The following is a 54243-nucleotide window of genomic DNA, read 5'->3' on the forward strand; positions in this document are numbered from 1 at the left end:
GCGCCGAGGCGGTGCCGGCCCGGGCCATCAGCGACGGGACACGATTGAGCGCAGTCATGCGCAACCCTTCGTCAACCGCCTGTGAAGGATGACCTGTCGGATTCGGGCTGGCGAAGTAGCCCGGCCGCGTTGCCGCGGCTTCACCCCAAGGGCTGCTCGGCCCGGCCATGGTGTGACCGTTCCGGCGACCCGTCGTGCCTGGGTCCTCCACTCCTGCCGATGCACTTCTGTCGACCGGTCATCCGGGCGGCGGCAGGACTCGGCGTCCGCCCGGACCGCCCCGCCGGTGTGGCGGGGGCTTGTCGTCAGACAGGGATCTTCACCTACTCATGTCCGAAAATCCCAACGGAACCGGGGATTTGTGTTGTTACTCACCACTCACCCGTTCGGGTGGACACCCACACGATCGAATGAATGTCTCACCCCCTGACGACCCCCGGACCAGCACCGGAAGGGCTCGTTCCGCCAACCGGGCGCGCGTGTCGCGCAACTCGTGGGGCCCGGAAAAAGCAGCGACGCTTACGCCGTTGGGCGGTAACCCGTTCGGCTCGTTTCGGGCCTGTCGCCAACGTCCGGTGCGGAGCGCGGACATGGCGGCCGGCGGAGCGCGGCGGCGCCCGCCGGGTCAGTCCGGCGGCAGCGTGACCCGGGACGTGCGCCGCTCGCCGTCCAGCACGCGCAGCGCCCGCGCCAGGGTGTCCGCGTGCAGTTCCGTCTCGCCCCGCTCGTGCATCAGCGCGAGGGCGTCGCGCAGCTCGATCGCCTTGCGGACGAGCGCCTGAGCGGCTCTCAGGGCCCGATAGGTGCCCTCGTGGCGGGCGGGGTTGACGCGGCCCAGCAGATCGACGGCGTCCAGGTAACGGTCGATCAGCTCGGCCTCCGCGCGCGTCAGCGCGGGCAGCGGCGGCAGCTCGGGAGGCAGCACCGGCGGCTCACCTCGCGTCCGGCGCGGCGGCGGGACCCTTGCGGCTCTCGACGATCCGGTCCACCAGCCCGTACTCCAGCGCGTCCCGGGCGTCGAGGATGGTCGTCCGTTCGAGGTCCGCGCGCACCTGCTCGGGCGTCCGTCCGGTGTGCCGTGCGAGCAGCTCCTCCAGACGGGCCCGGATCCGCAGCAGCTCCTCGGCCCGGACGGCCAGGTCGGACGCCTGACCCTCCATCGGCTCGGGCAGCACGGGCTGGTCGAGGACCACGCGCGCGCCCGGCAGCGCGTACCGCTTGCCCGGGGTGCCCGCCGCCAGCAGCAGCGCGGCGGACGAGGCGACCTGGCCCAGGCAGATCGTCTCCACGTCGCAGGTCACGAAGCGCATCGTGTCGTAGACGGCCGTCGCCGCGGTGAACGAGCCGCCGGGGGAGTTGAGGTACAGCGAGATGTCCCGGTCGGGGGACTGGTGTTCGAGGTGGACGAACTGCGCCGCCACGTCGTTCGCAGAGGTGTCGTCGACCGGGGTGCCGAGGAGGACGATCCGCTCCTCGAGCAGCTTGGAGTACGGATCCAGGGTCCGCCGGCCGGCACTGGTGTGCTCGGTGAACTCCGGCAGGACGTAGCGGGCGGACGGTCGGATCATGACGTACCCCTCCATGCGACAGGCGGTGGCCGGCAGAGCTGCTGTCTGTAAAAAATGTACAGGACGTACGTAAGTCTGTGGGGGCGCCGGCCCGGCGGGCGGGTGTCGGGTCGTGCGCGGCGCGCTCCTGCGGGAAGCTGGGGGCACGGCCTCTCGACCCCCCAGAGGACTGCCATGGCGTTCTCCGAGATTTCCCGGCGGCACCCCCGCCCGCGGCTGTCCGTCTCCGCCCTGGCGCGGGAGAACGAGCTGCTGCGCGAGGAGGTCGCCCAGCTGACGTGCGCCCTGACCTCGCGTGCCGTCATCGACCAGGCCATCGGCGCCGTGGTGACCCTCGGCCGGATCGCGCCCGAGGACGCCTGGCAGGTCCTGCGGGACGTCTCCCAGCACACCAACACCAAGGTGCGCACGGTCGCCGAGCACGTGCTGAAGTTCGCCCAGGGCGGCGCCCTGCCGGACCCCGAGCTGGACGAGCTCCGAAAGGCGCTCGGCCGACGCGCCCTGCGGTTCCGGGGTGGCGGGCGCGAGCGCTGAAGCCGGACCGAAAGGCCCGTAGGCTGGAGGTATGGCCTACGAGATTCCGGTGACGCAAGCCAGGGCTGAACTCGCCGACCTGATCAACCGGGTGGTGTACGGCGGTGAGCGCGTGGTGGTCACGCGGCACGGCAAGCCGCTGGTCGCCCTGGTCTCGGCCGCCGACCTCGAACGGCTCGAGGAACTGGACGAGGCCGCCACGCAGTCCGCCGACGGGCAGGTGGCCAGCGCGGTCTCCCGGGTCCGCGACCTGCCGTCCGTGCCCCGGGAGCGGCAGCGCTTCGGCATCACGGCCGAGCACCGGGGGCCGGACACCCGGTGACGGCGACGCGGCGCACCCGCGTCAGGGCGCGCAATGAGCGGACCGGCTCCCGGTCATGGGGAGCCCAAGGCCCGGTTAACGTCGGCGAAACTCCGGCGAACTAGCCTGCCCCTCCATGCCACCTGGGGTTTTTCCGTCCGGATTGCCGAAGATCGCGCAGTTCGTCCGTGTGTTACACCTGTCCCCGTAGCGGTGGCTGCGGCAACCGGACCCCGCACGGTCCGGAGCGAGGACTGTGAGGTGGGCACGTGCAACTGACCCCGCACGAACGAGAGAGGCTGCTCATCCATGTGGCGGCCGACGTGGCCGAGAAGCGCCGGGCCCGCGGGCTGAGACTGAACCACCCCGAAGCGATCGCGCTCATCACGTCGCACATCCTCGAGGGCGCCCGCGACGGGCGCCCCGTCGCCGAGCTGATGGCCTCCGGACGCGAGCTGCTGACCCGGGACGACGTCATGGAGGGCATCCCGGAGATGATCCACGACGTCCAGGTGGAGGCCACCTTCCCGGACGGCACCAAGCTCGTCACCGTCCACGAGCCGATCGTCTGAGGGGGCGCCGGTGATTCCCGGAGAGATCCTGTTCGCCGAGGGGCCGATCGTCTGCAACGAGGGCCGCGAGGTCACCCGGCTGACCGTCCTCAACGCGGCCGACCGTCCGGTCCAGGTGGGCTCCCACTACCACTTCGCCGAGGCCAACCCCGGCCTGGACTTCGACCGCGCCGCGGCCCGCGGCAAGCGGCTGAACGTCGCCGCGGGCACCGCCGTGCGCTTCGAGCCCGGCATCCCCGTCGACGTCGAACTCGTGCCGCTCGCCGGCGCCCGTGTGGTGCCCGGGCTGCGCGGGGAGACCGGAGGTGCCCTCGATGCCTGAGATCTCGCGCGCCGCCTACGCCGACCTGTTCGGCCCCACCACCGGCGACCGCGTCCGGCTCGCCGACACCGACCTGCTGATCGAGATCGAGGAGGACCGCTCCGGCGGCCCCGGGCTCGCCGGGGACGAGGCCGTCTTCGGTGGCGGCAAGGTCATCCGCGAGTCCATGGGCCAGTCCCGCGCCACCCGGGCGGACGGCACCCCCGACACCGTGATCACCGGGGTCGTCGTCATCGACCACTGGGGGATCGTCAAGGCCGACGTCGGCATCCGCGACGGGCGGATCACCGGCATCGGAAAGGCGGGCAACCCCGACACCATGGACGGGGTCCACCCCGACCTGGTGCTCGGCCCGGAGACCGAGGTCATCGCGGGCAACGGGCGGATCCTCACCGCCGGCGCCATCGACGCGCACGTGCACTTCATCTGCCCGCAGATCGCCGACGAGGCGCTCGCCGCCGGCATCACCACCCTCGTCGGCGGCGGCACCGGCCCCGCCGAGGGCTCGAAGGCGACCACCGTGACGCCCGGCCCCTGGCATCTGGCCCGCGTGCTGGAGGCGCTGGAGGCCCACCCGCTCAACATCGGCCTGCTGGGCAAGGGCAACACCGTCTCGCACGAGGCGATGCTCTCCCAGATCCGCGGCGGGGCGCTGGGCCTGAAACTGCACGAGGACTGGGGCTCGACGCCCGCCGTCATCGACGCCGCGCTCACCGTCGCCGACCGGACGGGCATCCAGGTCGCCATCCACACGGACACACTGAACGAGGCCGGGTTCGTGGGCGACACCCTCGCCGCGATCGGCGGCCGCGGCATCCACGCGTACCACACCGAGGGCGCGGGCGGCGGACACGCCCCGGACATCATGACCGTGGTCTCCGAACCGCACGTGCTGCCGAGCTCGACGAACCCGACGCGCCCCTTCACCGTCAACACCGCCGAGGAACACCTCGACATGCTGATGGTGTGCCACCACCTGAACCCGGCGGTGCCCGAGGACCTGGCCTTCGCGGAGTCGCGGATCCGCCCGTCCACCATCGGCGCGGAGGACATCCTCCACGACCTGGGCGCCATCTCCATCATCTCCTCCGACTCCCAGGCCATGGGCCGGGTCGGCGAGGTCGTCCTGCGCACCTGGCAGACCGCGCACGTGATGAAGCGGCGCCGGGGCGCGCTGCCGGGCGACGGACGAGCCGACAACCACCGGGTGCGCCGCTACATCGCCAAGTACACGATCAACCCGGCGCTCGCCCAGGGCCTGGCCCGCGAGATCGGCTCCGTGGAGACCGGCAAGCTCGCCGATCTGGTGCTGTGGGAACCGGCGTTCTTCGGCGTCAAGCCGTACCTCGTCATCAAGGGCGGCCAGATCGCGTACGCGCAGATGGGCGACGCCAACGCCTCCATCCCGACACCGCAGCCGGTGCTGCCCCGGCCGATGTTCGGGGCGATCGGGCGGGCGCCCGCGGCCAACTCGGTCAACTTCACGGCCCCGCTCGCGATCGAGGACGGGCTGCCGGAGCGGCTCCAGCTCGGCAAGCGGTTCGTCGCGATCGAGTCGACCCGCCGGGTGACCAAGGCGGACATGCGCGAGAACGACGCGCGGCCCCGGGTCCACGTCGATCCCGACAGCTTCGCCGTGTACATCGACGGGGAACTGGTCGAGGCGGCCCCGGCGGCCGAACTGCCCATGGCCCAGCGTTACTTCCTGTTCTGATGACCAGGGCAGCGCTTCTCGTCCTGGCCGACGGCCGCTTTCCCGCCGGGGGGCACGCGCACTCCGGCGGCGCCGAGGCGGCCGTCCGGGCCGGGCGCGTCACCGGTGCCGCGAGCCTGGAGGACTTCTGCCGCGGCCGGCTGCACACGGCGGGGCTGGTCGCCGCCGCCCTCGCCGCGGCCGCCGCGCTCGGCTGCGACCCCGGGGAACTGGACGCCGCCGCGGACGCGCGGACCCCGTCCCCGGCGCTGCGGAACGCCGCCCGCAGGCTGGGGCGGCAGCTGACGCGGGCGGCCCGGGCCACCTGGCCGTCGCCTGAACTCGGCGCACTGGCACGGGCGTTCCCGAAGGGCGCGCACCAGCCCGTGGTGCTCGGGCTCGTCGCACGGGCGGCGGGGCTGGCGCCCGAGGACGCGGCGTACTGCGCGGCGTACGAGAGCGTCGGCGGTCCGGCCACGGCCACCGTGCGCCTGCTGAGCCTGGATCCCTTCGACGCCACGGCGGTACTGGCCCGGCTCGCGCCGGAACTGGACCGCACCGTGGACCGCGCGGTCGCGGCCGCGCGGCGCGTGCCGGAGGGCGGCGCCGACGAACTTCCGGCCGCCTCCGCGCCGTTGCTGGAGATCGGCGCGGAGGAGCACGCCGCCTGGCCGGTGCGCCTCTTCGCCTCCTGAGTCCGTCCTTCCCCCGCGTTCCGTCCTCCCCGTACTTCGTCCCTCCCTGTAATTGCGTCCCCTCGGTACTCCGCTCCTCCCTTCCGAGTCCTCGTCCCGAGTCGGTCCCGACTCCTCGCCCCGAGCCCGTCCTGGAGCCGCCCTCATGCATCTCGACCACGCCCATCCGCACACCGGTCCCGCGGTCGGCGCCGACGCGCACCGGCCCGACGGCAGGCGCCGGGCCCTGCGGGTCGGCCTCGGCGGACCCGTCGGGTCCGGGAAGACCGCCACCGTCGCCGCGCTCTGCCGGGCCCTGCGCGACGAACTCGCGCTCGCCGTCGTCACCAACGACATCTACACGCGCGAGGACGCCGAGTTCCTGCTGCGCGAGGCCGTGCTGCCGCCCGAGCGGATCACGGCCGTGGAGACGGGCGCCTGCCCGCACACGGCCATCCGGGACGACATCTCGGCCAACCTGGAGGCGGTCGAGGACCTGGAGGACACGGTGGGCCCGCTGGACCTCGTCCTGGTGGAGTCCGGCGGGGACAACCTCACCGCCACCTTCTCCAAGGGGCTCGTCGACGCGCAGATCTTCGTGATCGACGTCGCGGGCGGCGACGACGTCCCGCGCAAGGGCGGCCCCGGTGTGACCACGGCCGACCTGCTCGTCGTGAACAAGACCGACCTCGCCCCGTACGTCGGCTCCGACCTGGCGCGGATGGCCGCCGACGCCGAGGCGGCCCGCGCCGGGCTGCCGGTCGTCCTGCAGTCCCTGCGCGGCGAGGACGGCGTGCGGGAGGTCGCCGACTGGGTGCGGGCCCGGCTGGCCGCGTGGACCGCGTGACCGCCACCGGCGTCCGGGCCGGCGCACGGATCGTCGCCGCGGACGGAGGCCGGCACGGCACCTCCCTGCCCGTCCTCGCGGGCGAGGGGCCGCTCGCCCCGCGGCGCACCCGCTCGGAGTCCGCCGAGGCGCGGGTCGTGCTCGTCGGCGCGATGAGCGGCCCGCTGGGCGGCGACCACTTCACGGTCGAGGCACACGTGTGTCCCGGAGCCCGGTTGCGGGTCGGTTCGGCCGCCGCCACGATCGCGCTGCCGGGGCAGACCAAGGGCGAGGCCCGGTACGACGTACGGCTCACCGTCGACGACGGGGGAGAACTGCGCTGGCTGCCCGAGCAGTTGATCTCCGCCCGGGGCAGCGATCTGCACGTCACCACCCGCGTCGACCTGGCGCCGACGGCCCGGCTCGTGCTGCGCGAGGAACAGGTGCTCGGACGCGCGGGCGAGGAACCCGGACGGCTCACCAGCCGTCTCACGGTACGGATCGCCGGGCGGACCGTCCTCGACCAGGAACTGAGCTGCGGGCCCGGCGCGCCGGGCGGCTGGGACGGACCGGCCGTCCTCGGCGGACACCGGGCCGTGGGGCAACTCGTCCTGGTGCGGCCGGAGTACGCTGTCGAGCCGGTCGCGCCCCGGACGGTGGGCGAGGGAGCCGCCCTCGTCCCGCTCGCCGGTCCGGCCGCCCTGGTGACCGCCGCGGCCCCCGAGGCGCGGCTGCTGCGCCGGGCGCTGGACGAGGCGCTGGCGACGCTCGGCTGACCCTCCGTCGGGACTCCGCTCAGCGGGACACCCCGCGCCGGTTATCGGATTGGTAAAGAAGGTCAACGAAGTCTGTTGCCGGACGTCTCGCAGCCGCAAGGATCCTTCCCTACTATTCGCAACGATGTACGGGGAGATCCCACTTGAGGGACATGAGACGTAAGAGCCGTGTGGCGGCGCTCGGTTCGGCCGGCGCCCTCGTCACGGCTACCCTGATAGCCGGCGCGGTGTCGGCGCCCGCGGCGAGCGCGAACAACCGCCAGGGCCAGGACCGCGAGGCGCGCGGTGCCGCGATCGCCGCGGCCCGTGCCGCGAAGGCCGGCATCGACTGGCAGGACTGCCCCGCCAACTGGGGGCTCGCCAAGCCCATCCAGTGCGGCTGGGTCACCGTGCCGGTCGACTACGCGAAGCCCTTCGGCAAGCAGATCAAGCTGGCGGTGGACCGGATCGGGAACACCGGCACCCCGCAGGAGCGCCAGGGCGCGCTCGTCTACAACCCCGGCGGCCCGGGCGGCTCCGGCCTGCGCTTCCCGACCCGCGTCACCAACAAGAGCGCGGTCTGGGCGAACGTGGCGAAGGCCTACGACTTCGTCGGCTTCGACCCGCGCGGCGTCGGCCACTCGGCGCCCATCTCCTGCGTCGACCCGCAGGAGTTCGTCAAGGCGCCCAAGGCCGACCCGGTCCCGGACTCCGAGGCCGACAAGCTCGCCCAGCGCAAGCTGGCCCGCGAGTACGCCGACGGCTGCTACGAGCGCAGCGGCGCGATGCTGCCGTACATGACGACCCCGAACACCGCGCGCGACCTGGACGTCATCCGCGCCGCGCTCGGCGAGAAGAAGATCAACTACCTGGGCGTCTCCTACGGCACCTACCTGGGCGCCGTCTACGGCACGCTGTTCCCGGGCCACATCCGCCGGATGGTCGTCGACAGCGTCGTCAACCCGGCGCGGGACAACATCTGGTACAAGGCCAACCTCAACCAGGACGTCGCCTTCGAGGGCCGCTGGAAGGACTGGGAGGACTGGGTCGCCAAGAACGACGCGGCCTTCCACCTGGGCACCACCCGCGACGCCGTCCAGGCGAAGTGGCTCGAGCTGCGCGCCACCGCGAAGAAGAACCCGATCGGCGGGGTCGTCGGCCCGGCCGAACTGATCGGCTTCTTCCAGAGCGCGCCGTACTACGACTCCGCCTGGGTGCCGATCGCGACGGTGTTCAGCAAGTACGTCGCCGGCGACACCCAGGCCCTGGTCGACGCGGCCGCCCCCGACATGTCGGACACCGCGGGCAACATCGCCTCGGAGAACGGCAACGCCGTCTACACGGCCGTCGAGTGCACCGACGCCAAGTGGCCCACCAGCTGGCAGCGTTGGGACCGGGACAACACGCGGCTCAACAAGGACTACCCGTTCATGACCTGGGCCAACGCGTGGATGAACCTGCCTTGCGCGACCTGGCCGGTCAAGCAGCAGACGCCGGTCGACGTCAAGACCGGCCCGGGCCTGCCGCCGGTGCTGATCGTGCAGTCCACCAACGACGCCGCGACCCCGTACGAGGGCGCCGTCGAGCTGCACAAGCGCTTCAAGGGCTCCCGTCTGATCACCGAGAAGGGCGCCGGCTCGCACGGCGTCACCGGTCTGGTCAACCCGTGCATCAACCCCCGGGTGGACGCCTACCTGCTCACCGGCAAGGTGGACGACGCGGACGTGACCTGCACGCCGCACGCCACGCCGCAGCCGTGACCGGATGAACACGAGGGCCGGCCGGGAAACCGGCCGGCCCTTCGCCGTGTCCGGCGGCAGGAGCCGGTGGTCAGCCGAGCGGCGCGCGGGGGAACCTGCGCTCCTTGGCGCCCTGCGCCGCGGCCAGCTCCGCCTTGGCGTCGGCCGCGTACTGGTCGACGTACTCCTGCCCGGACAGCGCCAGGATCGCGTACATGATCTCGTCGGTGACGGCACGCAGAACCGCCTTCTCGTCCTCCATGCCGACGTAGCGCGAGAAGTCCAGCGGCTCGCCGAAACGGATGGCGACGGGGCGGATGTGGGGAATCTTCTTGCCGGGCGGCTGCGCCTCGAAGGTGCCGATCATGGCGCAGGGGACGACCGGTACCCGGGCCTTGAGCGCCATCACCGCCACACCGACCTTGCCCTTGTACAGACGCCCGTCGTGCGACCGGGTTCCCTCCGGGTAGATGCCGAGCAGCTCCCCCTTGCCGAGCACCCCGAGCCCCTCCCGGATCGCGGCCTGACCGGCCTCCTTGCCGGAGCGGTCGACCGGGATCTGCCCGGCGCTGCGGAAGAAGGCGGCGGTGAGCCGGCCCTTGATGCCCGGCCCGGTGAAGTACTCGGCCTTCGCCAGGAACGTGATGCGCCGTTTGAGGATCGCCGGCATCAGGAAGTGGTCCGAGAAGGACAGATGGTTGCCGGCGACGATGGCCGGGCCGGACGCCGGCACGTGCTCCAGGCCCTCGATGCGCGGGCGGAAGACCAGTCTCAGCAGCGGTCCCAGCAGGACGTACTTGAGCAGGTAGTAGAACAAGGCGTCGCTCCTCACTCGTGCAGATCGGCTCGACCGCCGCGTTCTCGCAGGTCAACCGGCATGTCCTGGGGTGCCAGTGTAGGTGCGAGCACGGGTGGGCGGAACCGGTCCGTTCGTACCCATGCTGACCTAGTGCCCGCACTTCTGACGGCGCATCAGTGCGGCAATCGGGGTGTCGTTCACGCGGGTGGGGAGGACCGCCGGACCAGGTTGCTGCTACTCGCCGGTAGAGATCAACCTGAACGCGGATCGTGGCGTGATCAGGGGGATGGGTGGCGGACATGGGCCTCTTGCCGCGGTGAACGCTTCGGCCGGCATGCCGTCCCGCGAGGTCGCGCCGTCCTGGAGAGGGCGGCGGGCGGAGCGGCGGGGGACGCATGACGCGGTCGCTTCCGGGGCAACGACCCGCCTAGAAGATGGAGTTGGCCGGACGCTCCAAGCATCCGGTCGTGATCGTCGGAGCCGGCCCGTACGGGCTGTCATCGCCGCGCACCTGCGGGCCGCAGGCGCGCCGTATCGCATCTTCGGCGAGGTGATGGGCAGTTGGCGGCACGCCATGGCGACCGGCATGTTCCTCAAGTCGACCCCGGCCGCCTCGGACCCCTCCGCACCCGAACCGGGCGGCCGGCTGGCGGACTTCCGCCTGCTGCACGGCGAGCCGGAGCGGACCGAGCCGACCCCGAAGAGCTTTCGGGCGCCCTCGAGTCCTCGGTGCCCGGTCTGTGCTTCACCGGCTCGCCGGCTGCGCCGATGTTCGGCCCGATGATGAGGTTCGTGGCGGGCACGGAGTACGCGGCCACGCGCATCGCCCGGCACGCCGCGTCGCGGGTCGGGCGCGCGCTGATCGTGCGGTGTCCCGATGCCGCATGCCGCACCACCGTGACGAGGGCCTCACCCGGGCGGCGGCGGGTATCGCACCCCGCGCAGGCGCGGCTCCGTAGGATGGCCCGCATGAGCTCCAGCGCGCGCACCGGCCGTACGGCCCGCCCTGCCCGCTGGACCCTGCTCGTCCTGGCCGTCCTGACGGGCGTGCTCGCGATGCACGTCCTGACGCCGGCCGGCATGCCCTCGTCGGGGCAGCACAGCGCGATGACGACCGAGGAGAACCCCGGGCACCACGCCATGTCCCGGCACGCCCCCGTGCACCTGCCCGGCGATCCCTGCACCCACCTGACCGGCGGGGACCAGGACGGCATGGCCATGCAGCACGCCGGCGGGACCTGCGCGGCGGCCGGTACGTCCACGGCGTACGCGCCGTCCGCCCTGCCCGAGGCGCTCCGCGTGCCCGGCGGGCCGGAGACCCCCGCCTCCGCCGGTGCGGCCGTCCGGGCCGCCGAGGGACGGGCGCCGCCCGAACTGGCCGAGTTGCAGCTCCTGCGGATCTAGAGGCGCCCGCACGCCACCACCCGACGCGGCGTGGCGTGCTCCGGTCCGTCTCACCATCCGCCGTACCCGCGTGCCGCACGCGGGCGCTTCAAGGAGCTCTGTTCCTCATGGCATTTCGTCGTTCCCCCGTCCGTCGTTCCCCCGTCCGCCGTGCCCTCGTCCGCCGGACCGCGGCACTGACCGCCGCAGCGACCGCCGCGGTGGTGCTGACCGCCTGCGGCGGCGTCGACTCCTCGTCGTCCGGTCACGCCGGCCACGGTATGGACTCCATGTCCGCCACCCCGTCGGCCGGCGCCCACGGCAAGGGTGGCCACAACGCGCAGGACATGACGTTCGCGCAGGGCATGATCCCGCACCACCGGCAGGCCGTCGCCATGGCCGACCTGGTCCCGTCCCGGGCGAAGTCCCCGCAGGTGAAGGACCTCGCCGCGAAGATCAAGAAGGCGCAGGACCCGGAGATCAACACCATGAGCGGCTGGCTGCGGGCCTGGGGCGCCAAGGTCCCGGCGGACAGCTCCGCCGGTATGGAGGACATGCCGGGCATGGACCACTCCGGCTCGTCGGGGATGGACCAGTCCGGCTCGTCGATGCCCGGCATGATGAGCGACGCCGGCATGGGCAAGCTGAAGAAGCTCTCCGGTGACGCCTTCGACAAGGCGTTCCTCCAGATGATGATCGGCCACCACGAGGGCGCCGTCACCATGGCCAAGACCGAGCAGGCCAAGGGCGCCTACGGGCCCGCCACGTCGATGGCCGGCTCGATCGTCACCTCGCAGTCCGCCGAGATCGCCGAGATGCAGAAGCTGCTCGGCGGGAAGTAGCGCGCCCGCATCCCTTCCGCCCGCCCCGGGGCCGCCGGTGTGTCCGGCGGCCCCGGGGTCCCCTGGCGGCGGAAAGAAAAAGACCCAGTGGGAATACCCCATGGGGGTATACGGTTGTGAGCGGTGAACGTTCGACGAGAAGAGGAGAACGATCATGGACCGCTCGGCGCACACCCAGCACGCCCCCCAGCACGGAATCGGGCACCAGGCCGAACAGCACGCCGATCACAGCCACCACGCCCCGACGGCGGGCGCCTCCTGGCGCGCGGCCGCCCAGGCGACGCTGCACTGCCTCACCGGCTGCGCCATCGGCGAGGTCCTCGGCATGATCATCGGCACCGCCGCCGGTCTGCACAACGCGGCGACCGTCGTCCTCTCCATCGCGCTGGCCTTCGTCTTCGGGTACGCGCTGACCATGCGCGGCGTCCTGCGCGCGGGTGTGCCCCTCAGTCAGGCGCTCAAGATCGCCCTGGCCGCGGACACGGTGTCCATCCTGGTGATGGAGCTGATCGACAACACGGTCATGGTCGCAGTTCCCGGCGCGATGAACGCGGGCCTCGCCCAGCCGCTGTTCTGGGCCTCCCTCGCCTTCTCGCTCCTGCTGGCCTTCCTGCTCACCACCCCGGTCAACCGGTGGATGATCGGCCGCGGCAAGGGGCACGCGGTGGTCCACGCCTACCACTGACATCCCCGGCGCGCGGAGCGCCGGTAGGCAGGCCACCGGGGGCGCCCGGTCACGGACGCCCCCCGGCCGCATGTCCCGGCCTCCCGCCACCGTCAGGCGGTCAGCACCTTCTCCAGGGAGCCGAGCGCCGAGCGCAGCTCGTCCTCCGTGATGGTCAGCGGCGGCGCCAACCGGATCGTGGAGCCGTGGGTGTCCTTGGCCAGGACGCCCTCCCGCATCAGACGCTCGCTGACCTCGCGGCCGGTCCCGATGGCCGGGTCGACGTCGACGCCGGCCCACAGGCCGCGGGAGCGGAACCCGAGCACGCCCCGGCCGGCCAGCGCGGTCAGCCCGTCGCGCAGGACCGCGCCCAGCTCCGCCGCCCGGCGCTGGAACTCGCCGGTCTCCAGCAGCTCCACCACCGCCGTGCCGACCGCGGCCGCCAGCGGGTTGCCGCCGAAGGTCGAACCGTGCTCCCCGGGCCGCAGCACCCCCAGCACCTCGCGCCGGCCGACGACCGCCGACACCGGCACGATGCCGCCGCCGAGCGCCTTGCCCAGCAGGACGACGTCCGGCGCGACCCCCTCGTGGTCGACGGCGAGCGTGTGTCCGGTACGCCCCAGACCCGACTGGATCTCGTCCGCGAGGAACAGGCAGTTCTTCCGGCGGGTGAGCTCGCGGACACCGGCGAGGTAGCCGTCGCGCGGGACGATGACGCCCGCCTCGCCCTGGATCGGCTCGATCAGCACCGCGGCCGTCGTCTCGTCGATCGCCGCCTCCAGGGCCGCCAGATCGTCGTAGGGGACGACCCGGAAGCCGGGGGTGAAGGGGCCGAAGCCCGACCGTGCCGTCTCGTCCGTCGAGAAGCTGACGATCGTCGTCGTGCGGCCGTGGAAGTTGTCCGCCGCGACCACGATCGTGGCCTGGTCGGCCGGGACGCCCTTGACCTCGTAGGCCCACTTGCGGGCCAGCTTGATGCCGCTCTCGACCGCTTCGGCGCCGGTGTTCATGGGCAGCACCATGTCCTGCCCGGTGAGCCGGGCGAGCCGCTCCGCGAACTCGGCGAGCCGGTCGTTGTGGAAGGCCCGGGAAGTGAGCGTCAGTCGGTCGAGCTGGCGGTGCGCCGCCTCGACCAGCGCGGGGTGGCGGTGGCCGAAGTTGAGGGCCGAGTAGCCCGCCAGCATGTCGAGGTAGCGGGTGCCCTCGACGTCCTCCACCCAGGCACCCTCGGCACGGGCGACGACCACGGGCAGCGGGTGGTAGTTGTGGGCGAGGACCGGCTCCTCGGCCCGGATCAGGTCGGCGGACGTACGGGTGCGGGCGGGTGCCGTCATGAGCGGATCTCCTGGGTGCAGCACTTGATGCCGCCGCCTGCCTTGTGGAACTCGGACAGGTCGACGGGGACGGGGACGTAGCCGCGCTCGGCGAGCCGGGCGGCGAGATGCGTCGCGGTGGGCGAGATGAAGACGTGGTGGCCGTCGGAGACGGAGTTCAGGCCGAACGCCATGGCGTCCTCCCGGGTGGCGAGCACCGCGTCCGGGTAGAGCCGGGCGAGCACCTCGCGGCTGCCGGGCGAGAACGCCTCCGGGTAGTAGGCGACGTTGTCGTCGTCGAGGACGAAGAGCGCCGTGTCCAGGTGGTAGAAGTACGGGTCCACCAGCGTCAGGCCGATCACCGGGGCGCCGAGGTACTCCTGCGCCTCGCGGTGCGCCTCGCGCGTGGTCCGGAAGCCGGTGCCGGCGAGCACCCAGCGCCCGGCCGGCACCAGGTCGCCCTCGCCCTCGCACACCGACTCGGGGCGGTAGACGTCGAAGCCGGCCGCCTTGAACCAGGTGTCGTAGGGGAGGGACTCGGGACGCCGCTCGGGGGCGTGGAAGAGGGAGCCGAAGACGCGGCCGTCGACGACGACCGCGCAGTTCGCGGCGAAGACCATGTCCGGCAGTCCGGGCACGGGCTCCACGGTCTCGACGGTGTGTCCGTGGGCGCGGTAGGCGTCGATCAGCGCCTTCCACTGGGCCTGGGCGAGGCCGACGTCGACGGGACGGCCGGGATCCATCCAGGGGTTGATCGCGTACTGCACGGCGAAGTGTCTGGGTTCGCAGACGAGGTAGCGCCGCCGGCGCTGCACACGGCTCTCGGGCACAGAGGGTTCCCTCCGCTTCCTGGGAGTGACGACTGGGGGTCGAGACAAAGGTAGAAACGCCCCAGCACGCGCGACAAGCGACGAGAGCTGCGCGTATGAGCAGGAACGCTGCGTTCTCGACGGACTCAGCGCACGTCTGCTGCGTCCTGCGGCGCCGGATGACTGGCGCCCGCCTCCGGACTCTCCGGCAGCAGATGGGACAGCACCATCACGCTGATCGTCTTGCGGATGAACGGTTCCGTCCGGATCCGTTCCAGCACCTCCTCGAAGTGCTCCACGTCCCGTGCCCGCACGTGCAGCAGCGCGTCCGCGCCGCCGGTCACGGTCATCGCCGCCGTGATCTCCGGGTGGTTGCGGACGACCTCCGCGAGCCGCCGGGGCGGAGCCGCGCCCTCGCAGTACACCTCCACGTACGCCTCGGTGCGCCAGCCCAGCGCCGACGGCTTCACCGTGGCCGTGAAGCCGGTGATCACACCCGCCTCGCGCAGCCGGTCCACCCGGCGTTTGACCGCCGTCGCCGACAGGCCGATCGCCGCGCCGATCTCGGCGAAACTGGTGCGGGCGTTCGCCATCAGGGCGGTGAGGATCTTCCGGTCGAGCTCGTCGAACGGGGCTGGCCTGCTGTGCATGTCGGCACTGTATCCAGCGGGAACGTCCACGCCCGGACATGGGCAGGCGCGCGGATCGCCCTTACACTCCACCTTCATGCTGCGCGCGCTCGCCGTCGACGACGAAAGCCCCTCGCTCGAGGAGCTGCTCTACCTGCTGGACGCCGACCCCCGCATCGGCAGCGTCGAGGGCGCCGGCGACGCGACCGAGGCACTGCGCCGGATCAACCGCGCCCTCCAGTCCGGTCCCGGCGGGCCCGACGCGATCGACGTGGTCTTCCTCGACATCCACCTGCCCGGACTCGACGGGCTCGACCTCGCCCGGCTGCTGACCGGCTTCGCCGAGCCGCCGCTGATCGTGTTCGTCACCGCCCACGAGGACTTCGCCGTCCAGGCCTTCGACCTCAAGGCCGTCGACTACGTGCTCAAACCGGTCCGCAAGGAGCGGCTGGCGGAAGCCGTGCGGCGGGCGGCCCATCTGCGCGACACCGCCCCCCGCATCCCGGTGAGCGAGCCGGACCCCGACCACGTGCCCGTGGAACTCGGCGGCGTCACCCGCTTCGTCGCCGTCGACGACATCACCCATGTCGAGGCGCGCGGCGACTACGCCCGGCTGCACACCGGCAAGGGCAGCCACCTCGTGCGCATCCCGCTGTCCACGCTGGAGGAACGCTGGCGCTCCCGAGGCTTCGTCCGTATCCACCGCCGCCATCTGGTCGCCCTGCGCCACATCGGCGAACTCCGACTGGACGCGGGCGCGGTGAGCGTGCTCGTCGGCGCGGAGGAACTCCAGGTCAGCCGCCGCCACGCCCGCGAACTGCGGGAGCTGCTGATGCGCCGGACCGCACGCTAGGGGATGCCGCCCATGCCGCAGGACGCCACCGAACGCCGCGTCGTCGTCACCGGCCCGCCCCGCCGCAGCCGCCGGGTCCCCGGCCAGTACCGCCCGCGCACCGAGATCGACGAGCAGACCACCCTCGGCCACACCTACGTCCGCTCCCTGATGCGCTCCCAACTGCGGGCCGGGCTCGCCGTGTTCACCGTGCTCGTACTGCTCGTCGGCCCGCTGCCCCTGGTCTTCGCGGCCGCCCCGGACGCCCGCCGCCTGCGCTGGGTGGTGCTCGGCTTCTGCCTCTACGCCCCGCTGGTGCTGCTCGCGCGCTGGTACGTGCGCCGCGCGGAACGCAACGAACGCGACTTCGTGCGCCTGGTCGAGGACCGCTGAGGGGACCACACACCACCGTGCCCTCCGGATACGCCGTCCCCGCCGTCGCCCTCGTCGTCGTCGCCACCGTCCTCGTCGGCGCCTTCGGGCTGCGCGTCTCGCGCACCACCTCCGACTTCTACGTCGCCTCCCGCACCGTCGGCCCGCGCCTGAACGCGGCCGCCATCAGCGGCGAGTACCTCTCCGCCGCCTCCTTCCTCGGCATCGCCGGGCTGGTCCTCGTCCAGGGCCCGGACATGCTCTGGTACCCGGTCGGCTACACGGCCGGCTATCTGGTCCTGCTCCTGTTCGTCGCCGCCCCGCTGCGCCGCTCCGGGGCGTACACGCTGCCCGACTTCGCCGAGGCCCGGCTCGGCTCGCAGGCGGTACGACGACTCGCGGGCGCCTTCGTCGTGGGCGTCGGCTGGCTCTACCTGCTGCCCCAGCTCCAGGGGGCGGGGCTGACGCTGACGGTGCTCACCGGCGCGCCCGACGCGCTCGGCGGAGTGATCGTCGCCGTCGTCGTGGTGGCGACCGTCGCCGCGGGCGGCATGCGCAGCGTCACCTTCGTCCAGGCCTTCCAGTACTGGCTGAAACTGACCGCCCTGCTCGTCCCCGCCCTCTTCCTCGTCCTCGCCTGGCAGCACGACGGCGCGCCCCGCCACGTCTTCGACGAACCGGCCGCCTTCCGCGACCGGCACACCGTCCGCGTCGCCGACACCCTCGACCTGCGGCTGGAGCGGCCCCTGACCGTCACCGTGCGCGGCACGGTCGACGGCCACGGCCACGACGGCCGGCCGGTGCGCCTGGCCGCCGGGGTCCACCACGTCGAGCGCGGCACCCGCCTCACCTTCGCCAAGGACTCCCGCGTCCCGCAGACCGGGCCGGGCACCGACGGCGGCATGTCGACCTCGCTCGCCGCCGGCCGCCAGGAACGCCCGCTGTACGCCACGTACGGGCTGATCCTCGCGACCTTCCTCGGCACCATGGGCCTGCCGCACGTCGTCGTCCGCTTCTACACCAGCCCGCACGGCGTCGCCGCCCGCCGTACCACGGTCGCCGTCCTCGGCCTGGTCGGCGGCTTCTACCTGCTGCCGCCCGTGTACGGCGCCCTCGGCCGCCTCTACGCCCCCGAACTGGCCCTCACCCCGGACGCCGACGCCGCCGTCCTGCTGCTGCCCGACCGGCTGATCGGCGGCCTCGGCGGCGACCTGCTGGGCGCGCTGGTCGCGGGCGGCGCCTTCGCCGCGTTCCTGTCGACCGCCTCCGGACTGACCATGGCGGTGGCCGGGGTGCTCACCCAGGACGTCCTGCCCTCGCGCGGCGTCCGCCACTTCCGGCTCGGCACGGTGCTCGCCATGGCCGTGCCCCTCGCCGCGAGCGTCCTCGTCGGCGGACTGCCCGTCGCCGACGCCGTCGGGCTCGCCTTCGCGGTGTCCGCCTCGTCCTTCTGCCCGCTGCTCGTCCTCGGCATCTGGTGGCGCCGCCTCACCCCGCCCGGCGCGGCCGCCGGGATGCTGGTGGGCGGCGGCTCCGCGCTGGTCGCCGTGGCCGCGACCATGGCGGGCCTGCCCGGCGCCGGTCCGCTGCACGCGCTGCTGGCCTGGCCCGCCCTGTGGTCGGTGCCGCTGGGCTTCCTCACCATGATGCTGGTGTCCCTGGCCACGCCGGGCCGGGTGCCCGCCGGGACCGCGGCGATCCTCGCCCTGTTCCACCTGCCCGAGCAGCTGCGGGCGGAGGTGAAGGCGTGAGCGGATTCCTCGCCGGGCTCTGCGTGGCCGTCCTGCCGCTGCTGGCCGCCGGCTTCTGGCTCGGGCGGCGCACTGCCCGCCCGGAGAACCTCGGCGGCCTCGGCACCCCCGTCGAGCACGCCACCTTCCAGACCCTGCACACCGCCTCCCTCGCCGCGCCGCCGCTACGGGCGGGACTGACCGAGGAGACCGCCCGCAAGTCGGCCCGCCGGCTGCGCACGCTGCTCGGAACCGACGCCCTCTGCCTCGCGGACGACCAGCGGGTCCTGGTCTGGGACGGGGTGGGCGCGCACCACCGCGGCGAGATCGCGGAGCGCCTCGCGGGCCCCCTGGAGACCGGGCGCGGCGAGGCGTTCCGGCTCACCTGCGAGACACCGGACTGCCCGCTGCGCTGGGCCGTCGTCGCCCCGCTCACCGTCGACGACCGGGTGCACGGCGCCCTCGTCGCCTGCGCGCCCCGCGAGTCCGCCGTGCTGGTCCGGGCCGCGGCCGAGGTCGCCCGCTGGGTCTCCGTCCAGCTGGAGCTCGCCGACCTCGACCGCTCCCGCACCCGGCTCATCGAAGCCGAGATCAAGGCCCTGCGCGCCCAGATCTCCCCGCACTTCATCTTCAACTCGCTCGCGGTGATCGCCTCGTTCGTCCGCACCGACCCCGAGCGCGCCCGGGAGCTGCTGCTGGAGTTCGCCGACTTCACCCGCTACTCGTTCCGCCGGCACGGCGACTTCACCACCCTGGCCGACGAGCTCCACGCCATCGAGCACTACCTCGCGCTGGTCCGGGCACGCTTCGGCGACCGCCTCGCCGTGACCCTCCAGATCGCCCCCGAGGTGCTCCCGGTGGCGCTGCCCTTCCTGTGCCTGCAACCGCTCGTCGAGAACGCCGTCAAGCACGGCCCGGAGGGCAGGACCGACACCTGCCGCATCCGGATCACCGCGCAGGACGCCGGCGCCGAGGCACTCGTCGTCATCGAGGACGACGGCGCGGGCATGGACCCCGGCCTGCTGCGCCGCATCCTCGCCGGCGAGGTCAGCCCCTCCGGCGGCATCGGCCTGTCCAACGTCGACGACCGGCTCCGCCAGGTCTACGGCGACGACCACGGCCTCGTCCTCGAGACCGCGCCGGGGGCGGGCATGAAGGTCACCGTCCGGCTGCCCAAGTACCAGCCGGGGGTGCACTCCGCCGGACGCCTCTCCGGGTGACCGTCAGGCGCGCCGGGTGGCGACCAGCGCGAGGGTGATCAGGCCCAGCACGACCCAGCCGAACCACAGCCAGCCGTTGCTGCCGAGCGCCACCGTGTACGCCGTCACCGCGACGAGCGCGCCGACGGTGAGCGCCCCCATCGTCTTCGTGGAACCGTCCGTGGAACCGGGCATCGCGACACCCTCCTCATGGTCCGACCCCACCATGGTGCCCCGTTCCGCCTCCTGGCGGCTCGATCCGCGCGGCGTTCTTCCGCCACGCGGCGGCACGGTCCGCGCGGCCGCCTTCCGCCTCGCGGCGGCGCGGCCGGTCAGTTCCCGCGGGCGTTGAGCGAGGCCAGATAGGCGTTGTACGCCTCCAGTTCCTTGTCGCCGTCGCGGTCCGCGGCCCGGTCCTTGCGCCGGGCCTGCCGCTGCTCGGAGCGGTACCACTGGAACAGCAGCGCGAGCAGCACCAGCACGGACGGGATCTCGCTGAACGCCCAGGCGATGCCGCCGGCCGCGTTCTGGTCGGAGAGCGGGTCGACGCCGAGCGAGGCGGGCGGGTGCAGGAAGGTGCCGACCATGGGGGTGGTGGCCATCATCAGCGCGATGCCGAAGAACGCGTGGAACGGCATCCCCGCGAACAGCTCCAGCATCCGCATCAGGTATCCCGGCCGGTTGGGACCGGGGTCCACGCCCATGATCGGCCAGAAGAAGACCACGCCGACGGCGAGGAAGTGCACCATCATCCCGACGTGCCCCGCCTTCGAGCCCATCAGGAAGTCGAACAGCGGCGTGAAGTACAGGGCGTACAGGCTCGCGATGAACATCGGGATGGTGAACGCGGGGTGGGTGACGACCCGCAGGTAGCGGCTGTGCAGCAGGGCCAGCAGCACCTCGCGCGGCCCCTTGCGGCCCCTGCCCGCCACCGGCAGGGCGCGCAGCGCCAGGGTGACCGGCGCGCCGAGCAGGATCAGGATCGGCGACAACATGCTGATGACCATGTGCTGGACCATGTGCACGCTGAACATGACCATGCCGTAGTCGTTCAGCCTGGTGCACATCATCAGGCCCACGGTCAGCACGCCGGTGACGAACGCGACCGTCCGGCCCACCGGCCAGGAGTCCCCGCGCCGTCGCAGCCGCACCACGCCCCAGACGTACAGGCCCAGCCCGAGCAGGCAGGCGACGAGGAAGAACGGGTCCGCCGACCACGCGAGAGAGCGCGCCAGCGTGAACGGCGGCAGATCCATCGTCATGCCGTGCCCGCTGTGATCCATCCGCCGGCTCCTGATTCGTGGGGGTTGTGCACGTCTGTCCGCACCAGACTAGAACCGCCCCCGGTCACGACAGCGACCGGGGGCGGTGCAACGGACCGGGGGCGGTGCGACACCCTCAGGGGCGCGGGATCAGAGCACGCACTCCGCCTCGTCGTACCGCTCCTGCGGCACCGTCTTCAGCGTCTCGACGGCCTTCGCCAGCGGCACCATCACGATGTCGGTGCCGCGCAGCGCGGTCATGTGACCGAACTCGCCCCGGTGCACCGCCTCCACCGCGTGCCAGCCGAAGCGGGTCGCCAGCACCCGGTCGTACGCCGTGGGCGTCCCGCCGCGCTGCACGTGCCCGAGGATGACCGGGCGCGCCTCCTTGCCCAGCCGCTCCTCCAGCTCGACGGAGAGCTGGCGGGCGATCCCGGCGAACCGCTCGTGGCCGTAGATGTCCTTGCCGCCCTCGTCGAACTCCATGCCGCCGGCCCTCGGCTTGGCGCCCTCCGCGGCGACGACGATGGCGAACCGCTTGCCCGCCTCGAAACGCTCGCCGACCTTGCGCGTCAACTCGTCGATGTCGAAGGGCCGTTCCGGGACGACGACGGCGTGCGCGCCGGCCGCCATGCCGGAGTGCAGCGCGATCCAGCCGGTGTGGCGGCCCATGACCTCCACGATCAGCACCCGCTGGTGGGACTCGGCGGTGGTCTTGAGGCGGTCCAGGGCCTCGGTGGCGACGGTCACGGCCGTGTCGAAGCCGAAGGTGACGTCCGTGACCGCGATGTCGTTGTCGATGGTCTTCGGCACTCCGACGATGGGGAGCCCGCCGTCCGACAGCAGCCGGGCCGCCTTGAGCGTGCCCTCGCCGCCGATCGGGATGATCGCGTCGAGCCCGAGCTCCTCGACATGGCCCCTGGCCCGCTCCACGCCGTCCCGCAGGTGCTCGGGACGGACCCGGGAGGAGCCGAGGATGGTGCCGCCGCGGGCGAGGATGCCGCCCACCGCGTCGAGGTCGAGCTTGAGGTAGTCGCACTCCAGGAGGCCTTTCCAGCCGTCGCGGAAGCCGATGACCTCGTCGCCGTGGTCGACGACGGCACGGTGCACGACGGACCGGATGACGGCGTTCAGGCCGGGGCAGTCGCCGCCGGACGTGAGGACACCAATGCGCATAGCCCGAATAACCTTCTCAACGTGGGCGCGGGGACCGGACCACGTTGTCCGGCTCGATCCCCGCCACCCTAGCGGCACCGGGGGGAGCGGCAGCACTGTGCGTCCGCCTGCTGGACGGGCCCGCTCACCTGTGCGGAAGGGCTGTCAGAAGGGCCCGCTCACCTGTGCGGGAACGCTGTCAGACGGGCTGGTGGAGCCGGGCCGGGGGGCGCATGGACGAACCGGTGCGACCGGGCCGGGGAGCGCATGGACGAACCGGTGCGACCGGGTCGGGGGGTGCATGGACGAGCCGGCGCGACCGGGCCGAGGCCGCCGCGCCGGCTCGCCGCCGCTATGCGGGCTGCTGCGCCGCGGCGATGCGCTCCTCGCGCAGCGCCTCGTACCAGCGGTCGTCGATCGGCGGCAGCGCGTTGACGTCGAGCGCCAGCTTCAGCAGCAGGTCGGCGATCTGCGGGTTGCGGGCGAGGACCGGCCCGTGCATGTACGTGCCGAAGACCGTGCCGTTGTACGCGCCCTCCGTGCCGTCCCCGGTGCCGTTGCCCTTGCCGAAGCGGGTCCGCGCGAAGGGGCGGGCCGTCGAGCCGAGGTGGGTGACGCCCTGGTGGTTCTCGAAGCCGGTCAGCGGGGGCAGGCCGAGCTGCGGGTCGATGTCGGCCAGTACGTCACCGACGCACCGCTCGCCCTCCCCGCGCACCGAGACCACGTCGAGCAGGCCGAGGCCCGGCTCGCGCTGACCGAGGTCGTTGATGAACTCGTGGCCGAGGATCTGGTAGCCGGCGCACACGGAGAAGACGATCGCGCCGTTCTGCACCGCACGCTGGAGGTGCCCGTCACGGCGCAGCCGCTCGGCCGCGAGCCGCTGCGGACGGTCCTCGCCGCCGCCGATCAGGTAGATGTCGCCGGAGGTCGGGATCGGCTGGTCGCTGCGCACGTCGAGCCGGGCCACGTCCAGGCCGCGCTGCCGGGCCCGGCGCTCCACGACGAGGGCGTTGCCCTGGTCGCCGTAGGTGCTCAGCAGGTCCGGGTAGATCCACACCAGCCGCAGTTGGTTGTCGCTCATGAAGTGATCGTCCTTCGTGGTCAGTTGCCGACGCGGCGGCGCAGATCCTGGAACGCGGTGTAGTTCGCGATGACCTCGATGCGGCCCGGCGGGGCCTGCTGGACGGCCTGGTCGAGGTTCTCGCAGACCTGGAAGTGCTGGTTCGCCACCTCCAGGCGCACCGCGAGGTCCAGCTTCCGGTCGCCGATCACGAAGATGGGGTGGCCGGTCAGCCGCGTGTAGTCGACGTCCCACAGCCAGGAGGTGTCGGTGCCGTCGGCGCCGCGCGCGTTCACGGAGAGGATCACCGGGGTGGGCGGCGGGTCGATCAGGGAGAACGTCTCCAGCCAGCCGGCCGGGTTCTTCGCCAGCAGCAGGCGCAGGTCGCGCTGCATGAACTGCACGACGTCGTAACGTCCGGCGACGGCCTGGACCTGGTACATCCGCTCCAGCGCGACCTGCGGCGGCACCCCGAAGACGGCGGCCACGGCGGCCGAGGAGGCGGCGTTGGCCTTGTTGGCGCGGCCGGGCAGCTGCAGGTGGATCGGCCAGGCCGAACCGTGCGGGTCGAGGACGTGGTCGCCGGAGAGCGCCCAGCTCGGGGTGGGCCGGCGGAAGCCGCACTCGCTGCAGAACCAGTCGTCGCCCGGACGCTGCATCACACCGCCGCAGGACGGGCAGGACCAGGCGTCGTCCTTCCACATCTGCCCGGCGGCCACCCAGACCACGTTGGGGGAGGAGGAGGCGGCCCACACCACCAGCGGGTCGTCGCAGTTGGCGACGACCACGGCCTTGGACCCGGACAGGCCCTCGCGCCAGTGCTCGGCGAGCATCCGGGTCTCGGCGGCGCGGTCGAGCTGGTCGCGGGAGAGGTTCAGCAGCGCGATGCACTTGGGAGAGGTGTCCCGCGCCACACCGGCGAGGTACTTCTCGTCGACCTCGATCACGCCGAACTTGGCGTCCGAGCCGCCCGCGAGGGCCGAGGTGATGCCCGCGGGCATGTTGGCCCCGAGCGCGTTGGAGACCACCGGGCCCGCGGCCCGCAGCGCCTCGGCGATGAGCCGGGTCGTCGTGGTCTTGCCGTTGGTCGCCGAGACCAGGACCACGTCCAGGTGCTGGGCCAGACGGGCGAGCAGGTCGGGGTCGAGCCTGAGGGCCACCTTGCCCCCGATCACCGAACCGCTGCCGCGCCCCGCGGCGCGCGATGCCGCAGCGACCGCCTTGCCCGCGGTCACGGCCAGCTTGGCCCGCGGCGAGAGCGGGTCCGAGTTGCCTGCCATCAGTTCTCGATCCTCCTTGCGTACGCGCCGCGCCTGAAAAGCCATTCGGCAACGTGGTGTGGACCTCAGCCTATCGAGATCCGTTCGCACTCCCGAACCCCGGCACCGCGACGGCACCCGCGCGCCCTTCGCGCGTTCGACAGGACCGTACCCTTGCCGCCATGCGACACGGCTCGATCCCGGGCGCCCGCGGGCGCGTCCGGCCCCTCACCCTGCTCCAGGACGCGGTGCTGCGCGAGCCCTGCCGGGAGGTCACCGACTTCGGTCCCGAACTGGCACGGCTCGTGGAGGACTTGTTCGCGACGATGTACGCGGCGCGGGGGGTGGGACTGGCCGCGAACCAGATCGGCGAGTCCTTGCGGGTGTTCGTCTTCGACTGCCCCGACGACGAGGACGTCCGGCACCTCGGGCACGTGGTCAACCCGCGGCTGGTGGAGGCGGACGGCGTGGTGGTCCGCGGCCCGGAGGGCTGTCTGTCCCTGCCGGGCCTGGAGGCGGGCACGGAGCGCTACGACCACGCGGTCGTCGAGGGCCGGACGGTGACCGGGGAGCCGGTCACCGTGCACGGCACGGGGTTCTTCGCGCGGTGCCTGCAGCACGAGTGCGACCACCTGGAGGGGAAGGTGTACGCCGACCGGCTGGAGGGCCGCCGCCGGCGCCGCCTGATGCGCCAGGTCGCGCGGGCCTCCTGGCATCGGTGAGCCCGGCGTCTCGGCGGTGACGGCACGGCGGGCCCGGCGCGCCGCCCCGGAGGCGGAGGGCGAGTGACGAGTCCCTGGCTCACCGCCGGGGCCGGGGGCCGGGCGCCGGGAGCCGGGCCCGGCGCCCGGCGGCGGGCGTCAGAAGCCCGGGCCGCCGATCTTGTCCCCGGCGGCCGCGAGGCGGCCCCACAGCAGGTCGGCCAGGCTGCGCACCAGCTCCGCCCGGGAGCACGGGCGCTCGCCCAGCCACCAGTCGCCCGCCGCGTGCATCATGCCGACGATCCCGTGGCCCCAGACCCGGGCGAGCTGCTGGCTGCCCGGTCCGAGGTCCAGCCGCTCCTCGATCACCTGGGCCAGCTCCTCGCCCATCCGGCGCAGCAGGGGAGCGGAGTGCTTGCCGACGTCGAAGCCCTGGTCGCCGCCCTGGCCGCCCTCCGCCGGGTGCATCAGGAACCGGTACACCTGAGGGCGTGCCTCGATGGCGGCGAGGTAGGTGTCGAGCGTCGCCTCCACCCGCTCGCGGCGCTCCGCCGGGGCGTCCAGCGCCGCCCGCAGCGAGTCGAGGAGCGCGTCCGTGTGCCGCTTGGCGAGGGCCGCGTACAGTCCTCCCTTGTCGCCGAAGTGGCGGTAGAGGATCGGTTTGGTGATGCCGGCCTCGGCGGCGATGGCGTTCATCGAGGCCTGCGGGCCGTCGCGCAGCACCACCCGGTCGGCGGCCTCCAGCAGCTCGCGCCGTCGGCGGTCGGCGGACCGCTGCTGATCGGTCCGCTGCGTGGTGTCCATGAGCTCTCCCCACCCGTGCTGAATCGGTGACGCCTGCGCAAACTAACACTGACCGCGCGGGCGACCTCGAACGGGCTGCCGAGGAGCCTTCGGGAGTTGACTTTTCCTACCCGCCGGTAACAGACTCGGGTTACCGCAAGTAACACGCACGTGTGCGCCACTGGAGGGGACATGGCCGAGTTCACCATGGAACTCAACGACGAACAGAAGGAGGTCCGGGACTGGCTCCACGGCTTCGCCGCCGACGTGATCCGCCCCGCGGCCGCCGAATGGGACGAGCGTGAGGAGACTCCCTGGCCGGTCATCCAGGAGGCGGCCAAGGTCGGCATCTACTCCCTCGACTTCTACGCCCAGCAGTACTTCGACTCCACCGGCCTCGGCATCCCGATGGCCATGGAGGAGCTCTTCTGGGGGGACGCGGGCATCGCCCTGTCCATCGTCGGCACCGGCCTCGCCGCCGTGGGCGTGCTCGCCAACGGCACCGAGGAGCAGATCGGCACCTGGATCCCCCAGATGTACGGCGACGCGAACGACGTCAAGGTCGCCGCCTTCTGCTCCTCCGAGCCCGACGCCGGCTCCGACGTGGCCTCCCTGCGCACCCGCGCGGTCTACGACGAGGCCAAGGACGAGTGGGTGCTCAACGGCACCAAGACCTGGGCGACCAACGGCGGCATAGCCAACGTCCACGTCGTCGTCGCCCTGGTGGACCCGGAGCTGGGCTCCAAGGGCCACGCCTCCTTCATCGTCCCGCCGAACACGCCGGGGCTGTCCCAGGGCCAGAAGTTCAAGAAGCACGGCATCCGCGCCTCGCACACCGCCGAGGTGATCCTCGACAACGTGCGCGTCCCCGGCTCCTGCCTGCTCGGCGGCAAGGAAAAGCTCGACGAGCGCCTCGCCCGGGCCCGCGAGCGGGCCAGGAAGGGCGGTGAGCGCGTCAAGAACGCGGCCATGGCCACCTTCGAGGCGAGCCGTCCCGCGGTCGGCGCGATGGCGGTGGGCACCGCCCGGGCCGCCTACGAGGTCGCCCTCGACTACGCGAGGACGCGCGAGCAGTTCGGCCGCCCGATCATCGACAACCAGGGCGTGGCCTTCCAGCTCGCCGACATGCGCACGCAGATCGACGCGGCCCGGCTGCTGGTGTGGCGGGCCTCCTGGATGGCGGTCAACGGCAAGCCCTTCACGGCGGCCGAGGGCTCGATGTCCAAGCTGTTCGCCAGCGAGACCGCGAAGAAGGTCACCGCCCAGGCGATCCAGATCCTGGGCGGCAACGGCTACACCCGGGAGTACCCGGTGGAGCGGATGCACCGCGACGCGGCCATCTACACCATCTTCGAGGGCACCAGCGAGATCCAGCGCCTGGTGATCGCCCGGACGCTCGCCGGCATGCCGATCCGGTAGGCGGCCGCCCCGGCGCCCTTCCGGCCGGGAGGGTCACCGGTGCTTCAGCGGGGTGAGCTGCTCGATGTCGTAGCGCTTCCTCAGTTCCTCGATCGCCGCGTGGTCCGGCGGGCCCCCGGTGCCCAGGATCTCCAGCAGTTCCTCGAAGTACCGCTCGTGGTCGGGCGGCGGGGAGGCCTGGAAGAACATCCTGGCCGGGGCGTCCGTCGGGTTCGCGAACGCGTGGGGGCAGCCGGGCGGCACGACGATCACCGTGCCGGGCGTCGCCCGCACCACCCGGTGGCCCGAACGGGACTCCCATCTCTGCCAGTTGTCGGGAGTGCGGACCCGCGGCTCGAAGGCGAGCACGTCCAGCTCGCCCTCGAGCACGTAGAACAGCTCCTCGCTGCGCGTGTGCACATGGGCGCCGACGTCGAACCCCGGCGGCACGTCCACCTCGAAGGTGGAGGCGCTCCGCGAGTGCGAGCCGGTCACCTTGAACGTCACGCGCTGGGCGGGCGTCTCGACGACGCGGCCGTGGCCCGGCGGCACCAGCAGCCCTTCGGTCGCGCTCATCGCGGCCTCACCACGTCACGGGCAGAGCCTCGGGTCCGCGGATCAACGCGCCCTTCTTGAAGGGCACCTCGTCCGGCGGCACCGCGAGCTTCAGCCCCGGTACCCGGTCGAGCAGCGCGTCGACCAGCAACTGCGACTCCAGCCGGGCCAGTTGGCCGCCGGGGCAGTAGTGCGGGCCGAAGCCGAACGACACATGCGGATTCGGGCTGCGCGCGAAGTCGATCGTCCCGGGGTCCGGGAAGACGTCCGGGTCGCGGTTCGCGGCCAGGTACGACACGTACACCGCGTCGCCCGCCCGGATCCGCACCCCCTTGATCTCCACGTCCTCCAGGGCGATCCGGGACAGCCCCACCGCGTTGCGGTGCGGGATGTACCGCAGCAGCTCGTCGATGGCCTGCGGACGGATCTCCGGCTCGGCGCGCAGCCGTTCGGCCAGCTCCGGCCGGGTCAGCAGGATGTAGAACATCTGGCCGCTGTTGTTGGTGACCGCCTCGCCGCCGATCTGCAGCAGGACCGCCAGTCCGACGGCCTCCGCGAGCGTGATCTCCTCGCGGCCCACGGCGGCGCCGAGCAGGGAGGCGACGTCCTCGTCCGTGCTGCCCGCGCGCGAGCCGAGGAGATCGGTGAAGTAGGCGCCCATCTCCTCCTTGGCCTTCTCGCTGACGGCGGCGCCGTGCGCGGAGGACAGGATCAGCTGGGTCCAGGTGTGCATGGCGTGCCGGTCGCCGGCCGGAACCCCCATCAGCGCGCAGATCACCGCGATGGGGAAGGGGCTGAGCACCGCCTCGGTGAGGTCGGCGGGCGGCCCGTCCTGGAGGAGCTCGTCGACCAGCTCGTCGAGCACGCGCCGGGCGTCGTCCCGCACCCGCTCCACGCCGCGCGCCGTGAAGGCGGCGGCGACCGAGCGGCGCAGCCGGGTGTGGTCCGGCGGGTCCAGGAAGCCGACCGCGCCGCGCGAGGGGATGAAGTGCGGGGCGAGCCGGGTGACCTGGCGGTCCATGACCGCCTCGCGGCCGAAGCGGGGGTCGTTGGTGACCATCCGCACGTCGTCCATGCGGGTCACCAGCCACGCCCAGCCCTCTCCGTTGGGCAGTTTGATGCGGGTGACCGGGCCCTCCTCCATCAGCTCGGTCAGGACCGGGTCGAAGTCGACCCCCGTCAGATCGACCGCCGGCCAGTGCCGGACGGGCGGCCGGGTCTCGGTGAGCGTCTCCTCGGTCATCGGGCGTCCCCGTCCTGCCAGCGGCCCAGGGTCATCTCCGCGGTGATGCCGGGGCCGAAGCCGGCCATCAGCCCGCGCGCCCGGTGCTCGGGGCCGCCCTCGTCGAACAGCCGGCGCAGCGCGTCAAGGACGACGGCGCTGGCGATGTTGCCGTACTCGGTGAGCGTGGCCCGGCTGAAGCGGAACGCGTGCGGATCGACCTCCAGGAACTTGCTGAGGTCGTCCAGGATGCGGGGGCCGCCCGCGTGGATGACGTAGAAGTCCAGGTCGGAGGCGTCCCAGCCGTGCAGTCCGGCCAGATCCTGGAGGGCCGGGGCGAGCGGCTCCATCGTGGTGGGCACCCGCTTGTCCAGCAGGAAGTGGAAGCCGGTCGCCCGGACGTCGTACGCGATCCAGTCCTCGGTCTTGGGGATCAGGTACGAGCCGTTGCGCTCCAGCCGGACGCCGGTGCCGCCGGTGCCGCGGACCACGGCGGCCGCGATGCCGTCGCCGAACAGCCCGTTGGAGAGCAGGGAGCCGACACCGAGGTCGGTGGGCTGGTAGCACAGCGAGCAGAACTCGCAGGCCACGATGAGCGCGTTCGCGTCCGGGTACGCCGTGCAGAAGTCGTGGGCCCGGTTGATCGCCGCGCCGCCCGCCGCACAGCCCAGCTGGGCTATGGGCATCTGCCGCGTGGTGCTGTCGAAGTCCATCTCGTTGATCAGCCACGCCGTGAGCGAGGGCATCATGAAGCCCGTGCACGAGACGTAGATGATGACATCGATGTCGGTGGTGAGGAGCTCGGCGTCGTCGAGGGCGCGCTGGATCACCGCCGGCACGCGCGCCTTGGCCTCCTGCTCGTACAGCTTGTTGCGTTCCTCGAAGCCCGGGTGCTTGAGGGTCTCCTCGATGGGCTGCACGATGTGCCGGGTGCGCACACCGGTGTTCTCGATCAGCCGGAGGGCCAGGGGGAGTTGCGGGTGGTCCGCGTGGCGGGAGCGTGCGAGCTCCAGCGTCTCCTCCATCGTGATCACGTGCTCTGGAACGGACACCGAGGGTCTGCACAAAGTCGCCATGAGCCGTGCCTGCTTTCGCCTTCCGGAAGGCCGGTAGCCCCCCGGTCAGAGGTGGTGCACCCAGAAGGGTGGTCCACCCACGATCACCCGGGAGAGCGACGATCTCGCGCCGGACTACTCCGAACCGGGGACACCGGGGGAGACCCGGGAGGCGCCGCGCTGTCGGCCGAACGGGGGACGCGACGGGTCGCTCACCGGCGGGCCCGCCGGACCGCCGGCGCCGCACATGCCGCCCCGAAGCCGCAGGTCGGAAGGCTCTTTCGGTGATCGCCGGACATCCGCAGGACCGGGACGCCCGCGCCGCGCCCGCGCGCGAGCGGAGAACGGAGCGGAAAAGCCGCCTCGCCGCCGCCCGGAGAGCCCGGGCGGCGGCGAGCGGAACACCCGGACGGCGGCACGGGACGGGGCCCTACCCGTTCGTCCCGCTGCTGTGCGCGATGCAGGCCACGTCGATCCGGTCGGCCAGCTTCGCCAGTTCGATGGTCAGCGCGGCCACCGTGTCCTCGTCGAGACCCTCCTGGCCGGACTCCACCAGCCGCAGCCACCGCCCGCCCACCGTGCGCAGCAGCTTGCTCACATCGGCCGCGGTCACCTGCAAGGTACCGCGGTCGTCGACGATCAGAGGGAGAGTCACTTCGCGGTTCACAAAGGCGATCGTAGCCGCGGAGGACTCACGCCCCCTGCCATACGGTGGTGATGTTGCAGAACTCGCGGATTCCGTGGCCGGACAGCTCACGCCCGTAGCCGGACCGCTTGATCCCGCCGAAGGGGAAGGCCGGGTGCGATGCCGTCATCCCGTTGACGAAGACGCCGCCCGCCTCCAGGTCCCGCACGAACCGGTCCACCTCGTTCTCGTCCCGTGTCCAGACGTTCGAACTCAGGCCGAACGGCGAGTCGTTGGCGATCAGCACCGCCTCGTCGAGATCGGCCGCCCGGTACAGCGTGGCGACCGGTCCGAAGGCCTCCTCGCGGTGGATGCGCATCTCCCGGGTGATGCCCGCCAGGACGGTCGGCGGGTAGAACCAGCCGGGCCCGTCCGGCCGCTCACCGCCGCACAGCACGGTCGCGCCGCTGCGCCGGGCGTCGTCCACCAGCTCCTCCAGATCGGTCCGCCCCTGCTCGCTGGAGAGCGGCCCGACCTCCGTGTCCTCCTGCATCGGGTCGCCCACCTTCAGCGCCCGCATGCCCCGCACGAAGCGCTCGGCGAAGGCGTCGTAGACGTCCGTGTGCACGATGAAGCGCTTGGCGGCGATGCACGACTGCCCGTTGTTCTGCACCCGCGCGGTCACCGCGACCTCGGCGGCCCGGTCCAGGTCGGCGGAGGGCATCACGACGAACGGGTCGCTGCCGCCCAGCTCCAGCACCGTTTTCTTGATCATCTCCCCGGCGGTGGACGCGACCGCCCGCCCCGCCGGCTCGCTGCCGGTGAGGGTGGCCGCCTCCACCCGCTCGTCGCGCAGGATGTCGTCGACCGCGGCGGAGCCGATGAGCAGGGTCTGGAAACAGCCCTCGGGGAACCCGGCCCGGTGGAACAGGTCCTCCAGGTACAGGGCGGTCTGCGGCACGTTGGAGGCGTGCTTGAGCAGCCCGACGTTCCCGGCCATCAGCGCGGGGGCCGCGAACCGGACGACCTGCCACAGCGGGAAGTTCCAGGGCATCACCGCGAGCACGGGGCCGAGCGGCCGGTAGCGCACGAGGACCCGGGAGGCGCCGGTGTCCGTCACGTCGCTTTCCGCGGGCTCCTCGTCGGCGAGCAGGCCCTCGGCGTGCTCGGCGTACCAGCGCATCGCCTTGGCGCACTTGGCGGCCTCCGCGCGGGCCTGTTTGACCGGCTTGCCCATCTCGGTGGTCATGACCCGGCCGATCTCGTCCTGGTCCTCGTCCAGGAGATCGGCGGCGTTGTTCATGAGGCGGGCGCGCTCGGCGAACGTCGTCGTCCGGTACGTGCGGAACGTGGCCTCGGCGAGCTGGAGCCGGCGCTCGAGCTCCTCCTCGCCCATGGCCTCGTACGTCTTGAGCGTCTCGCCGTTCGCCGGGTTCACCGTCGCGATGGGCATGGCTGACCTCCCTGGGAGCGGGCTGTGGTACGACCTTCGCGCGCCGCGGTGGGGACCGCAACGCGTACACCTCTCGTCAGGGCGAGTGCTCCGCCAGCCGGTCGAGAAACGCCGCCTGGGCCGTGACGATCACCTCGCGGGCCCGGTCCAGGCCGAACCACTCCACCCGGTCCAGCTCCGGGAACTCGGCCGTCCGCCCGGACCGCGGCGGCCACTCCATCCGGAACGTGCCGGGCGTGACCGACGCGGGGTCCAGGTCGGCCTCCACCGCCCAGGCGGTGACGAGCTTGCCGCCGCTCTGCCGGACCTCGCCGAGCGGTACGGCCTCGCCGTCGGGCGGCGGCAGGCCCAGCTCCTCCTCGAACTCGCGGCGGGCGGCCTCCCACGCCGGCTCCTCGGGGGCGTACTCGCCCTTGGGCACGGTCCAGGCCCCCGCGTCGCGCCGGGCGAAGAACGGTCCGCCCATGTGGCCGAGCAGCACCTCCAGGCCGCCCTCGCCCCGCCGGAACAGCAGCAGGCCCGCACTCCGCCGCTGCCGCCGCTCGCCCGCCTGGCGCTTCTCGCTCACGGGCTCCCCTCCGCCGGCACGAGGCGCGTCCCGCGAGGGGCGGGAGACGCCTCGGCCCCACCGGGCGCGTTCGGCTCGCGGCCCGCCTCGGTTACGCGCCAGGCGCCCGGTTCGCGACCTGCCTCGCGCACCCGACCCGCCCCGGGCAGGCGCTCCGCCTCGGCCCGGCGGCGCGCGACCGGACGGGGGCCTGCCTCCGGCGCGCGGTCCGCCGGGGCACGCCCCCTCACGGCCGCACCCCGGGGTGCGCGGCCAGCACCGTGTCCACCGTGTCCGCCTGCTCGGCGGGCTTGTCCTCGCGGTAGCGCACGACCCGGGCGAAGCGCAGGGTGACGCCGGCCGGGTAGCGCGTGGAGCGTTGCAGACCGTCGTAGGCGATCTCGACGACCAGCTCGGGCCGTACGTTCACCCCCCAGCCGTGCTCGTCCACCGCCAGCTCCCGCAGCCGCTCGGTCTGCCAGGCCAGCATCGCGTCGGTCATGCCCTTGAAGGTCTTGCCGAGCATGGCGAAGCCGCCGTCGGCGGTGCGGGCGCCCAGGTGCAGGTTGGACAGTTTCCCGGTGCGGCGGCCGTGGCCCCACTCCGCGGCCAGGACCACGAGGTCGAGGGTGTGCACGGGCTTGACCTTCAGCCAGGAGGCGCCGCGGCGGCCCGCGCTGTAGGGCGCGTCCAGCGCCTTCACCACCACGCCCTCGTGGCCGCGCTTCAGCGTGGCGGCGAGGAACCGCTCGGCCTCGGCGACGTCGTCCGGCCCGGACACCAGCGCGCGCCGCACCCGCAGCGGCTCGGGGACCAGCCGGGCCAGCTCGACGTGCCGCTCCTCGAACGGCAGGTCGAGCAGGTCGCGGTCGCCGACCGACAGGGCGTCGAAGAAGACGGGGGAGAGGGGGACGGCCGCGGCGGCCGTGGCCACGTCCACACGGGAGCCCACCCGTCCGGCGGTCTCCTGGAAGGAGCGCGGGCGCCCGTCCGGGCCGAAGGCGATGACCTCGCCGTCCAGGACGAACCGCTCGCCGTCGAGCTCCAGCGCGGCCGCGGTCAGTTCGGGCAGCCGGTCGGTGATGTCGTCCAGCGTCCGGGTGTGGATCCGTACGGCGTCGCCGTCCCGGTGGACCTGGACGCGGATGCCGTCCAGCTTCTCCTCCACCGCGCACGCGCCGAGCTTGCCGACCGCCTCGGCCACCGAGGACGCGCTGTGCGCCAGCATCGGCAGCACCGGGCGGCCCACGGTGAGCCGGAACCGGGCCAGGGCCCCGGGGCCGTCCGCCAGCAGGGCCTGGGCCACCGTCTGCAGCGACCCGGCCAGCATCACCGCCCGCCGCACGTCCGCCGGGGGTGCGCCCGTCGCCTGCGCCAGGCCCTCGACGGCGAGGGCGTCCAGGGCGCCCTGCCGGACCTCGCCGGTGAGCAGTCCGCGCAGGAACCGCTGCTCGTCCTCGGTGGCCGCGCCCATCAGCTCACCGACGATCCGCGACCGTTCGGTCTGCGAGCCGGCGCCGGACACCTTGCCCAGCTCGGTGAGCCGGGCGTCCACCTCGCGCACCGTCAGCGAGGGCTCGGCGGCCGGGGCCACCGGACGGCCGAGCACCTTCCAGCCGACACCCAGGCGTCCCTGCGGCAGCCGTCCCGCCAGATACGGGATGACGACGGGCACGTCGTCCGCCTCCGCTTCCCGGAACAGCTCCGCGAGCAGGGCGGTCTTCCGGGACCGCGCCGAGGCGGCGGCGACCTCCCGGGACACCTGGGCCAGCCGGATCAGCAACATGCAGTCATGGTGCACCGGCGGACGGTGGTCTACACCCGGGCGGCGGATCCCGGTCCGGCGCTCCCGGCGGCCACGGCCGCGTCGAGGTCGGCGAAGAGCAGCTCGCCGTTGATCGCCGCGCCGGCGCGGTAGCCGCGGCTCGCCGCGTTCACGACCTGCTCGGCGTATCCGCTCGCGTTGCCCGCCGCCCACAGACCGGGCACGGTCGTCAGGCCCCGCTCGTCGACGACGGGGTACGCGCCGAACGGCGTCTCGCGCAGCTCGGCGCCCAGCCGCGCGAGGAGCCCGGTGCGCGGCACGGCGCGCGGCGCCACGAACAGCACCTCGCGGCCGTGCACCGTCCCGTCCGCGAGCCGCACCCCGGTGAGCCGGCCGCCGCCGGCGACCACCTCCGCCACCGCGCCCGGCACCACGGCGACTCCGGCCGCCGCGAGTCTGCGCAGGTCGTCGTCGCTCAGCTCCTCCGGGGCGATCTCGTGCAGGAAGAGCGTCACGTCCTTGGACCACTGGGTCACCATCAGCGCCTGGTGCACGCTCATCGCAGTGGTGGCCAGCACGCCGAAGGCCCGGTCGCGCACCTCCCAGCCGTGGCAGTACGGGCAGTGCAGCACATCGTTGCCGTAGCGCTCGGCGAGACCGGGCAACGGCGGCAGCTCGTCCTTCAGGCCGGTCGCGACGACGAGCTGGCGGGCCCGTACGGCACGGCCGCTCGCCAGCTCCACCGTGAAGCCCCCGTCCCGCCGGACGTCCACCGCCCGGTCCCGGACCAGCTCCACGCCGTACCGCGCGATCTCCTCCCGTCCCACGGCGAGGAACTCGGCGGGCGGCATGCCGTCCCGTGACAGATAGCCGTGCATGTGCGCGGCGGGCGCGTTGCGCGGCTCGCCCGCGTCGACGACCAGGGTGCGGCGCCGGGCCCGGCCCAGGACCAGCGCGGCGGACAGCCCGGCCGGCCCGCCCCCGATGACGACGACGTCGTGGCGTCGGTCGGGTTCGGTCGGGTTCTCGTCCGGGTGCGGGGACGCGTTCTCGGTCAAGGTGACCACCTCCACGCCCGACGGTCGCCCGCACGCCGCGATATTGACAAATACGTTTGCCGAAACTGCAATACGGTCATGAGCACCGACGACGTCCTGGCGGGCGTGGGCCCGAGGCTGCGGCGCATGCGCAAGGAGCGGGAGGTGACGCTCGCGGGGCTGTCCGAGGCGACCGGCATCTCCGTCAGCACCCTCTCGCGGCTGGAGTCCGGCCGGCGCAAGCCCAGCCTGGAACTGCTGCTGCCGATCGCGCGGGCCCACCAGGTGCCCCTGGACGAACTGGTCGGCGCCCCGCCGGTCGGCGATCCGCGCGTCCGGTCGAAGCCGATCGTGCGGTCCGGGCGCACCCACTGGCCGCTGACCCGGCAGCCGGGCGGACTCCAGGCGTTCAAGGTGCTGGAGCCGCAGCGGCGGCAGGAGCCGGACCCCCGCACCCATGAGGGCTACGAGTGGCTCTACGTGCTGTCCGGGCGGCTGCGGCTGGTCCTCGGGGAGCACGACGTGGAGCTGGCGGCGGGGGAGGCCGCCGAGTTCGACACCCGTGTGCCGCACTGGTTCGGGTCGACGGGGGAGGGGCCGGCGGAGTTCCTGAGCCTCTTCGGCCCGCAGGGCGAGCGGATGCACGTACGGGCGCGGCCGTCGCGCTCCTGACGCACCCGGCTGTTCCCGGGTGGCGGTTCTCGGCGGCGTTCCCCGGCGGCGTTCCTTGCGCGTGGTCCGCTGCGGTGTTCCTCGCGGGTGGTCCCCGGCGGCGTTTCCCGACGGTCTCCCTGAGGGTGTTCCCTGATGGGCAAGCGACCGCTTAGTATGCGGTCGACCCCGGTCAGACGAAGCAGTCCCGTGGAGGCACCGCATGCAGGCATGGCAAGTGCACGAGAACGGCGAGCCGAGCGAGGTGATGCGGCTGGAGGACGTGGAGCGGCCCACGCCGGGCGACGGCCAGGTCCTGCTGAGGGTGCGCGCCGCCAACGTCAACTTCCCCGACGCCCTGCTGTGCCGCGGCCAGTACCAGGTCCGGCCGCCGCTGCCCTTCACCCCGGGCGTGGAGATCTGCGGGGAGACCGAGGACGGCCGCCGGGTCATCGCCAACCCGGCGCTGCCGCACGGCGGTTTCGCCGAGTACGTCGTCGCCGACGCCGGGGCCGTGCTGCCCGCGCCGGACGCGCTGGACGACGCCGAGGCCGCCGCCCTGCACATCGGCTACCAGACCGGCTGGTTCGGCCTGCACCGCCGGGCGCACCTCCAGGCCGGTGAGACGCTGCTCGTCCACGCGGCCGCCGGCGGGGTCGGCAGCGCGGCCGTGCAGCTGGGAAAGGCGGCCGGGGCCACGGTCGTCGGCGTCGTGGGCGGGGCCGGCAAGGCCGCCGTCGCCCGCGAGCTGGGCTGCGACGTGGTGATCGACCGGCACACGGAGGACGTCGTCACCGCCGTGAAGGAGGCCACCGGCGGCCGGGGCGCCGACGTCGTCTACGACCCGGTCGGCGGCGCGGCGTACGCCCAGTCCGCCAAGACCGTCGCCTTCGAGGGCCGGATCGTCGTGGTCGGCTTCGCCAGCGGGACCATCCCCAGCCCGGCGCTCAACCACGCCCTGGTGAAGAACTACGCGATCCTCGGCCTGCACTGGGGCCTGTACAACACCAAGAACCCCAAGCTGATCCAGCACTGCCACGAACAGCTCACCGAACTCGCCGCCCAGGGCGCGATCAAGCCCCTGGTCAGCGAGCGGGTCTCGCTGAGCGCGGCCGCGAGCGCCGTCCAGCGCGTCGCCGACGGCACGACCACGGGCCGGATCGCCGTCCTGCCCGCGCCGGAGAACGGAGCCACCGCATGACGGACCGCCTCGTCGACGCGGCCGAGCTGCGCCGCCGCACCAGCGAACTGCTCGCCGTGCACCCGCCCGCCACCACCGACCGCACCGACTTCCTCAGGGCCCGCTTCGACGCCGGACTCGCCTGGGTGCACTACCCCGAGGGCCTCGGCGGCCTCGGCGCCCCGCGCTCCCTGCAGGCCGTCGTGGACGCCGAACTGGAGGCCGCCGGCGCCCCCGACAACGACCCGCGGCGCATCGGCATCGGCCTCGGCATGGCCGCGCCGACCATCCTGCGCTACGGCACCGAGGAGCAGAAGCGGCGCTTCCTCAGGCCCCTGTGGGTGGGGGAGGAGGTCTGGTGCCAGCTGTTCAGCGAACCCGGCGCCGGATCCGACCTGGCCGCGCTCGGCACCCGCGCCGTCCGCGAGGGCGACACCTGGGTGGTCGACGGGCAGAAGGTGTGGACCTCCAGCGCGCACCTCGCCCGCTGGGCCATCCTCATCGCCCGCACCGACCCGGACGTGCCCAAGCACGCCGGCATCACCTACTTCGTCTGCGACATGACCGACCCCGGCGTCGAGGTGCGGCCGCTGCGCCAGATCACCGGTGAGGCCGAGTTCAACGAGGTCTTCCTGACCGGCGTCCGCATCCCGGACGCGCACCGCCTCGGCGAGGTCGGCGACGGCTGGCGGGTCGCGCAGACGACGCTGATGAACGAGCGCGTGTCCATCGGCGGGATGCGGCTGCCCCGCGACGGCGGCATGATCGGCCCGGTCGCGAAGACCTGGCGCGAGCGCCCCGAGCTGCGCACCCACGACCTGCACCAGCGGCTGCTGGGCCTGTGGGTCGAGGCCGAGGTCGCCCGCCTCACCGGCGAGCGGCTGCGCCAGCAGCTCGTGGCGGGCCAGCCCGGCCCGGAGGGGTCCGGCATGAAGCTCGCCTTCGCCCGTCTCAACCAGGAGATCAGCGGCCTGGAGGTCGAACTCCTCGGCGAGGAGGGCCTGCTGTACGAGGACTGGACGATGCGGCGCCCGGAGCTGGTGGACTTCACCGGACGCGACGCCGGCTACCGCTACCTGCGCGCCAAGGGCAACAGCATCGAGGGCGGGACCAGCGAGGTCCTGCTGAACATCGTCGCCGAGCGCGTCCTGGGCCTGCCCGCCGAGCCGCGCACCGACAAGGACGTCGCATGGAAGGACCTCGCCCGATGAGCACACAGCCCGACCTGCTGTACTCGGAGGAGGAAGAGGCGCTGCGCGCCGCCGTCCGGGACCTGCTCACCGACCACTGCGACGCGGCGGGCGTCATCGCGCGCACCGAGTCGGACGCCCCGCACGACCGCGGGCTGTGGAAGTCGCTCGCCGACGGCATGGGACTGGCCGGTCTGCTGGTGCCGGAGGCGCGGGGCGGCCAGGGGGCCACACACCGCGAAGCGGCCGTGGTGCTGGAGGAGCTGGGCCGGTCCGTCGCGCCCGTGCCCTACCTCACCAGCGCCGTCGTCGCCACCGAGGCCCTGCTGGCCTACCCCGGCGACGAGGCCGCCGAGCTGCTGGCCCGGCTGGCGTCGGGGCGGACGATCGGCGCCCTGGCCGTCGGACTGCACCTCGCTCCGGAGCGCGCCCCCGAGGCCGTACGGCACGAGGACGGCGCGCTGTACGGCGAGTTGACCGGCGTCGCGGACGCCGCGGCCGCGGACGTGCTGCTGGTCCCCGCGGACGACGGCGGACTGTACGCCGTGGAGGCCGGCGCCGTGACCGTCACCCCGCAGGTCTCCCTGGACCTGACCCGCCCGGTGGCCGGCGTCGCCCTCGACGGCGCGCCCGGCCACCGGCTCGGCGAGGCGGCGCCCGCCGTACGACGCGCGCTGCGCGCCGGTGCCGGACTCTTGGCATCCGAGCAACTCGGCCTGGCCGAGTGGGCGTTGACCGAGACCGTGCGCTACCTCAAGGAGCGCAGGCAGTTCAACCGGCCGGTCGGCGGCTTCCAGGCGATCAAGCACCGGCTCGCCCAGCTGTGGCTGGAAGTGGTCCATCTGCGCGCCGCCGCCCGCGCCGCGGCCGACGCCCTCGCGAGCGGCACCGACACCGAGGTGGCGGTCGCCGTCGCCCAGGCCTACGCGGCTCCCGTCGCCGTCCACGCCGCGGAGGAGGCGCTGCAACTGCACGGCGGCATCGGCATGACCTGGGAGCACCCCGTCCACCTGCACCTGAAGCGGGCCAAGGCGGACTCGATCGCCTACGGCACGGCGGGCGCCCACCGCGAGGCGCTGGCCCGGCTGGTCGACCTCCAGGCTCCCTGACGCCCGCCCGGCACACCCGGCACAGCCCGCCCGGCCCCGGGCGGGCTGCGCCATGCCCCGCGTCCCCGCACCCTGGACCCCGGCACCTCCGCGCCCGCCTCCTTCGTCCCGCTGATCAGCGACAACTGGACGCTGAACGTCACCTGGCGCGGCGACGGCCCGTTCCCCGAAGCCGAGCGGCGCAAGCTGCGCGCCCTCGTCGACACCGCGCACGCACACGGTCAGCGGGTGCGCTTCCGGGCCACCGCCGACACCGCGGGGCCCGCCCGCGACGCGCTGCGGGGCGAACTGCTCGCGGCCGGCGCCGACCTCCTCAACACGGGCGACCTGGCCGGCCCGGAGGCATTCCTCGACGCCCACGAGCGACCGTAGAACCACACGTTCGGCGGACACGTCAGCCGCCCGGACGAACCCTCCGCTACGCCACACTTGCGGCCGAAAGCCGCGAACGGGCGTGGCGGAGGAGGTTGACGGTGGCCATTTCCATCTCTGTGGTGCTGTTGCTGCTGATCCTTGCGGTGATCTTCGTACGCAACGGCGCGCTGAAGTGCTCGCACGCCCTCGTCTGCTGCATGCTCGGCTTCTTCCTGGCCGGCACCAGCATGGCGCCCACCATCCAGCAAGGGCTGGAGGCCACGGCCCAGATCGTCGGCAGCCTGCACCCCTGAGCTTCAGGACGCGAACACGCCGATCCCGTTCGCGACCGCCCGCTCGGCGCCGCCGCTCGGGTGGTTGCGCACGCTCACCACGCTCTCGCCGCGCTCCCGGGCGACCAGGGTGCTGGAGCCGCCGCCGTCGACGTTGAAGCCCTGTGTGGCGCCCAGGGACCGCAGCGTGGCGGCGAGTTCGGCGACGGTGAGACCGGTGCGGTACCCGGGGGAGCCGTCCAGGGCGAGGAGCAGCAGCCGGTGGCCGCCGCCCGCGATGCCCACGCCGCTGCGCACGGCGGACGCCGAATGGTCGAGCCCGGGCAGCGGCACTCCGCCGCGCAGCACCGGGAAGCCGCCGACCGCGAAGGCGTACGCCGTCCCGGACGCCGCCACCAACTGGTGCCGTACCTGGACCTCTTCACCCACGAACATCTTGCGCAGCTGCTGGGCGCCCGCCTCCCGGCCCACCAGCACGGTCGTGCCGGCCGCGATGGCGCCGCTGCCGGGCCCGTCGGCGGTGGCGACGACCCGGCCGCCCCGGACCGTCACCTCGTAGGTGTCGGTGCTGCACGGAGCGCGCCGGCTGCTGTCCGTGCCGCAGGTCGCCCGCAGCCGCGAGACGCTGCCCCAGTCCGCGGTGTACGCCCCGACCGAACCCACCGGCAGCGCGTACTGGTTGAGACCGCGGATCGTCAACTCACCCTCGGGCGTGCTCACCGAACCGGCGAGGCTCAGCCGGTCCAGGCGGGCCGTGCGGTCGGTGCCCACCCCGAGCACGTCCTCGGTCGTGGCGCCGGGCGGCAGCGCGGGCCCGAAGCGCTGCCCGCGCGGCACGGCCGCCTTCAGCGCGCGCCCGGCCGCGATCTCCGGGCCGACCGCCGAGCCGGTCGCCGCCACACCCGGGTGCTGGGTCTCGCTGATGTGGAAGAAGTCCCCGTTGACGCCCGCCACCGCGCCCTGCGCGTCGGCCATCCGGGAGACGGTGCCCCGCGCCGCCACGGCAGCGGGGTGCAGCAGGCCGACCCGAACGTGCCGATTGTTCAGGTCCACGCTGATCAGGTGCGCGTGTGCCACTCCGCCCGCCGACCTGAGGTCGAACTCGCGGTACTCCACCCCCGGCGCGATCTCCTCGGCCCGCTGCGCACCACGGGCCGGTGCCGCCCCCGCGAGGGCCGCACCGGCCAGTGCGCCGCATGCCAGCAGAGCCGCCAGCGCCGATCTCAGCCGTCCGTCACGGCGTGCCGCACTGCTCACAGTGCCCCCTGATGTCTCGTCAACCTCGGCAGGACTCAGGGGAAGTGCACCAGAGGGGCGGTGGCCGGGGCGTCGTTCACGCGTCGACGACGCGGGAACGGATGAGAAAACGCACTCCTTCGGGTGCTTCCAGCGAGAAGCCGCTGCCGCGGCCGGGCACCACGTCGACGATCAGCCGGGTGTGGCTCCACACCTCGTACTGGCTGCGTGACATCCAGAACGCCACCGGCCGCGACACCCCCTCGACATCCAGTTCCGCGAGCAGCACGTCCGAGCCGCCGGTGCGGAACTCGCCCTCCGGGTAGCACATCGGAGCGCTGCCGTCGCAGCAGCCGCCGGACTGATGGAACATCAGGGGACCGTGCGCCTCGCTGAGCCGCCGCACCAGCTCGGCCGCCGCGGGGGTGAGCGTCACGCGCGGGGTCTGCTCGTCCATCGTCGCCGTCCTTCGCCGCACCGGAAGAAACCGGGTCCAGGCAACCGGACGGAAGGTTGCGACGAGGTTGCACGGCGCCCGGACGGCGCCGCGGCCGCGGGCGTCTCCGCGGCGGACGGCACGGCCCGGCGGTCAGCGTCCCGGCGGAACGGGTCCCGGGGCCCGGCGGCCGGCCGCCGTCAGCCCTGCCGCGGCGGAAGCGCCTGTTCGGTCCAGACGGTCTTGCCGCCGGTGGTGTACCGGGTGCCCCACGCCTGGGCCAGCTGGGCGGCGATGAACAGGCCGCGCCCGCCCTCGTCGACCGTCCGGGCGTGGCGCAGATGCGGCGCCGCCGTCCCCGTGTCCCGCACCTCGCAGGTCAGGTTGCGGTCGTGGATCAGGCGCAGCTCGATGGGCGGTGCCCCGTAACGCACCGCGTTGGTGACGAGTTCGCTGACGATGACCTGTGTGTTGAACGCCGTCTCGTCGTCCACGTCCCAGGCCGCGAGCTGCTTGCGGGTGCGGTTCCTGGCGGTCGCCACCGCGGCCGCTTCGGACTCCAGCCGCCAGGAGGCGAACTCCTCGGCGGCGAAGGACCGGGTGCGCGCGACGATCACCGCGGCGTCGCCCGCGCCCAGGCTGTCCGGGAGCTCGTACACCAGGGCGTCGCAGAGCTCCTGCAGCGGCCGGTCGGCGTAGTCCGGTGCCGCCCGCAACGGCTGCGAGAAGTCCGCGAGATACGTCGTGAGCAGCGGATCGCTGGTGAACACCAGCACGCTGCCGTCCGGCACCCGGAAGGTGACGGCGGCGAAGGGCGCGTCCTCGTCGGTGCCCAGGCGCGGCCCGAACGGGGTGTCGGGGACCGCGACGATCCGGTCGGGACGCACCACCAGCGGCGCCAGGTGCCCGGCCGCCGCCATCGCGCACGTGCCGGTGAGCGGGTCGTGGACGGCGTACACGCAGTCGGCGCTGAGCGCCTCGCGGCGCAGCGGGTCCCCGATGGGCAGGTTCGCCCGTTCCGCCGCCAGCTCGGCGGCCGTGTCGTGCAGGCGCGCGAGGAGCTCGTCGGGAGCGAGGTCGAAGGCCGCCAGCGACCGTACGACCGTCCGCAGCTGGCCCATGGTCGCGGCCGTGTTCAGGCCCTGCCCCGCCACGTTGCCGACGACCAGCGCGGTCCGCGCGCTGGACAGGGCGATGGTGTCGTACCAGGCCCCGGGGTCGGCGCCGGTGACCGAGAGATAGGCGGTCTCCAGCGACGCGTGGGTCTCGGGGAGCCGGGGCAGCAACTGACGCTGCACGGTGGCGGCGATGGCGTGCTCGCGGACGAAGCGGCGCGCGTTGTCGATGCACAGGGTCGTGTGGGCGGCGAGCTCTACCGCGAGCTGCCGGTCGCCCTCGTCGAACGGCGGCGACTGCCCCACGCGGTACAGGCTGACCAGGCCCAGCGCCGCGTCCCGCAGCGCCATCGGCACCACCAGGAGGGTGTGCGCCTCCGACGAGCGCATCGCCTCCGCCCGGGGCACGTCCACGGGCATCCACGCCTCGGCCGGGCGCAGCGAAACCACCCGGGGGCGCAGATCGGTCAGGGCCTGAGTGAAGGGCGTGGGGGAGGGCAGGCGGCGCACGTCGCCCACCGGATGCGCCTGCGGCGGATGCGGGTTGCTGCTCCGGAAGGCGGTGCGCATCAGCGGCGTGCCCGGCGGCAGCGGGGCCAGCGGCGGGTCGTCGCCGCGGATCACGGCGTCCACCACCTCCACCACCGCGATGTCCGCGAACGCGGGCACCACGGCGCCGACGAACTCCTCACCGGTCACCACCGGGTCCAGCGTCCGGCCCACGCGCCGGCGCACCGCGTCGAGGACCCGGACGCGGGCACGTCCCCGCTCCCGTTCGGTCACGTCGATCGCGGTGACCGCCAGCCCCAGCACCTCGCCCCGCGGACTGTCCAGCCGCAGGGCGGTCACCTCGAAGTGGTGCTCCTGCCACGGGTCCCCGCGCAGGAACGCCCGGACGATCCGCTCCCGCAGGGGAACACCCGTGTCCAGCACCTCGCGCAGCAGGCCCTCCATCTCGCCGGCCTCGACGATGTCGTACACGTCCTCGATCGGCCGTCCGACCAGATCGGCCACGGGAAGGCCCCGCATGGCGGGCGTGGTGGTGTTCACCCGCACCACCCGCAGCTCGGTGTCCAGCAGGTGGAGGCCGATCGGTGAGCTGGTGAACAGCGCCTCCAGCATCGCGGCCTGCGTCTCGTCCGTCTCGTCCCGCTGCCGACCGGGATCGGTGTGCGCCACCGGAACCACCTCCGGGCTCTGTCGGGCACCTGTCCCGGCACACCGCTGCCCCCGCGCGCCGGGGCGCGCGCTTCCAGCCTGCTCCGCGACCGGGTCCGCCGCACCCCGGATCACCTGTGCCGGGTGAGGCCCGGCGGCGGTCCGGTGGCGGACCATCTCCGGAGAAGGCCGCGGGGGACGGTCGTGAGGAAGGGTGCCGTCCGTCCGGCACCCGGGCACGTGCGGAGAGCAGCTCATGCGCTACGAGATCCGCGTCGCCGGGCACATCTCGGAGACGCTGGCCGAAGCCTTTCCCGAGCTGGAGCATGTGGTGATGAGCGGCCAGACCGTCCTCTTCGGCGCGGTGGTGGACGACGCCCACCTCTACGGGCTGCTGGCGCGGTGCCGGTCGCTGGGTCTGCGGCTGCTGGAGATGCGCCGGCTGCCGGAATGGACGGCCTGACCCCGCCGGCCGCGCGCCGGGCACGCTCACCCGTCCCGGGTGAGGCGCCCCTTCCTTGCCGTGCGCACGCTGAAGTCGGCACCGGGCCGCAGCCGGGCCGGGGCCCGGAAACGGAGGAGAGACATGAACGCGCAGACGTACCTGGCGTACGACTATCCGCTGTTGAGCGCCTTCTGGACCATGCTGTGGTTCTTCCTGTGGATCATGTGGTTCATCGTGCTCTTCCGGGTCATCGGCGACATCTTCCGCGACGACTCCCTGGGCGGCTGGGGCAAGACCGGCTGGCTCGTCTTCGTGATCGTGCTGCCGTTCCTCGGCGTCCTCGTCTATCTGATCGCCCGCGGCAAGGACATGGGCCGCCGCGAGGTCGCCCAGGCCCGCGCGCAGCAGCAGGCCTTCGACACCTACGTCCGCGAGACCGCGGCCGGCGGCCGGAGCAGCAGCGTGGACGACCTCGCCCGGCTCTCCGAGATGCGCGCCCGCGGCGACATCACCGACGCGGAGTTCGCCCGGGCCAAGGACGTGATCCTCTCCGGAGGAGCCCCGGCGGGCCGCGCGTCCTCCGCTCCCTCCACGCCCGGCGCCTCCGTCCCCTCCGATCCCGGCCGCTGACCCCGCGCGCGGCGGGATCCCGGCGACGACGCGGCCGGGACGAGGTGCCCGGGACGACGCGGCCGGGACGAGGTGGCCGATCGGCCGGCAGGTGCGGCCGACCGGCCACCTCGTCCGTGCGGCGGCCGGCAGGGGGCGTGCCCGTGCTCCGTCGTACACGCGGGGGCGAGCCCGATGATGCTCCGTCGCTCACTCGTGCCGGCCGTGCGCGGACGTCCGGGAGTGGCCGTACCAGTCGTGCACGACCGCGCTGCCCACGAGGAGGTCCTGCACCGAGGCCCCGCGCCTGCTGGCCGGGATCCACAGCACCCCCCAGGGGATGACGAGCCACAGGACGGCGCGCGCCACGGCGGCACCCGGCGAGAGCCGCGCCCCCGAGCGGTTCGTCACCCGCAGGCCCATCACCTGGTCCCCGGCGGTGCGCCCGGCGGTCACCCAACTGCCCGCTAGGTAGGCGACGGCTGCGGCGCAGCCGGCCCCGAGCGTGATCCAGGGTCCGGGGTGGGGCATCGAGAACGGCGGCCCGAGCAGCAGATAGCGCACCGAGGCGAAGGCGAGTTCGACCACCACGACGGCCCCGAGCAGGACCAGTCCGTCGACGACGGCCGCCACACCACGCGAGACGAGCCCGGCCGGCAGCCCCTGCACGTCCACCGGCTCGTGCGCGCGGACCACCGGGCTCACGGCAACGCTCCCGGCCCCTGGGACGACCCGGACGGCCCCGACGGCTCCTGGGGAGGCTCGTCGACCGGAGGTGCGGCCCCGGCCGTCTCGGCGCGGCCCAGCAGACGGTCGGTGAGCCGCTGGACGAACCGGTCGGCGCGCGCGTTCTGCTCGCGGAACCCGTCGAGCGTCTCCGCGGTGATGCTGCCGCCGGTGTCCCGGACGATCCGTCCCACATCCAGCTCCTGGAGCACCCGCTCGGTGTAGGTCACCAGGTCGATGCGCGCCAGCACGGCGTCGAGATCGACCCGCGCCAGCAGGGCGTCCAGGTCCACGCGGGCGAGGAGCGCGTCGAGATCGACGCGAGCGACCACGGCGTCGAGGTCCACGCGCCCCAGCACCGCGTCGAGGTCGATCCGCTCGGCGAGACGGTCCACGTCCAGCCGGTCGGCGACGGCGTCCGGGTCGACGCGGTCGACGACGGATCCGACGTCCACACGGTTCAGGAGGCCGTCGACGTCCACGCGGTCGACCACGGTGTCGACGTCGACGCGGCCGAGCAGGGCGTCGAGGTCGACGCGGTCGAGGACGGCGTCGATGTCGATGCGCTCCAGCAGGGCGTTCAGATCGATGCGCGCGGCGACGCGGTCCACGTCCAGCCGGTCGGCGACGGCGTCGAGGTCGATCTGGTCGACCACGGCCGCCGTGAGCGCCCGGACGAGAGCCAGCGCCGAGGGCACCACGTCGTCCCGCGCCCGCGCCCGCTCCGCCGCCCCGCGCGTGCCCCACTCCGCGATCCGCCGGTCGACCGCGGCGCGCACCCGCGCCGGCACCAGCCGACGGGTGGCGGCCCCCGCCCAGTGCCCGGCCCGGCCGGCGGTCTCCGCGACGACGGCCAGGGACCTGCGTTGCAGCTCCAGGGCGAGTGCCAGCACGGCGTCACCCACCGGCGCCGTCGCGGCCGGTGCGCGCGACCGTGGGGGGCGTGCGGCGGCGACGGCTTCCGAGGCCAGGTCGGCCGCCCCGACGACCAGCCGCGTCACGCCCACGAGCAGCGGCCGCCGAAGACCGTAGTCATCCGATCCGCCCGGTGCCATCCGGCGGGGCGACTGACCCGCGGTGCTGCTCACACCGCCATGACAGCACTCGGCACCGAGGACGACCTCACCCTGCGGGGGTGACCGACGTCCGGGCAGCCGGGCCCCCCGGGCGGCAGGGGGCCGGACCGACGCGAGCCGGGCGTCCGTGAGCCGGGAGGCAGTGAGCCGGGCGGCGGTGAGCCATCGCGGCCGTACGGTATGCTTGATCTCGAGCTGGTCGCCGGAACTCCCGGCTCTCGGCCGTGCGTTGGTGGTCCAAGGAAAGACGCCCCGCTTCCTGCGGGGAAATGCAGGTGCAAGGCCTGCCCGGCGCTCCACCCCGTGAACCCCGTTCCGCTTCGTGCGGGACGGGGTTCACGCCTTTCCGGTCGACCGGCAGGCGGGCAGCCAGTCGGTCGACCGGGCGGGCGGGCCGACTGCCGGTCGACCGGCCCGGCCGCCGGACCACCTCGGGCCCGCCCGTCCGGACGTAGTCAGCCGCCGGGCGCGCGCAGTCCGGCGAGGATCAGGTCCACGGCCTGCTCGGCCCATTCCCGGCGGCCGCCGCGACCGGCCATGTAGTCGGCGTAGAAGGGGCCGAGCAGCGCGGAGACCGCCGCTTCCAGATCGGCGTCCTCCCGGATCTCCCCCCGGGTCCGCGCCTGTTCGAGCACCTGGCGCAACAGGGCCCGGCGGGGCAGGACGGTCCGCTCGCGGAGCAGGGCGAGCAGCTCCGGGGTGTGGGCCTCCTCGGCCAGGCAGGTTCCGATCAGCGCCATGCCGCGCACCCGCTCCACCGTCCCCGCGAAGTCGCGCAGGATCGCCACCAGGTCCGTTCGCGTGTCCCCGGTGGCCGGCGGGGCCTCCGTCATGCGCATGGCCTCCAGCGCCGCGGTGACCAGGTCCGCCTTGGTCTTCCAGCGCAGATGGATGGTGGACTTGCTGACCTGCGCCGTCGCGGCGACCTGGCTCAGGCTCATGCGGGTGTACCCGTGGGACGCCAGCAGTTCCAGGGCCGCACGCAGGATCGCCGCGTCCTTCTCCGCCGACCGCGGGCGTCCGGCGCCCTTGGCGGTGTTCGTGTCGTGCATCGCTTCAGAATAGGGCGTTACCGCACCGAGCGGTTCGGTCCGGGTTCCGCCGCTCACGGACGGACCGCTCACGGAGCGAGGAGCTCGCGGTAGCGCTTGGCGTGCAGGGCGAGGTCCTCGTCGGAGACGGCGTGGGCGCCGAACAGCACCAGCGGCTCGGCCAGACGCATGCCGGTGAGGTGTGCGGTGGCGTCGATCGGCGCGAGCAGTTCGGCGAGGGTGAAGCGGTTGTAGCCGCCCGCGCCGTAGGACTCGGCGGGACCGCCGGCGGAGGTGACCAGCCGCAGGGTCTTGCCGTGCAGCGCGGTGCCGCCGCTGCCGTAGGCGAAGCCGTGGGTGAGCACCTGGTCGATCCAGGACTTGAGCACGCCCGGCACGGAGTACCAGTGCCAGGGGAACTGCCAGACGATCACGTCGTGGTCGCGCAGCAGTCGCTGTTCGTGTGCGATGTCGATGCGGCCGTCGGGGTAGGCGGCGGCGATGTCGTGCACGGTGACGTGGTCGAGGTCGCGAATCGCGTCGGCGAGGCGGGCGGTGACGCGGGACGCGGCCAGGTCGGGATGGGCGACGACGACCAGCGTGCGCGGGGCGGGCATGGTGGGACGGTTCCTTCGGTCGGTGGGATCGGAGAGCGGAGGCGGCGAGCCCGTCGCCGTGCGCGAGCGGGCGCGGGCTCGTGTTCCGCGGACTTCACGAACTCCGCGAACGGCTCATGCGCCGGGGCGGGCGCCCGCGATGTGGAAGTTGAAGTCGGCGTGGCCCAGGGAGCCCCACAAGCGCAGCCAGATCGGCAGCAGCATCTCGGTGCCGCGCGCGGTGGTGATGTCGCCGAGGTCGATGACGTCCTGCCGGGGCCAGCCGAACGACTCCAGCAGGTCGGTGACGGCCTTCTTGGCGCCGGTGTCGTCGCCGGAGACGAAGACGTTGTGCTGTCCGCCCACCCGTGACGGGTCCACCATGACCTGGGCGTTCATGGTGTTGAGGGTCTTGACGACCTTGGTCTCGGGGAAGGCGTGCTGGATCTGCTCGCCGAGGCTGTCGGTGTTGACCGGGCTCAGCGACGGCGGCATCCCCTGGGAGAAGTCCAGCGGGTTGGCGATGTCGACGAGGATCTTGCCCGACAGGCGGTCGCGTCCGGCGGCCTCGAGGGCCTGGAGCGAGGCGCCACCGGCGGTGGTGTTCACCACCGCCTCACCGAAGGCGCCGGCGTCCGCGAAGGACAGCAGGCGCACCTGGCCGTGCTCGGTCAGCCAGTGGGCGAACGGCGGGTTGCCGTAGGCGTCGGGCTCGGTACGGGCCAGGGTGGCCTCCGGGTCGCGGGTGCCGACGGCGACCTCGTGGCCCAGGGAGGCGAGCTTGCCGGCGATGGCCTGGCCGACGGAGCCGGTGCCGAGGACTGCGTAGCGCATGGGGTGGTCCTTTCCGGGTGGCGGTGCCGACAGGTGTTCCGTGTTCGGCACGCTCCGCTAAAACTAAACCGAGCGGTTCGGTATTGCAAGCGCGTAGGGTGGGGCCATGCGGAAGACGAACACGGGGGACTGCCCGAGTGCGGCGGGCCGGCCGCGGTGCCCGGACAGGCGGGCCGCGATCCTGGCGGCCGCGCTCACCCTGCTCACCGAGCAGGGCTTCTCCCGGATGACCCTCGACCAGGTCGCCCGGACCGCCGGGGTGAGCAAGGCGACCATCCATCTGCGCTGGCGGGCGAAGGCCGATCTGGCCGCCGCCGCGCTGGCCGCCGCTCCGCTCCCCTGCTCCGTACCGGCCCCGGCGCGCGCGCAGGGCACCCCGCGCCCGGCCGGAGACCCGCGGGCCGAACTCGCCAACCTCCTCGACGACTTCATCGACGCGCTCTCCCGGCGCCGGGACGCGGCGCTGATGGGCACCTGCCTGGCCGAGGAGGCCCACACCCCGCGCCTGCTGCACGCCCTGCGCGAGCGGGAGGTCCTTCCCCGCCGGGCGGCCCTCCGTGCGGTCCTGGACGAGGGCCGGGCGGGTGGCCTCCTGCCTGCGGACGCCGATCTGGAGGCACTGGCCTCGGCCCTGCTCGGCGCGTGCTACGCCGACCATCTCGCGGGCCGCGCGGCCGCTCCCGGCGCCGGCCGCCGCATCGTGGACACCGTGCTCGGGCCGGAGCCGGAGTCTGGATCGGGGCCGGCGCCGGGGCCGGGAGCGGGATGGGGACCGGCACGGCAGCCGGATCCCGGCCGAACGTGACGGCGAGGACCGGCGGTTGTCTCCCGTACGACGTGTGCGACGTGTGCGACGTGCACGGCCTGTACGACGTGCGGGAGGCAACCGTCGGTCCCTTCGGCCCTCGCGTACGCGACCTCCGGCGCGCCTACTTGAGATAAGGCCCGTCGGTGCCGATCTTGCCGGGCGCGGCGTTCACCCCGCCCTGGTCGAGGACGTAGACGCGGAGGTTTCCCTTGCCGGAGGCGGGGACGTCGAGGGTGCCGTCGGTGACGGTGACGCTGCGGCCGGTGACCGCCTCCTTGTACGTTCCGTCGAGGATGCCGGTGAAGGTGGCGCCGTTGCCGACCGAGACCAGGGCGTAGCTGTCGACGCCGGTGGCGGTGTCGGTGTAGCGGCGTTTGAATGCCATGTCCCCGCTGACGCCCTCGGTGGAGTACTGGCCCATCTGCAGGGCGGGGATGGCGCGGCGGATCTGGTTGAGCCGCTGGACATGTTTGACCAGCGGCTGCTGAAGCGTGGTGGCCACGGCGCCGGACGCGCTGGAGACCTCGGAGAAGTCGCTCGCCGTGACCTCGCCCGCGACCTTGTCGCCGTAGTACGCGCGGCCGGTGGAGGCCAGGGGGCAGGTGGGTCCGCAGTCGATCTGCTTGCCGGCCTGGAACTCGATCTCCGATCCGTAGTAGAGGGTGGGGACGCCCCGGAAGGTCCACATCAGGGACATGTTCTCGGCCCAGGCGTCGGTGCCTCCGGCGTAGCGCGTGCTCGACTTGTTCGGGCCGTAGTCGTGGCTGTCGACGTAGACGACGTTGTACGTGGCGTCGTTGGTGGCGTCGTCGGAGTCCTTGCCGTTGCCGAAGGCGTTGGACGCGGAGGTGAAGTTGTTGTGCATCCGCATGTCGATGATGTCCATGCCGCTGAACCGGCTGTGGTCCGGCGTGTGGTAGCTGTTGCCGTCGAGGAAGGCGTTGTCCGACGTGGGCTGGCCGGCCGGGCCGAGGTTCTCCTCGTAGGTGTACTGGTCGAGGGCGGCCTGGACGTCGTCGGAGGTGTACTCCTTGCGTTCCTTCCAGGTGTAGAACTGGGCGGAGTGGTTGACCGAGCCGTGGTTCCACTTGTCGTTGACGAAGGCCGCGACCTCGCCGAAGACGAAGAAGTCCTTCGCCTTGTCCGGGCCGAACCTGCGGGTGACCTCGTCGTATATCGCGGGCAGGAAGCGGCGGTTCCAGGTGATGCGCGGGACGTGTACGGCGGTGTCGACGCGGAAGCCGTCCACGCCCATGTCGATGTACTTGTCGTAGGCGCCGATCAGATACTGCTGCACGGTCGCGTTCTCGGTGTTGAAGTCGGCCAGGTCCTCGTGGATCCAGCACGAGCGGGAGTCCTCGCCCTCCCAGTTGCCGAGCCAGCACTGGTGGTACAGCGCGGCGGGGAAGAGCCTGTTCGTGGGTGACGGCCACTGGCAGTTGTACAGGGTGTAGCCCTCGGCGCTGTAGCGGCCCGTGGGCTTGCCCCAGTCGAGGCAGGTGTTGCCGCTCGGCTCGGCGGTGGACCACAGGTCGCCGTTGTAGTACGACTTGCCCGACACGGGCTCGACGGTGAGGCCGTCGTAGGCGAAGTCCGCGTTCGGCTGGTCGTAGTACCAGGACCACTGGGAGTCGCGCACGCCGTAGACCTTGGGGACGAACAGGCCCTTGGCGCCCCAGCGGGAGGAGTGGTTGTAGACCACGTCCTGGTAGATCTTCATCCCCTTGGCGTGGGCGGCGTCGATCAGGTCCTGGTAGGAGGCGCCGGCCGACTCCAGGCGGGGGTCGACGCGGTAGAAGTCCCAGCCGTGGTAGCCGTGGTAGTCGTAGTCCGATCGGTTGAGGACGACGGGGGTGATCCAGACGGCGGAGAAGCCGAGTGCCTTGATGTAGTCGAGCTTCTCGATCAGGCCCTTGAAGTCGCCGCGGAACATGGGATCGCCGTTGGCCGCGTTGCCGGACTTCACGTGCTGGCTGCCGCCCCGGTCGTTGGAGGGGTCGCCGTCGTAGAAGCGTGCCGTCAGCACGAAGTAGATCGGGTCCTTGCGCGGGTCGCCGCCGAGCGGGGCGCCGGAGGCGGCGGGCGGCGGGGCCTCCCCGGTGGTGGCGCACTCGGAGGTGCTCGCGGGGGAGAGGTTGCCGGCCGCGTCCCGTGCCCTCACGGTCCAGCAGTAGTCGGTGTGCGCCTCCAGGCCGCTCTCGGACTGGACGGTGGAGGAGGTGGTGGACACGGAGGTGCCGTGGCTGCCGCCGGTGCGGGTGACCTGGTAGCCGGTGACGCCCACGTCGTCGGTGGCGGCGTTCCAGGTCAGCACCACGGAGGTGCCGGTGACGCTCGCGTTCACGCCGGTGGGCGTGGTGGGCGCGGTGGTGTCGGGGACGGCGGCGGCGCAGGGGTCGGTCGCGGCGGCCGTGACCGTGTGGTTGTCGACCCTGGAATTGCCCTGCCGGAGCTGGTAGTTGGCACCGTTGTTGTTGTCCCAGACGCCGTTGCCGTTGTTGAAGGTGGCCTGCCAGGTGGTGGCGGAGCCGAGGTCGACGGTCTTCTTCACCCAGCCGGTGCACGCCGGTTCCATGCCGACTCCGGGGACGGTGGTCCAACTGCCGCCCGCGGGAGCCCAGTGCAGATTGACGGTGGGCCAGCCGACGGCGGCCGCGGAGTACCAGACCGTCGCCGTGTTCCCGGCCGGGGGCGGCGTCGAGCCGCACGGGTCGCTGTGGGCCACGATTCCGTCCTTGACGGTGATCGCCCCTGTGCCCAGCTGGTAGTTGGCGCCGTTGTCGTTGTCCCAGACGCCGTTGCCGTTGTTGAAGGTCGCCTGCCAGCTGGTGGCGGAGCCGAGGTCGACGGTCAGCTCGACCCAGTCGGTGCAGGCGGCGTCCATCCGGGTGCCGGGGACGGTGGTCCAGCCGCCGCCGGAGGGCGCCCAGTGCAGGTGGTACGCCGACCAGGCCCGGGTCGGCGTGTAGTAGTACACCGTGGCGGAGTTCGCGGCGCTCGCGCCGTTCACGGCGGTGGGGTGTGCGGCGGCGCTCGGCGACGCGTCGGCGTGGGCGCCCGGCAGCAGGGCCATGAGCAGGCCGTACAGGGCGGCGACGAGGACCGGCAGCGGCCTGGAGCGGGGGTGTCTGCCGGACGGGTGGGCGAGGTGCATGGTGGGGGGCTCCTCGTGTGCGGGGCCGCGGTGGGGACGCGGCCGTGGCGGGTGGTGTGGAGGTCGCGGTCCGGTCGCTACTTGGCGATCAGGACCAGGACGGCGCGGCCGTGCAGCCGGTAGACGGTGCCGGAGCCGCCGAGCAGGGCCTCGCTGCCGGGCCGGGCGACCTGGTCGGCGCCCTCGGCCCAGGTGGAGGTGTCGGTGACGCGGTACCAGGACTTGCCCGCGCCGGGGGACGGGAGCGTGAAGTCGACGTCGCCCGACCAGCCGTTGTAGGCGACGTAGAGTGCGCTGTTCGGGTCGCCGAGTTCGGTGCCGTCGTAGCGCCAGGCCAGGGCGTGGTTGCCGGAGTCGCCCCAGTAGGTGCTGTCGGGTGCGCTGCCCGCCGGGGTGAACCAGTCCAGCTCGCCCATACCGTTGCCGTTGCCGTCGGCCCCGCTGTAGAAGTCCACCGGGCGCAGGGCGGGGTGGGCCTTGCGGAACGCGATCAGGCGCTCGGCGTAGGTGCGGAAGGCGCTCTGGTCGGCGGTGTACGACGTGGTGAGCCAGTTGGCCGAGGAGTCCAGGTTGTAGGGGTTGTTGTTGCAGCGGATCGAGCGCAGGTACTCGTCGCCGCCGGTCGTCATCGGCGTACCGGCAGACAGCATCAGGAAGGCGAAGCCGTTGCGGGCGGCCTTGCGCTGGTCGGCCGCGACGCCCCCCTGGTCCCAGGACAGGTTGTAGTCGGAGCCGCCGTCGGAGGGGCCGTAGGGCCAGGCCTGGTTGTTGCTCTTGCTGTTGCAGCGGTAGAGGTCGGCGAGGGTGAA

56 protein-coding genes, 2 pseudogenes and 1 riboswitch (2 of these 59 only partly in view) are annotated in these 54243 nt (G+C 73.0%); of the genes and pseudogenes, 27 read left to right on the forward strand and 31 right to left on the reverse strand.

Going from position 1 to position 54243, the window contains the following annotated elements:
* The 3 genes from ACIPM1_RS06305 to ACIPM1_RS06315 all read right to left on the reverse strand — a co-directional run.
* Positions 1-58, reverse strand: the beginning of a protein-coding gene (locus tag ACIPM1_RS06305; protein WP_402429677.1) for a C40 family peptidase. 416 nt of this gene lie to the left of the window's left edge; 58 of the gene's 474 nt are visible here — the first part of the coding sequence; it begins with the start codon at positions 56-58; the stop codon falls past the left edge of the window.
* Positions 59-61: 3 nt separating this feature from the next.
* A riboswitch (cyclic di-AMP (ydaO/yuaA leader) is annotated at positions 62-243 on the reverse strand.
* Between the two features lie 382 nt (positions 244-625).
* Positions 626-925, reverse strand: coding sequence for a hypothetical protein (locus ACIPM1_RS06310; protein ID WP_402429680.1), 300 nt, complete (start codon positions 923-925; stop codon positions 626-628).
* 7 nt (positions 926-932) lie between these two features.
* Positions 933-1568 carry an ATP-dependent Clp protease proteolytic subunit gene (locus ACIPM1_RS06315; RefSeq protein ID WP_402429683.1) on the reverse strand — a complete coding sequence of 212 codons (636 nt, stop codon included), beginning with the start codon at positions 1566-1568 and terminating at the stop codon, positions 933-935.
* A 174-nt stretch (positions 1569-1742) separates the two neighbouring features.
* On the opposite strand from ACIPM1_RS06315, the gene ACIPM1_RS06320 reads away from it, so the two are divergent.
* The 9 genes from ACIPM1_RS06320 to ACIPM1_RS06360 all read left to right on the forward strand — a co-directional run bounded on the left by ACIPM1_RS06320 (position 1743) and on the right by ACIPM1_RS06360 (position 9005).
* A complete protein-coding gene (locus tag ACIPM1_RS06320) occupies positions 1743-2102 on the forward strand; it encodes an ANTAR domain-containing protein (RefSeq protein WP_402429686.1) in 360 nt (119 codons plus the stop codon).
* Between the two features lie 31 nt (positions 2103-2133).
* Complete coding sequence (locus ACIPM1_RS06325) at positions 2134-2424, forward strand: type II toxin-antitoxin system Phd/YefM family antitoxin (protein ID WP_402429689.1); 291 nt, start codon at positions 2134-2136, stop codon at positions 2422-2424.
* 248 nt (positions 2425-2672) lie between these two features.
* Positions 2673-2975: an urease subunit gamma gene (locus ACIPM1_RS06330; protein ID WP_402429692.1), complete on the forward strand. Its 303-nt coding sequence runs from the start codon at positions 2673-2675 to the stop codon at positions 2973-2975.
* A gap of 10 nt (positions 2976-2985) precedes the next feature.
* A complete protein-coding gene (locus ACIPM1_RS06335) occupies positions 2986-3297 on the forward strand; it encodes an urease subunit beta (protein WP_356180391.1) in 312 nt (103 codons plus the stop codon).
* On the forward strand, positions 3290-5011 hold the full coding sequence (locus tag ACIPM1_RS06340) for an urease subunit alpha (protein WP_402429695.1): 1722 nt from the start codon (positions 3290-3292) through the stop codon (positions 5009-5011). The genes ACIPM1_RS06335 and ACIPM1_RS06340 overlap by 8 nt, the downstream gene beginning before the upstream one ends.
* Complete coding sequence (locus ACIPM1_RS06345) at positions 5011-5685, forward strand: urease accessory protein UreF (protein ID WP_402429698.1); 675 nt, start codon at positions 5011-5013, stop codon at positions 5683-5685. Before ACIPM1_RS06340 ends, ACIPM1_RS06345 begins: the two co-directional genes overlap by 1 nt.
* A 145-nt stretch (positions 5686-5830) precedes the next feature.
* A complete protein-coding gene (gene ureG / locus ACIPM1_RS06350; RefSeq protein WP_356180382.1) occupies positions 5831-6511 on the forward strand; it encodes an urease accessory protein UreG in 681 nt (226 codons plus the stop codon).
* Complete coding sequence (locus ACIPM1_RS06355) at positions 6499-7266, forward strand: urease accessory protein UreD (RefSeq protein ID WP_402429701.1); 768 nt, start codon at positions 6499-6501, stop codon at positions 7264-7266. Before ureG ends, ACIPM1_RS06355 begins: the two co-directional genes overlap by 13 nt.
* Before the next feature lie 152 nt (positions 7267-7418).
* Positions 7419-9005: an alpha/beta hydrolase gene (locus ACIPM1_RS06360; RefSeq protein ID WP_402429704.1), complete on the forward strand. Its 1587-nt coding sequence runs from the start codon at positions 7419-7421 to the stop codon at positions 9003-9005.
* 70 nt (positions 9006-9075) lie between these two features.
* Here ACIPM1_RS06360 and ACIPM1_RS06365 read toward each other — a convergent pair whose 3' ends face one another.
* The gene (locus tag ACIPM1_RS06365; protein ID WP_402429707.1) at positions 9076-9801 is read right to left on the reverse strand and encodes a lysophospholipid acyltransferase family protein; all 726 of its coding nucleotides are present in this window, start codon (positions 9799-9801) and stop codon (positions 9076-9078) included.
* A gap of 951 nt (positions 9802-10752) precedes the next feature.
* Here ACIPM1_RS06365 and ACIPM1_RS06370 point away from each other — a divergent pair.
* The 3 genes from ACIPM1_RS06370 (at position 10753) to ACIPM1_RS06380 (ending at position 12693) form a co-directional block, all read left to right on the forward strand.
* Complete coding sequence (locus tag ACIPM1_RS06370; protein ID WP_402429710.1) at positions 10753-11187, forward strand: DUF6153 family protein; 435 nt, start codon at positions 10753-10755, stop codon at positions 11185-11187.
* A 107-nt stretch (positions 11188-11294) separates the two neighbouring features.
* Complete coding sequence (locus ACIPM1_RS06375; RefSeq protein ID WP_402429713.1) at positions 11295-12008, forward strand: DUF305 domain-containing protein; 714 nt, start codon at positions 11295-11297, stop codon at positions 12006-12008.
* 154 nt (positions 12009-12162) lie between these two features.
* Positions 12163-12693 carry a DUF4396 domain-containing protein gene (locus ACIPM1_RS06380; RefSeq protein WP_402429715.1) on the forward strand — a complete coding sequence of 177 codons (531 nt, stop codon included), beginning with the start codon at positions 12163-12165 and terminating at the stop codon, positions 12691-12693.
* 92 nt (positions 12694-12785) lie between these two features.
* Here ACIPM1_RS06380 and rocD read toward each other — a convergent pair whose 3' ends face one another.
* The 3 genes from rocD to ACIPM1_RS06395 all read right to left on the reverse strand — a co-directional run bounded on the left by rocD (position 12786) and on the right by ACIPM1_RS06395 (position 15444).
* Positions 12786-14006 carry an ornithine--oxo-acid transaminase gene (gene rocD, locus ACIPM1_RS06385; RefSeq protein ID WP_402429717.1) on the reverse strand — a complete coding sequence of 407 codons (1221 nt, stop codon included), beginning with the start codon at positions 14004-14006 and terminating at the stop codon, positions 12786-12788.
* Positions 14003-14815 (reverse strand): dimethylargininase, encoded by an 813-nt coding sequence (ddaH, locus tag ACIPM1_RS06390; RefSeq protein ID WP_356180361.1) that lies wholly within the window; start codon positions 14813-14815, stop codon positions 14003-14005. Before ddaH ends, rocD begins: the two co-directional genes overlap by 4 nt.
* 125 nt (positions 14816-14940) lie before the next feature.
* Positions 14941-15444 carry an Lrp/AsnC family transcriptional regulator gene (locus tag ACIPM1_RS06395; RefSeq protein ID WP_402429720.1) on the reverse strand — a complete coding sequence of 168 codons (504 nt, stop codon included), beginning with the start codon at positions 15442-15444 and terminating at the stop codon, positions 14941-14943.
* Positions 15445-15520: 76 nt separating this feature from the next.
* Here ACIPM1_RS06395 and ACIPM1_RS06400 point away from each other — a divergent pair, with 76 nt between their 5' ends.
* The 4 genes from ACIPM1_RS06400 to ACIPM1_RS06415 are packed head-to-tail and all read left to right on the forward strand — an operon-like array spanning position 15521 to position 19577.
* Positions 15521-16276, forward strand: coding sequence for a LytTR family DNA-binding domain-containing protein (locus ACIPM1_RS06400; protein WP_356180356.1), 756 nt, complete (start codon positions 15521-15523; stop codon positions 16274-16276).
* A 12-nt stretch (positions 16277-16288) separates the two neighbouring features.
* Positions 16289-16648, forward strand: coding sequence for a hypothetical protein (locus tag ACIPM1_RS06405; RefSeq protein WP_356180354.1), 360 nt, complete (start codon positions 16289-16291; stop codon positions 16646-16648).
* Positions 16649-16665: 17 nt separating this feature from the next.
* Entirely contained in the window at positions 16666-18378 is a 1713-nt protein-coding gene (locus ACIPM1_RS06410; protein WP_402429724.1) for a cation acetate symporter, read from the forward strand.
* Positions 18375-19577, forward strand: a complete 1203-nt coding sequence (locus ACIPM1_RS06415) for a sensor histidine kinase (protein WP_402429727.1) — start codon at positions 18375-18377, stop codon at positions 19575-19577. The genes ACIPM1_RS06410 and ACIPM1_RS06415 overlap by 4 nt, the downstream gene beginning before the upstream one ends.
* A gap of 3 nt (positions 19578-19580) precedes the next feature.
* Here ACIPM1_RS06415 and ACIPM1_RS06420 read toward each other — a convergent pair whose 3' ends face one another.
* From ACIPM1_RS06420 to ACIPM1_RS06440, 5 genes are all read right to left on the reverse strand, one after another.
* A complete protein-coding gene (locus tag ACIPM1_RS06420) occupies positions 19581-19751 on the reverse strand; it encodes a hypothetical protein (RefSeq protein ID WP_356180346.1) in 171 nt (56 codons plus the stop codon).
* A 137-nt stretch (positions 19752-19888) separates the two neighbouring features.
* The gene (locus ACIPM1_RS06425) at positions 19889-20839 is read right to left on the reverse strand and encodes a cytochrome c oxidase assembly protein (RefSeq protein ID WP_356180343.1); all 951 of its coding nucleotides are present in this window, start codon (positions 20837-20839) and stop codon (positions 19889-19891) included.
* A gap of 129 nt (positions 20840-20968) precedes the next feature.
* On the reverse strand, positions 20969-21994 hold the full coding sequence (locus ACIPM1_RS06430) for a 6-phosphofructokinase (protein WP_356180340.1): 1026 nt from the start codon (positions 21992-21994) through the stop codon (positions 20969-20971).
* Positions 21995-22325: 331 nt separating this feature from the next.
* Positions 22326-23054: a glutamine amidotransferase gene (locus ACIPM1_RS06435; RefSeq protein WP_356180337.1), complete on the reverse strand. Its 729-nt coding sequence runs from the start codon at positions 23052-23054 to the stop codon at positions 22326-22328.
* A gap of 20 nt (positions 23055-23074) precedes the next feature.
* The gene (locus tag ACIPM1_RS06440) at positions 23075-24313 is read right to left on the reverse strand and encodes a MurT ligase domain-containing protein (RefSeq protein WP_356180334.1); all 1239 of its coding nucleotides are present in this window, start codon (positions 24311-24313) and stop codon (positions 23075-23077) included.
* A 161-nt stretch (positions 24314-24474) separates the two neighbouring features.
* On the opposite strand from ACIPM1_RS06440, the gene def reads away from it, so the two are divergent.
* The gene (def, locus tag ACIPM1_RS06445) at positions 24475-25014 is read left to right on the forward strand and encodes a peptide deformylase (protein ID WP_356180332.1); all 540 of its coding nucleotides are present in this window, start codon (positions 24475-24477) and stop codon (positions 25012-25014) included.
* A gap of 138 nt (positions 25015-25152) precedes the next feature.
* Here def and ACIPM1_RS06450 read toward each other — a convergent pair whose 3' ends face one another.
* Entirely contained in the window at positions 25153-25797 is a 645-nt protein-coding gene (locus tag ACIPM1_RS06450; RefSeq protein WP_402429732.1) for a TetR family transcriptional regulator, read from the reverse strand.
* Between the two features lie 171 nt (positions 25798-25968).
* Here ACIPM1_RS06450 and ACIPM1_RS06455 point away from each other — a divergent pair, with 171 nt between their 5' ends.
* On the forward strand, positions 25969-27195 hold the full coding sequence (locus ACIPM1_RS06455; protein ID WP_392193360.1) for an acyl-CoA dehydrogenase family protein: 1227 nt from the start codon (positions 25969-25971) through the stop codon (positions 27193-27195).
* Positions 27196-27228: 33 nt separating this feature from the next.
* Here ACIPM1_RS06455 and ACIPM1_RS06460 read toward each other — a convergent pair whose 3' ends face one another.
* The 8 genes and pseudogenes from ACIPM1_RS06460 to ACIPM1_RS06495 all read right to left on the reverse strand — a co-directional run bounded on the left by ACIPM1_RS06460 (position 27229) and on the right by ACIPM1_RS06495 (position 35454).
* The gene (locus tag ACIPM1_RS06460; RefSeq protein ID WP_402429737.1) at positions 27229-27750 is read right to left on the reverse strand and encodes a cupin domain-containing protein; all 522 of its coding nucleotides are present in this window, start codon (positions 27748-27750) and stop codon (positions 27229-27231) included.
* A gap of 7 nt (positions 27751-27757) precedes the next feature.
* Positions 27758-28972: a cytochrome P450 gene (locus tag ACIPM1_RS06465; RefSeq protein WP_402429740.1), complete on the reverse strand. Its 1215-nt coding sequence runs from the start codon at positions 28970-28972 to the stop codon at positions 27758-27760.
* Positions 28969-30036, reverse strand: a pseudogene (locus tag ACIPM1_RS06470) (type III polyketide synthase); the annotation flags it as partial. The gene ACIPM1_RS06465 and the pseudogene ACIPM1_RS06470, both read right to left, overlap by 4 nt.
* Before the next feature lie 400 nt (positions 30037-30436).
* On the reverse strand, positions 30437-30673 hold the full coding sequence (locus tag ACIPM1_RS06475; RefSeq protein ID WP_356180317.1) for a DUF6213 family protein: 237 nt from the start codon (positions 30671-30673) through the stop codon (positions 30437-30439).
* 25 nt (positions 30674-30698) lie between these two features.
* A complete protein-coding gene (locus ACIPM1_RS06480; RefSeq protein WP_402429743.1) occupies positions 30699-32084 on the reverse strand; it encodes an NADP-dependent succinic semialdehyde dehydrogenase in 1386 nt (461 codons plus the stop codon).
* Positions 32085-32160: 76 nt separating this feature from the next.
* The gene (locus tag ACIPM1_RS06485; RefSeq protein WP_356180312.1) at positions 32161-32652 is read right to left on the reverse strand and encodes an NUDIX domain-containing protein; all 492 of its coding nucleotides are present in this window, start codon (positions 32650-32652) and stop codon (positions 32161-32163) included.
* A 226-nt stretch (positions 32653-32878) separates the two neighbouring features.
* Complete coding sequence (locus ACIPM1_RS06490) at positions 32879-34417, reverse strand: ATP-dependent DNA ligase (RefSeq protein WP_402429746.1); 1539 nt, start codon at positions 34415-34417, stop codon at positions 32879-32881.
* A 29-nt stretch (positions 34418-34446) separates the two neighbouring features.
* Positions 34447-35454: an NAD(P)/FAD-dependent oxidoreductase gene (locus tag ACIPM1_RS06495; RefSeq protein WP_402429749.1), complete on the reverse strand. Its 1008-nt coding sequence runs from the start codon at positions 35452-35454 to the stop codon at positions 34447-34449.
* Between the two features lie 78 nt (positions 35455-35532).
* Between ACIPM1_RS06495 and ACIPM1_RS06500 the strand changes: the two genes are divergently transcribed.
* The 6 genes and pseudogenes from ACIPM1_RS06500 to ACIPM1_RS06525 all read left to right on the forward strand — a co-directional run bounded on the left by ACIPM1_RS06500 (position 35533) and on the right by ACIPM1_RS06525 (position 40231).
* Positions 35533-36105, forward strand: coding sequence for a helix-turn-helix domain-containing protein (locus ACIPM1_RS06500; protein ID WP_402429753.1), 573 nt, complete (start codon positions 35533-35535; stop codon positions 36103-36105).
* Between the two features lie 202 nt (positions 36106-36307).
* Positions 36308-37285, forward strand: coding sequence for an NADPH:quinone oxidoreductase family protein (locus ACIPM1_RS06505; protein ID WP_402429756.1), 978 nt, complete (start codon positions 36308-36310; stop codon positions 37283-37285).
* Entirely contained in the window at positions 37282-38475 is a 1194-nt protein-coding gene (locus ACIPM1_RS06510; protein WP_402429759.1) for an acyl-CoA dehydrogenase family protein, read from the forward strand. The genes ACIPM1_RS06505 and ACIPM1_RS06510 overlap by 4 nt, the downstream gene beginning before the upstream one ends.
* Positions 38472-39563 (forward strand): acyl-CoA dehydrogenase family protein, encoded by a 1092-nt coding sequence (locus ACIPM1_RS06515; RefSeq protein WP_402429764.1) that lies wholly within the window; start codon positions 38472-38474, stop codon positions 39561-39563. Before ACIPM1_RS06510 ends, ACIPM1_RS06515 begins: the two co-directional genes overlap by 4 nt.
* 66 nt (positions 39564-39629) lie before the next feature.
* Positions 39630-39935, forward strand: a pseudogene (locus ACIPM1_RS06520) (hypothetical protein); the annotation flags it as partial.
* 101 nt (positions 39936-40036) lie between these two features.
* Positions 40037-40231 carry a hypothetical protein gene (locus tag ACIPM1_RS06525; protein WP_356180295.1) on the forward strand — a complete coding sequence of 65 codons (195 nt, stop codon included), beginning with the start codon at positions 40037-40039 and terminating at the stop codon, positions 40229-40231.
* A 3-nt stretch (positions 40232-40234) separates the two neighbouring features.
* Here ACIPM1_RS06525 and ACIPM1_RS06530 read toward each other — a convergent pair whose 3' ends face one another.
* From ACIPM1_RS06530 to ACIPM1_RS06540, 3 genes are all read right to left on the reverse strand, one after another.
* On the reverse strand, positions 40235-41437 hold the full coding sequence (locus tag ACIPM1_RS06530) for a phosphodiester glycosidase family protein (RefSeq protein WP_402430709.1): 1203 nt from the start codon (positions 41435-41437) through the stop codon (positions 40235-40237).
* A gap of 106 nt (positions 41438-41543) precedes the next feature.
* On the reverse strand, positions 41544-41903 hold the full coding sequence (locus ACIPM1_RS06535; RefSeq protein WP_402429767.1) for a DUF779 domain-containing protein: 360 nt from the start codon (positions 41901-41903) through the stop codon (positions 41544-41546).
* Between the two features lie 179 nt (positions 41904-42082).
* Entirely contained in the window at positions 42083-44176 is a 2094-nt protein-coding gene (locus tag ACIPM1_RS06540) for a SpoIIE family protein phosphatase (protein WP_402429770.1), read from the reverse strand.
* Positions 44177-44411: 235 nt separating this feature from the next.
* Between ACIPM1_RS06540 and ACIPM1_RS06545 the strand changes: the two genes are divergently transcribed.
* Both ACIPM1_RS06545 and ACIPM1_RS06550 read left to right on the forward strand, forming a co-directional pair.
* Positions 44412-44618: a hypothetical protein gene (locus ACIPM1_RS06545; protein ID WP_356180288.1), complete on the forward strand. Its 207-nt coding sequence runs from the start codon at positions 44412-44414 to the stop codon at positions 44616-44618.
* Positions 44619-44741: 123 nt separating this feature from the next.
* Positions 44742-45230 (forward strand): SHOCT domain-containing protein, encoded by a 489-nt coding sequence (locus tag ACIPM1_RS06550; protein WP_402429773.1) that lies wholly within the window; start codon positions 44742-44744, stop codon positions 45228-45230.
* Between the two features lie 189 nt (positions 45231-45419).
* Here the strand turns inward: ACIPM1_RS06550 and ACIPM1_RS06555 are convergent, their stop codons facing one another.
* From ACIPM1_RS06555 to ACIPM1_RS06575, 5 genes are all read right to left on the reverse strand, one after another.
* Positions 45420-45914 (reverse strand): RDD family protein, encoded by a 495-nt coding sequence (locus tag ACIPM1_RS06555; protein WP_402429776.1) that lies wholly within the window; start codon positions 45912-45914, stop codon positions 45420-45422.
* On the reverse strand, positions 45911-47023 hold the full coding sequence (locus tag ACIPM1_RS06560) for a hypothetical protein (protein ID WP_402429779.1): 1113 nt from the start codon (positions 47021-47023) through the stop codon (positions 45911-45913). Before ACIPM1_RS06560 ends, ACIPM1_RS06555 begins: the two co-directional genes overlap by 4 nt.
* 443 nt (positions 47024-47466) lie before the next feature.
* The gene (locus tag ACIPM1_RS06565; protein WP_356180278.1) at positions 47467-48063 is read right to left on the reverse strand and encodes a TetR/AcrR family transcriptional regulator; all 597 of its coding nucleotides are present in this window, start codon (positions 48061-48063) and stop codon (positions 47467-47469) included.
* A gap of 68 nt (positions 48064-48131) precedes the next feature.
* Positions 48132-48659, reverse strand: a complete 528-nt coding sequence (locus ACIPM1_RS06570) for an NAD(P)H-dependent oxidoreductase (protein WP_402429782.1) — start codon at positions 48657-48659, stop codon at positions 48132-48134.
* 114 nt (positions 48660-48773) lie between these two features.
* A complete protein-coding gene (locus ACIPM1_RS06575; RefSeq protein ID WP_402429785.1) occupies positions 48774-49472 on the reverse strand; it encodes an NADPH-dependent F420 reductase in 699 nt (232 codons plus the stop codon).
* Between the two features lie 106 nt (positions 49473-49578).
* Here ACIPM1_RS06575 and ACIPM1_RS06580 point away from each other — a divergent pair, with 106 nt between their 5' ends.
* Entirely contained in the window at positions 49579-50277 is a 699-nt protein-coding gene (locus ACIPM1_RS06580; protein ID WP_402429788.1) for a TetR/AcrR family transcriptional regulator C-terminal ligand-binding domain-containing protein, read from the forward strand.
* Positions 50278-50401: 124 nt separating this feature from the next.
* On the opposite strand, the gene ACIPM1_RS06585 is transcribed toward ACIPM1_RS06580, so the two are convergent.
* Both ACIPM1_RS06585 and ACIPM1_RS06590 read right to left on the reverse strand, forming a co-directional pair.
* A complete protein-coding gene (locus ACIPM1_RS06585) occupies positions 50402-53434 on the reverse strand; it encodes a carbohydrate binding domain-containing protein (protein WP_402429791.1) in 3033 nt (1010 codons plus the stop codon).
* Between the two features lie 77 nt (positions 53435-53511).
* Positions 53512-54243, reverse strand: partial view of a glycogen debranching protein gene (locus ACIPM1_RS06590; protein ID WP_402429794.1) — the 3' portion only. Its footprint extends 1635 nt past the window's final position; only the last 732 of its 2367 coding nucleotides appear in the window; its start codon lies off the right edge, out of view; the stop codon is at positions 53512-53514.

Origin of the sequence: Streptomyces sp. NPDC086766, from assembly GCF_044746005.1 — a bacterium.
In the GTDB taxonomy this organism is placed as follows: Bacteria; Actinomycetota; Actinomycetes; order Streptomycetales; family Streptomycetaceae; genus Streptomyces.

Excerpts from the sequence above, each read along its gene's own strand:
- ureG (WP_356180382.1), top strand. The coding sequence starts at position 5,831 with ATGCATCTCGACCACGCCCATCCGCACACCGGTCCCGCGGTCGGCGCC.
- ACIPM1_RS06455 (WP_392193360.1), top strand. The coding sequence starts at position 25,969 with ATGGCCGAGTTCACCATGGAACTCAACGACGAACAGAAGGAGGTCCGG.
- ACIPM1_RS06430 (WP_356180340.1), bottom strand. The coding sequence starts at position 21,994 with ATGCGCATTGGTGTCCTCACGTCCGGCGGCGACTGCCCCGGCCTGAAC.
- ACIPM1_RS06345 (WP_402429698.1), top strand. The coding sequence starts at position 5,011 with ATGACCAGGGCAGCGCTTCTCGTCCTGGCCGACGGCCGCTTTCCCGCC.
- ACIPM1_RS06510 (WP_402429759.1), top strand. The coding sequence starts at position 37,282 with ATGACGGACCGCCTCGTCGACGCGGCCGAGCTGCGCCGCCGCACCAGC.
- ACIPM1_RS06340 (WP_402429695.1), top strand. The coding sequence starts at position 3,290 with ATGCCTGAGATCTCGCGCGCCGCCTACGCCGACCTGTTCGGCCCCACC.
- ACIPM1_RS06380 (WP_402429715.1), top strand. The coding sequence starts at position 12,163 with ATGGACCGCTCGGCGCACACCCAGCACGCCCCCCAGCACGGAATCGGG.
- ACIPM1_RS06465 (WP_402429740.1), bottom strand. The coding sequence starts at position 28,972 with ATGACCGAGGAGACGCTCACCGAGACCCGGCCGCCCGTCCGGCACTGG.
- ACIPM1_RS06360 (WP_402429704.1), top strand. The coding sequence starts at position 7,419 with ATGAGACGTAAGAGCCGTGTGGCGGCGCTCGGTTCGGCCGGCGCCCTC.
- ACIPM1_RS06580 (WP_402429788.1), top strand. The coding sequence starts at position 49,579 with ATGCGGAAGACGAACACGGGGGACTGCCCGAGTGCGGCGGGCCGGCCG.
- ACIPM1_RS06450 (WP_402429732.1), bottom strand. The coding sequence starts at position 25,797 with ATGGACACCACGCAGCGGACCGATCAGCAGCGGTCCGCCGACCGCCGA.
- ACIPM1_RS06370 (WP_402429710.1), top strand. The coding sequence starts at position 10,753 with ATGAGCTCCAGCGCGCGCACCGGCCGTACGGCCCGCCCTGCCCGCTGG.
- ACIPM1_RS06375 (WP_402429713.1), top strand. The coding sequence starts at position 11,295 with ATGGCATTTCGTCGTTCCCCCGTCCGTCGTTCCCCCGTCCGCCGTGCC.
- ACIPM1_RS06550 (WP_402429773.1), top strand. The coding sequence starts at position 44,742 with ATGAACGCGCAGACGTACCTGGCGTACGACTATCCGCTGTTGAGCGCC.
- ACIPM1_RS06435 (WP_356180337.1), bottom strand. The coding sequence starts at position 23,054 with ATGAGCGACAACCAACTGCGGCTGGTGTGGATCTACCCGGACCTGCTG.
- ACIPM1_RS06505 (WP_402429756.1), top strand. The coding sequence starts at position 36,308 with ATGCAGGCATGGCAAGTGCACGAGAACGGCGAGCCGAGCGAGGTGATG.
- ACIPM1_RS06535 (WP_402429767.1), bottom strand. The coding sequence starts at position 41,903 with ATGGACGAGCAGACCCCGCGCGTGACGCTCACCCCCGCGGCGGCCGAG.
- ACIPM1_RS06400 (WP_356180356.1), top strand. The coding sequence starts at position 15,521 with ATGCTGCGCGCGCTCGCCGTCGACGACGAAAGCCCCTCGCTCGAGGAG.
- ACIPM1_RS06575 (WP_402429785.1), bottom strand. The coding sequence starts at position 49,472 with ATGCGCTACGCAGTCCTCGGCACCGGCTCCGTCGGCCAGGCCATCGCC.
- ACIPM1_RS06570 (WP_402429782.1), bottom strand. The coding sequence starts at position 48,659 with ATGCCCGCCCCGCGCACGCTGGTCGTCGTCGCCCATCCCGACCTGGCC.
- ACIPM1_RS06420 (WP_356180346.1), bottom strand. The coding sequence starts at position 19,751 with ATGCCCGGTTCCACGGACGGTTCCACGAAGACGATGGGGGCGCTCACC.
- ACIPM1_RS06490 (WP_402429746.1), bottom strand. The coding sequence starts at position 34,417 with ATGTTGCTGATCCGGCTGGCCCAGGTGTCCCGGGAGGTCGCCGCCGCC.
- ACIPM1_RS06320 (WP_402429686.1), top strand. The coding sequence starts at position 1,743 with ATGGCGTTCTCCGAGATTTCCCGGCGGCACCCCCGCCCGCGGCTGTCC.
- ACIPM1_RS06395 (WP_402429720.1), bottom strand. The coding sequence starts at position 15,444 with ATGCACAGCAGGCCAGCCCCGTTCGACGAGCTCGACCGGAAGATCCTC.
- ACIPM1_RS06545 (WP_356180288.1), top strand. The coding sequence starts at position 44,412 with ATGCGCTACGAGATCCGCGTCGCCGGGCACATCTCGGAGACGCTGGCC.
- ACIPM1_RS06585 (WP_402429791.1), bottom strand. The coding sequence starts at position 53,434 with ATGCACCTCGCCCACCCGTCCGGCAGACACCCCCGCTCCAGGCCGCTG.
- ACIPM1_RS06325 (WP_402429689.1), top strand. The coding sequence starts at position 2,134 with ATGGCCTACGAGATTCCGGTGACGCAAGCCAGGGCTGAACTCGCCGAC.
- ACIPM1_RS06515 (WP_402429764.1), top strand. The coding sequence starts at position 38,472 with ATGAGCACACAGCCCGACCTGCTGTACTCGGAGGAGGAAGAGGCGCTG.
- ACIPM1_RS06425 (WP_356180343.1), bottom strand. The coding sequence starts at position 20,839 with ATGGATCACAGCGGGCACGGCATGACGATGGATCTGCCGCCGTTCACG.
- ACIPM1_RS06440 (WP_356180334.1), bottom strand. The coding sequence starts at position 24,313 with ATGGCAGGCAACTCGGACCCGCTCTCGCCGCGGGCCAAGCTGGCCGTG.
- ACIPM1_RS06315 (WP_402429683.1), bottom strand. The coding sequence starts at position 1,568 with ATGATCCGACCGTCCGCCCGCTACGTCCTGCCGGAGTTCACCGAGCAC.
- ACIPM1_RS06405 (WP_356180354.1), top strand. The coding sequence starts at position 16,289 with ATGCCGCAGGACGCCACCGAACGCCGCGTCGTCGTCACCGGCCCGCCC.
- ACIPM1_RS06460 (WP_402429737.1), bottom strand. The coding sequence starts at position 27,750 with ATGAGCGCGACCGAAGGGCTGCTGGTGCCGCCGGGCCACGGCCGCGTC.
- ACIPM1_RS06500 (WP_402429753.1), top strand. The coding sequence starts at position 35,533 with ATGAGCACCGACGACGTCCTGGCGGGCGTGGGCCCGAGGCTGCGGCGC.
- ACIPM1_RS06565 (WP_356180278.1), bottom strand. The coding sequence starts at position 48,063 with ATGCACGACACGAACACCGCCAAGGGCGCCGGACGCCCGCGGTCGGCG.
- def (WP_356180332.1), top strand. The coding sequence starts at position 24,475 with ATGCGACACGGCTCGATCCCGGGCGCCCGCGGGCGCGTCCGGCCCCTC.
- rocD (WP_402429717.1), bottom strand. The coding sequence starts at position 14,006 with ATGACGGCACCCGCCCGCACCCGTACGTCCGCCGACCTGATCCGGGCC.
- ACIPM1_RS06480 (WP_402429743.1), bottom strand. The coding sequence starts at position 32,084 with ATGCCCATCGCGACGGTGAACCCGGCGAACGGCGAGACGCTCAAGACG.